General features: G+C 73.0%; 39 protein-coding genes and 2 pseudogenes (1 of these 41 running past the window's edge). 23 read left to right on the forward strand and 18 right to left on the reverse strand.

Annotation, left to right across the window (positions count from 1 at the left end; genetic code table 11):
- Positions 1 to 251: 251 nt before the first annotated feature.
- The 5 genes and pseudogenes from ACFZAM_RS16825 to ACFZAM_RS16845 form a co-directional block, all read right to left on the reverse strand.
- Positions 252 to 2,840, reverse strand: coding sequence for an FtsX-like permease family protein (locus ACFZAM_RS16825; protein WP_391046730.1), 2,589 nt, complete (start codon positions 2,838 to 2,840; stop codon positions 252 to 254).
- Positions 2,837 to 3,715, reverse strand: a complete 879-nt coding sequence (locus ACFZAM_RS16830) for an ATP-binding cassette domain-containing protein (protein ID WP_391046733.1) — start codon at positions 3,713 to 3,715, stop codon at positions 2,837 to 2,839. Before ACFZAM_RS16830 ends, ACFZAM_RS16825 begins: the two co-directional genes overlap by 4 nt.
- A 467-nt stretch (positions 3,716 to 4,182) precedes the next feature.
- Positions 4,183 to 4,491, reverse strand: coding sequence for an immunity 53 family protein (locus tag ACFZAM_RS16835; protein WP_355337259.1), 309 nt, complete (start codon positions 4,489 to 4,491; stop codon positions 4,183 to 4,185).
- A 36-nt stretch (positions 4,492 to 4,527) separates the two neighbouring features.
- A pseudogene (locus ACFZAM_RS16840) lies at positions 4,528 to 4,773 on the reverse strand (IS5/IS1182 family transposase); the annotation flags it as partial.
- A 214-nt stretch (positions 4,774 to 4,987) separates the two neighbouring features.
- Positions 4,988 to 5,287, reverse strand: coding sequence for a hypothetical protein (locus ACFZAM_RS16845; protein WP_355337185.1), 300 nt, complete (start codon positions 5,285 to 5,287; stop codon positions 4,988 to 4,990).
- 412 nt (positions 5,288 to 5,699) lie between these two features.
- On the opposite strand from ACFZAM_RS16845, the gene pepN reads away from it, so the two are divergent.
- On the forward strand, positions 5,700 to 8,273 hold the full coding sequence (gene pepN / locus ACFZAM_RS16850; RefSeq protein ID WP_355337183.1) for an aminopeptidase N: 2,574 nt from the start codon (positions 5,700 to 5,702) through the stop codon (positions 8,271 to 8,273).
- Between the two features lie 288 nt (positions 8,274 to 8,561).
- Here the strand turns inward: pepN and ACFZAM_RS16855 are convergent, their stop codons facing one another.
- Positions 8,562 to 9,884 carry an MFS transporter gene (locus ACFZAM_RS16855; protein ID WP_391046738.1) on the reverse strand — a complete coding sequence of 441 codons (1,323 nt, stop codon included), beginning with the start codon at positions 9,882 to 9,884 and terminating at the stop codon, positions 8,562 to 8,564.
- Positions 9,885 to 10,021: 137 nt separating this feature from the next.
- On the opposite strand from ACFZAM_RS16855, the gene ACFZAM_RS16860 reads away from it, so the two are divergent.
- Positions 10,022 to 10,537 carry a MarR family transcriptional regulator gene (locus ACFZAM_RS16860; protein ID WP_355337179.1) on the forward strand — a complete coding sequence of 172 codons (516 nt, stop codon included), beginning with the start codon at positions 10,022 to 10,024 and terminating at the stop codon, positions 10,535 to 10,537.
- A gap of 171 nt (positions 10,538 to 10,708) precedes the next feature.
- On the opposite strand, the gene ACFZAM_RS16865 is transcribed toward ACFZAM_RS16860, so the two are convergent.
- Together ACFZAM_RS16865 and malQ are read right to left on the reverse strand one after the other, a co-directional pair.
- Entirely contained in the window at positions 10,709 to 10,960 is a 252-nt protein-coding gene (locus tag ACFZAM_RS16865) for a hypothetical protein (protein ID WP_188282296.1), read from the reverse strand.
- 48 nt (positions 10,961 to 11,008) lie between these two features.
- Positions 11,009 to 13,222: a 4-alpha-glucanotransferase gene (malQ, locus tag ACFZAM_RS16870; RefSeq protein ID WP_391046742.1), complete on the reverse strand. Its 2,214-nt coding sequence runs from the start codon at positions 13,220 to 13,222 to the stop codon at positions 11,009 to 11,011.
- Positions 13,223 to 13,594: 372 nt separating this feature from the next.
- Between malQ and ACFZAM_RS16875 the strand changes: the two genes are divergently transcribed.
- Entirely contained in the window at positions 13,595 to 17,098 is a 3,504-nt protein-coding gene (locus ACFZAM_RS16875) for a beta-N-acetylglucosaminidase domain-containing protein (RefSeq protein WP_391046744.1), read from the forward strand.
- A 135-nt stretch (positions 17,099 to 17,233) separates the two neighbouring features.
- Here ACFZAM_RS16875 and ACFZAM_RS16880 read toward each other — a convergent pair whose 3' ends face one another.
- Complete coding sequence (locus tag ACFZAM_RS16880; protein WP_075016193.1) at positions 17,234 to 17,770, reverse strand: HNH endonuclease; 537 nt, start codon at positions 17,768 to 17,770, stop codon at positions 17,234 to 17,236.
- Between the two features lie 232 nt (positions 17,771 to 18,002).
- Between ACFZAM_RS16880 and ACFZAM_RS16885 the strand changes: the two genes are divergently transcribed.
- From ACFZAM_RS16885 to ACFZAM_RS16955, 15 genes are all read left to right on the forward strand, one after another.
- Positions 18,003 to 19,070 (forward strand): mechanosensitive ion channel domain-containing protein, encoded by a 1,068-nt coding sequence (locus ACFZAM_RS16885; RefSeq protein WP_391046747.1) that lies wholly within the window; start codon positions 18,003 to 18,005, stop codon positions 19,068 to 19,070.
- A gap of 170 nt (positions 19,071 to 19,240) precedes the next feature.
- Entirely contained in the window at positions 19,241 to 20,476 is a 1,236-nt protein-coding gene (locus ACFZAM_RS16890) for an ROK family transcriptional regulator (RefSeq protein ID WP_355337173.1), read from the forward strand.
- Between the two features lie 248 nt (positions 20,477 to 20,724).
- Positions 20,725 to 22,056: an ABC transporter substrate-binding protein gene (locus ACFZAM_RS16895; RefSeq protein ID WP_355337171.1), complete on the forward strand. Its 1,332-nt coding sequence runs from the start codon at positions 20,725 to 20,727 to the stop codon at positions 22,054 to 22,056.
- Positions 22,056 to 23,006 carry a sugar ABC transporter permease gene (locus tag ACFZAM_RS16900; RefSeq protein WP_355337169.1) on the forward strand — a complete coding sequence of 317 codons (951 nt, stop codon included), beginning with the start codon at positions 22,056 to 22,058 and terminating at the stop codon, positions 23,004 to 23,006. Before ACFZAM_RS16895 ends, ACFZAM_RS16900 begins: the two co-directional genes overlap by 1 nt.
- Positions 23,007 to 23,008: 2 nt before the next feature.
- A complete protein-coding gene (locus ACFZAM_RS16905; RefSeq protein ID WP_355337167.1) occupies positions 23,009 to 23,923 on the forward strand; it encodes a carbohydrate ABC transporter permease in 915 nt (304 codons plus the stop codon).
- Complete coding sequence (locus ACFZAM_RS16910; protein ID WP_355337165.1) at positions 23,920 to 25,182, forward strand: 6-phospho-beta-glucosidase; 1,263 nt, start codon at positions 23,920 to 23,922, stop codon at positions 25,180 to 25,182. The genes ACFZAM_RS16905 and ACFZAM_RS16910 overlap by 4 nt, the downstream gene beginning before the upstream one ends.
- Positions 25,179 to 26,201 carry a BadF/BadG/BcrA/BcrD ATPase family protein gene (locus tag ACFZAM_RS16915; RefSeq protein ID WP_391046753.1) on the forward strand — a complete coding sequence of 341 codons (1,023 nt, stop codon included), beginning with the start codon at positions 25,179 to 25,181 and terminating at the stop codon, positions 26,199 to 26,201. Before ACFZAM_RS16910 ends, ACFZAM_RS16915 begins: the two co-directional genes overlap by 4 nt.
- Before the next feature lie 201 nt (positions 26,202 to 26,402).
- Entirely contained in the window at positions 26,403 to 27,809 is a 1,407-nt protein-coding gene (locus ACFZAM_RS16920; RefSeq protein ID WP_391046756.1) for a hypothetical protein, read from the forward strand.
- Between the two features lie 107 nt (positions 27,810 to 27,916).
- Positions 27,917 to 28,894, forward strand: a complete 978-nt coding sequence (locus ACFZAM_RS16925) for a transporter substrate-binding domain-containing protein (RefSeq protein ID WP_391046758.1) — start codon at positions 27,917 to 27,919, stop codon at positions 28,892 to 28,894.
- A gap of 57 nt (positions 28,895 to 28,951) precedes the next feature.
- Positions 28,952 to 30,247, forward strand: coding sequence for a hypothetical protein (locus ACFZAM_RS16930; protein WP_391046760.1), 1,296 nt, complete (start codon positions 28,952 to 28,954; stop codon positions 30,245 to 30,247).
- Positions 30,248 to 30,386: 139 nt separating this feature from the next.
- Positions 30,387 to 33,002: a tetratricopeptide repeat protein gene (locus ACFZAM_RS16935; RefSeq protein WP_355337159.1), complete on the forward strand. Its 2,616-nt coding sequence runs from the start codon at positions 30,387 to 30,389 to the stop codon at positions 33,000 to 33,002.
- Between the two features lie 14 nt (positions 33,003 to 33,016).
- Positions 33,017 to 34,621: a protein phosphatase 2C domain-containing protein gene (locus ACFZAM_RS16940; protein WP_391046763.1), complete on the forward strand. Its 1,605-nt coding sequence runs from the start codon at positions 33,017 to 33,019 to the stop codon at positions 34,619 to 34,621.
- A 14-nt stretch (positions 34,622 to 34,635) separates the two neighbouring features.
- The gene (locus ACFZAM_RS16945) at positions 34,636 to 35,982 is read left to right on the forward strand and encodes a VWA domain-containing protein (protein ID WP_355337155.1); all 1,347 of its coding nucleotides are present in this window, start codon (positions 34,636 to 34,638) and stop codon (positions 35,980 to 35,982) included.
- A 106-nt stretch (positions 35,983 to 36,088) separates the two neighbouring features.
- A complete protein-coding gene (locus ACFZAM_RS16950) occupies positions 36,089 to 37,240 on the forward strand; it encodes an FHA domain-containing protein (protein ID WP_391046766.1) in 1,152 nt (383 codons plus the stop codon).
- Positions 37,237 to 37,953, forward strand: a complete 717-nt coding sequence (locus tag ACFZAM_RS16955; RefSeq protein ID WP_391046769.1) for an MBL fold metallo-hydrolase — start codon at positions 37,237 to 37,239, stop codon at positions 37,951 to 37,953. The genes ACFZAM_RS16950 and ACFZAM_RS16955 overlap by 4 nt, the downstream gene beginning before the upstream one ends.
- A 91-nt stretch (positions 37,954 to 38,044) precedes the next feature.
- Here the strand turns inward: ACFZAM_RS16955 and ACFZAM_RS16960 are convergent, their stop codons facing one another.
- Positions 38,045 to 39,271: a methyltransferase domain-containing protein gene (locus tag ACFZAM_RS16960; RefSeq protein WP_391046772.1), complete on the reverse strand. Its 1,227-nt coding sequence runs from the start codon at positions 39,269 to 39,271 to the stop codon at positions 38,045 to 38,047.
- A gap of 73 nt (positions 39,272 to 39,344) precedes the next feature.
- On the opposite strand from ACFZAM_RS16960, the gene ACFZAM_RS16965 reads away from it, so the two are divergent.
- From ACFZAM_RS16965 to ACFZAM_RS16980, 4 genes are all read left to right on the forward strand, one after another.
- Positions 39,345 to 39,749 (forward strand): globin, encoded by a 405-nt coding sequence (locus tag ACFZAM_RS16965; protein ID WP_355337149.1) that lies wholly within the window; start codon positions 39,345 to 39,347, stop codon positions 39,747 to 39,749.
- Positions 39,750 to 39,881: 132 nt separating this feature from the next.
- Positions 39,882 to 43,349, forward strand: coding sequence for an FtsX-like permease family protein (locus ACFZAM_RS16970; RefSeq protein ID WP_391046775.1), 3,468 nt, complete (start codon positions 39,882 to 39,884; stop codon positions 43,347 to 43,349).
- Positions 43,350 to 43,605: 256 nt separating this feature from the next.
- Entirely contained in the window at positions 43,606 to 46,362 is a 2,757-nt protein-coding gene (locus ACFZAM_RS16975) for an FtsX-like permease family protein (protein WP_391046778.1), read from the forward strand.
- On the forward strand, positions 46,359 to 47,411 hold the full coding sequence (locus ACFZAM_RS16980) for an ATP-binding cassette domain-containing protein (RefSeq protein WP_391046781.1): 1,053 nt from the start codon (positions 46,359 to 46,361) through the stop codon (positions 47,409 to 47,411). Before ACFZAM_RS16975 ends, ACFZAM_RS16980 begins: the two co-directional genes overlap by 4 nt.
- Positions 47,412 to 47,562: 151 nt before the next feature.
- Here the strand turns inward: ACFZAM_RS16980 and ACFZAM_RS16985 are convergent, their stop codons facing one another.
- The 4 genes from ACFZAM_RS16985 to ACFZAM_RS17000 all read right to left on the reverse strand — a co-directional run bounded on the left by ACFZAM_RS16985 (position 47,563) and on the right by ACFZAM_RS17000 (position 51,156).
- Positions 47,563 to 48,246 (reverse strand): hypothetical protein, encoded by a 684-nt coding sequence (locus ACFZAM_RS16985; protein ID WP_355337141.1) that lies wholly within the window; start codon positions 48,244 to 48,246, stop codon positions 47,563 to 47,565.
- On the reverse strand, positions 48,243 to 48,662 hold the full coding sequence (locus tag ACFZAM_RS16990) for a thioesterase family protein (RefSeq protein ID WP_355337139.1): 420 nt from the start codon (positions 48,660 to 48,662) through the stop codon (positions 48,243 to 48,245). The genes ACFZAM_RS16985 and ACFZAM_RS16990 overlap by 4 nt, the downstream gene beginning before the upstream one ends.
- Positions 48,663 to 48,678: 16 nt before the next feature.
- Positions 48,679 to 50,343, reverse strand: a complete 1,665-nt coding sequence (gene ettA, locus ACFZAM_RS16995) for an energy-dependent translational throttle protein EttA (RefSeq protein WP_355337137.1) — start codon at positions 50,341 to 50,343, stop codon at positions 48,679 to 48,681.
- A gap of 537 nt (positions 50,344 to 50,880) precedes the next feature.
- Positions 50,881 to 51,156 carry a transposase gene (locus ACFZAM_RS17000; protein WP_391046786.1) on the reverse strand — a complete coding sequence of 92 codons (276 nt, stop codon included), beginning with the start codon at positions 51,154 to 51,156 and terminating at the stop codon, positions 50,881 to 50,883.
- A 159-nt stretch (positions 51,157 to 51,315) separates the two neighbouring features.
- On the opposite strand from ACFZAM_RS17000, the pseudogene ACFZAM_RS17005 reads away from it, so the two are divergent.
- A pseudogene (locus tag ACFZAM_RS17005) lies at positions 51,316 to 52,357 on the forward strand (tyrosine-type recombinase/integrase); the annotation flags it as partial.
- Positions 52,358 to 52,744: 387 nt separating this feature from the next.
- On the opposite strand, the gene ACFZAM_RS17010 reads toward ACFZAM_RS17005, so the two are convergent.
- The 4 genes from ACFZAM_RS17010 to ACFZAM_RS17025 all read right to left on the reverse strand — a co-directional run.
- Entirely contained in the window at positions 52,745 to 54,175 is a 1,431-nt protein-coding gene (locus tag ACFZAM_RS17010) for an LAETG motif-containing sortase-dependent surface protein (protein WP_391046788.1), read from the reverse strand.
- A gap of 248 nt (positions 54,176 to 54,423) precedes the next feature.
- Positions 54,424 to 54,936: a single-stranded DNA-binding protein gene (gene ssb, locus ACFZAM_RS17015; RefSeq protein WP_391046791.1), complete on the reverse strand. Its 513-nt coding sequence runs from the start codon at positions 54,934 to 54,936 to the stop codon at positions 54,424 to 54,426.
- Between the two features lie 125 nt (positions 54,937 to 55,061).
- Entirely contained in the window at positions 55,062 to 56,774 is a 1,713-nt protein-coding gene (locus tag ACFZAM_RS17020; protein WP_391046793.1) for a dynamin family protein, read from the reverse strand.
- A gap of 209 nt (positions 56,775 to 56,983) precedes the next feature.
- Positions 56,984 to 57,671, reverse strand: partial view of a dynamin family protein gene (locus ACFZAM_RS17025; protein ID WP_355337244.1) — the 3' portion only. Its footprint extends 1,010 nt past the window's final position; 688 of the gene's 1,698 nt are visible here — the last part of the coding sequence; its start codon lies beyond the right edge, outside the window; its stop codon occupies positions 56,984 to 56,986.

Below are 57,671 nucleotides of genomic sequence, written 5' to 3' on the forward strand. Positions count from 1 at the left end.
GTGGGGGCGGCGGGGGGGCCGTTTTGTTTTGGGGGGTTTTTGGGTATTTTTTTTTGGGGGGGGGGTTTTTGTTTGTTTTTTTTTTTTTTTTTTTTTGGGGGGGGGGGGGGGGGGTTGGGGGGGGGGGGGGGGGGGGGGGGGGCCCCCCCCCCCCCCCCACCCCCGGTACGTACGTGAACAGGGCGGCCGTCTTCCTGACGGCCGCCCTGTCCGCGTGCACCGAACGCGTTCAACTCACCGTGTCCGGTGGGCTATTCGCGGGCCGCGCCCGCCGCCGCCGGGTTGGCGCGCAGCAGCGCGCGGGCCGGAAGGGCCGTGGAGAGCAGGCCGATGACCGTCGCGGCGCCCGCGAGGCCGAGAGCCGTGCCCGGCGGGATGTACGGGCTCGCGCCGGTCAGACCGCGGGCGATCGGGACGAGGGTGATCCACGCGATGGCACCGCCGATCAGCAGCCCGGCCGCGGCGACCAGCAGCGCCTCCAGGCGGACCATGCCGAGCACCTGGCGGCGCGTGGTGCCCGCCAGCCGCAGCAGCGCGACCTCGCGGCGCCGGTCCAGCACCGTCATCACCAGCGTGTTCGCGGCGGCGACCGCGGCGAATCCGCCGAGGACGGCGGCCATGACGCTGTTCGCCCAGGCGTTCAACTCCAGCTCCTTGTCGGCCTGCTGGCGGTACCCGGCGCGGTCGGTGACCGTGAGCCCGGCGACGCCCAGCCGCGACAGGTCCCGCGCGACGGCCGTACGGTCCGCGCCGGGCGCGTCGTGCACCAGCACCTGCGTGTCGTACGCCGTCCGCGCGTGGTCGGCGACCGCCGTGCGCGGCATCAGCAACTGGCCGATGCCCAGGCCGCGTTCGTACGTCGCCACGACCGCGGGCCGCACCCGGGTGCCGTCGCCGAGCCACAGCGGGATCCGGTCGCCGACCTTCACCTTCGCCGTACCGGCGAGCAGCGAATCCACGGCGACGGTCCGGCCGTCACCGGTCAGCGCGCTCAACGAGCCGGTCTTGACGCCCAGTTGGAGGACGTCGGGCAGCTTGCCCGGGTCTCCGGAAACGCCCAGCAGGGACGCGGAGTTGAGCGAGCCGGAAGCCCGGTAGAGCGCGCCGGTGCGCAGGACGCCGACCGCGCCATCCACGCCGGGCACCTTCGCGGCGCGCTGCGCGGTGTCGGCGGGCACCCCCGCGCCGGACGAGCCGAGCACCTGGTCGGCGACGACGCCGTCCTCGATCTGGTGGGCCGCCTCGTGCTTGAGCGAGCCCTGCATGCACAGGAGCGTGCCGCAGAAGGCGGTGACCAGCACGATCGGGGTGATCGCGGAGGCCAGCCTGCGGGCGTTGGCCCGGCTGTTGGCGGCGGCGAGCTGCGAGGCGGCACCGCCCGCGCGCAGCGGCAGGCCGAGCAGCGCGGCGGCGGCCCAGGCCACGACGGGCCCGAGGAAGGCCACGCCGACCATGAAGCAGAAGACGATGCCGAGGGCGACGTTCGCGGCGTCCTCGCCCGTGGTGTGCGCGGCGACGGCGGCCAGGACGCAGCCGCCCGCGACGGCCGCGGCGCCGAGCACGGTCCTGATGACGCCGGGCCTGCGGCGCTCCACCGCGGCCTCGCCGAGCGCCTGGCTCGGCCGGGCCTTCGACGGGCGGCGGGCGGCCAGATATCCGGCGGCCAACGCCGCGAGCAGGCCCGCGCCGACCGCGCTCACCATCGGGATCCAGCCCGTGCTGAGCGTCACCCCGGCCGGGACGGCGTCCCGGTGGACGAGCTGCCTCACCCACCAGCGGGCCAGCGCCACGCCGGGCAGGATGCCCGCGGCGCCCGCGATCGGCGCCACCAGCATCGCCTCGGTCGCCACGGTGCGGCGGATCTGCCGCGGGGTCGCGCCGACGGCGCGCAGCAGCGCGATCTCCCGGCCGCGCTGGCCGATCGCCAGCGCGACGGTGCCCATCACCACGAACACGGCCGTCGCCGTGGCGATCCCGCCGAACGAGGCGCCGATCGCCGTCAGCATCTCCTTGCCCTCGGCCAGCTCCGGGTGCTCGGCGAGACCGCGGCCGTCGCCGGTGCGCACCTTCGCCGGGTCGCCGGGGGCGCCCTTGACCGCGGCCTCCACCTGCCGGGCCAGCTCGTCCGTGCTCACGCCCTTGGCGGGCAGCACGGCGATGGCGTCGGTGCGGCCCGGGTGTCCCGACAGGCGGTCGGCGACGGGGTCGGCGAAGTAGGCCGAGGCGCCGGCCGAGGCGCTTGCTGTAGCGCTTGCCTTGGTGCCGTCTTTCGCGCCGGCGCCGGCGCTGGTCTCCGTGTCGGTCAGGCCCGAGACCTTGTACGTGGTCGCGCCCGTCGGGGTGGTCAGCGTGAGGGTGTCGCCGACGCCGACGTGCGCCGCCCGGGCGGTGGCCGCCGACAGGGCGACCTCGCCCGTACCGGGCGCCCGCCCCCGCACCACCGTGCTCGCGTCGATCGCGTGGGCGGACCAGTCGCGGCCGGTCAGCGGCGGCAGCGTCTTCGACTGCACCGGGAAGGCCGTGTCGGGTACGGCCGCCGACACGCCCGGCGCGCGGGCGATGCGGTCGGCGAGCGCCGTGTCCACGCGGGGCTGGTCCGGCAGCGACGCCGCGTCGCTGTCGGCGTCGTCGCCGTGCCCCGTGGTGATCCGCGCCGACGGGTCGGCCGCCACCACGACGGGCGTGGCCGCGTACCGCACCGGCTTCACATGCGCCGTGATCCCGGTCTGGAGCATGCTGCCGCACGCCGTGATGACGGCGGACGCGAACAGCAGCGCGACGAAGGTGCCCACGAAGGACGCGGGCCTGAAGCGCACGGAGGCGCGGGCCAGGCCGTTCATGCCGCCGCCCCCACCCGTCCCGCGCCGCGCCCGGTCTCGCGCTGGGTCTCGCGCTGGGTCTCGCGCTGGGTCAGTGCCACCATCCGGTCCGCGACCGCCGTCGGCTCGGGGTGCCACAGCTCGTCAGCGAACGAGCCGTCCGCCAGGAACAGCACGCGGTCCGCGTACGACGCCGCCACCGGGTCGTGCGTCACCATCACCACGGTCGCGCCGAGCCCGTTCACCGCGTGCCGCAGCAGCCCCAGCACCTCGCGGGCCGTCCCCGTGTCCAGCGCCCCCGTCGGCTCGTCCGCGAAGATCACGTCAGGCTCCGTGACCAGCGCCCGCGCGATGGCCACGCGCTGCTGCTGCCCGCCGGAGAGCTGGCCGGGGCGGCGCCTTCCGTGGCCTTCCAGGCCCACCTGGGCCAGCAGCTCCGCCACCCGGCGCCGGTCGGGGCGCTCGCCCGCCAGGCGCTGCGGGAGCTGGACGTTCTGCTGCACGGTCAGCGACGGCAGCAGATTGAACGACTGGAACACGAACCCGATGCGGCTGCGCCGCAGCTCCGTCAGCCGCTTCTCGCTCAGCGCGGTGATCTCCACCCCGCCCAGCAGCACCTGCCCGGCGCTCGGCTTGTCCAGTCCGGCCGCGCACTGGAGGAACGTGCTCTTCCCCGAGCCGGAGGGGCCCATCACCGCCGTGAAGCTGCCGCGGGGCAGCCCCAGATCGATGCCGCGCAGCGCGTGTACCGCGGCCTCGCCGCGGCCGTATGTGCGCCGCACTCCTCTCAGCTCCACCGCGTACGGCGCGTACGCCGCGTCCGCCGTGGCCGGCGTGCCTGTCGTTTCGGCGTCCGCCGCCTTCTGTGCCCGCTTTCGTTCGCGCCGCGACGCCATCTCTTTCCCCTCAGCTCAGTTCGTTTTCCGACCCTCTCGACGCTACGGAGCCGCGCTCCCCCGAGCCATGGCGTCCCCTGGCGTCCCCATGGTGGGGACAACCCCCGTCCCGGCGTGACGGCTGCCGCCGTTGTCTTGTCTTTCCCGCCCCGCCCACCCGTGCGGGTGTTTTCTTCGTCTGCGGGTGCCGCTTGTGCCTGGGTCGGTGCCGGTCCGGGGCACCTCCTCGAAATGCGGCTACCTGGTCTCCTGTATCCGGTGCCCTTCTTGTCACCGCATTTCTGCGGGGGCACCCCGGCCCGTCCCCTCCCGGTACGTCGGCGTCCGCCCGCCGGTGGGGGTGGCCGGGGAGGGGGGTGGGTGGGCTCGGGTACGTCGGCGTCCGCCTGCCGGTGGGGGTTGCCGGGGAAAGGGGGTGGGGTGGTCGACCCGTGCTGACAGGGTGACGGCCCCGCCGGTCACATCACTTACTGGACTCTCGCTGTTGCCCAGACCTGGAACAGTGAGAGGGCCTCGGTCAGGTTGCCGGGTCCACACGCGATGTGAAACGCCCCCTCGGCCGTCCGAGTCATCACCCAGTCGTGCTCACCTCGCATGACCCGCTGTGGGGAATACTCCCGGGTCGCCAAGTCCGTCTCCTCAAGATCAATCGTCACGGCCCAGCCCGGGTTGTCGAGCGTCTCGATCTTCACGCCCCATCCGTGTTCCCAGTCGCCATCGCACTGTGAGGCGTACCAGCTCTGCAACCAGTCAAGGACATGCTCGGATTTGGACATAGACGCAGATGCTAGAAGCTGTCCGACGGATCGGGCCCGCAGCCAGAGTCGGATCGCTGCGACGGTGACCATCCCGTGAAAGACATAGGCCCGCTTGTCGTAGCGCGTCGCGACGGCCCTGAAGTGTTTATTCGAGCTGGTTGACCGTGCGCTCGACCGTGTTGCGTCGCTTGTACATCTCCTTGTCGAAGCCGGCGGGTCGGCACCCTTTACCGCCTCGGCTTCGGCGCTTGGCCCGCTGGCCTTTGGGCTCGGGATGGTGTGCTTGATTTGAGTCCTTCGCGACCATGCTCAAGTACGGACCCGGCAAAGGATCCCGTTGATCACCCGCCGGTGATCGCACCAACGGCCGCCCCAACCCCCCCAGACTTCGGCAGAAGCGACTCAAGCCGCATCCACTCGTCGTTGGTCGGATCACCCCGCCGCACGACCAGAACAACGACCACATCATCAGATGGTCACAAAGATCCGCCGGACAGGCCCTAGGCGAATCGGGCTACTGGATGGTGTCGGGAAGGTCTGGGGCAGCGGTGTCGGCTACAAGTTCGGCAAGCTCGAAGCGGTACTCGAATTGCTTCATGTAGCCCTCGACACGGAGGACGTATGTCCGCTCGGAGCACTTGAACGCCTGCCTGCGCCGGGGTTTGCGCACGTCGCGGTCGAAGGTGTTCACCAGGTTGAGGAAGACGCCCGGCGCCTCCTCATGGCTGGCCTCGAACTCGGTGAGGGTGTCAACCCGATAGGGCCCGTGAGGCGAACCGCCGACCGGACTTATCAGGACCATCCATCGGGCCACGCCAGCTCCTCGCCCATCGCATGAGAGTGATCAACGCCCCCATTCCACCCGACCCGGCTGACGATCACCAACAGCCCACCCGCCAGCCGCCCAGAACCCGGCCCCCATCCACCCCCTCCTCCTCAGCCACAGCGGACCGTCGGACGCCGACGGACCGGGAGGGGACGGGCCGGGGTGCCCCCGCAGAAATGCGGTGACAGGGACGGTGCCGGATGAGCAAGAGCAGGCAGCCGCATTTCGAGGAGGTGCCCCGGACCGGCGCCGACCCAGGCACAGGCGGCACCCGCAGACGGAGAAAGCACCCGCACGGGTGGGCGGGGCGGGAAAAGACAAAGCCCTGGCGGCGAGCCGTGGAACGGAAACGTGCCGTGCGAGGATGGGCGTCTCATCTGACGAGAAGGAGTGGGCCACCGTGCCTGGTACGAACCTCACGCGTGAGGAGGCGCAGGAGCGTGCGCGCCTGCTCACCGTGGACGCTTATGACATCGAGCTGGACCTGCGCGGCGCCCAGGAGGGCGGCACCTTCCGGTCGGTGACCACCGTACGGTTCGAGGCCGCCGAGGCGGGAGCGGAAACGTTCATCGACCTGGTCGCGCCCCTCGTGCACGAGGTGGTGCTCAACGGCGAGCCCCTGGACGCGGCAGCCGCGTTCAAGGACTCGCGGATCGCGCTGCCCGGCCTGCGCTCCGGCGAGAACGAGCTGCGGGTCGTCGCGGACTGCGCGTACACCAACACCGGCGAGGGCCTGCACCGGTTCGTCGACCCGGTCGACAAGCAAGCATATTTGTACACGCAGTTCGAAGTACCGGACGCCCGCCGCGTCTTCGCCAGCTTCGAGCAGCCGGATCTGAAGGCGAGCTTCGCCTTCACGGTCCAGGCCCCGGCCGGCTGGACGGTGATCTCGAACTCCCCGACCCCCGAGCCCCCGGCGGACGGCGTGTGGGTGTTCGCGCCGACCCCGCGCATCTCGTCGTACATCACGGCCCTGATCGTCGGCCCGTACGCGTCGGTGCACAGCAGTTGGGAGGGGAACGGCCGCAGCGTGCCGCTGGGCATCTACTGCCGTCCCTCGCTGGCGGAGTACCTGGACGCCGAGGCGATCTTCGAGGTCACCCGGCAGGGCTTCGACTGGTTCGAGGAGAAGTTCGCGTACGCGTACCCCTTCCCGAAGTACGACCAGCTCTTCGTGCCGGAGTTCAACGCGGGCGCGATGGAGAACGCGGGCGCGGTGACGATCCGCGACCAGTACGTGTTCCGGTCGAAGGTCACGGACGCCGCGTACGAGACGCGGGCCGAGACGATCCTGCACGAGCTGGCGCACATGTGGTTCGGCGACCTGGTCACCATGGAGTGGTGGAACGACCTGTGGCTGAACGAGTCGTTCGCCACGTACACCTCGATCGCCTGCCAGGCGTACGCGCCGGGCTCGAAGTGGCCGCACTCGTGGACGAGTTTCGCCAACTCGATGAAGACGTGGGCGTACCGGCAGGACCAACTGCCGTCCACGCACCCGATCATGGCGGAGATCAACGACCTGGACGACGTGCTGGTCAACTTCGACGGCATCACGTACGCCAAGGGCGCCTCGGTGCTGAAGCAGCTCGTGGCGTACGTGGGCGAGGACGAGTTCTTCGCGGGCGTGCAGGCGTACTTCAAGCGGCACGCGTGGGGCAACACGCGGCTGGCGGATCTGCTGGGCGCGCTGGAGGAGACCTCGGGGCGCGACCTGAAGACCTGGTCGAAGGCGTGGCTGGAGACGGCGGGCATCAATGTGCTGCGGCCGGAGGTGACGGTGGCCGAGGACGGTACGGTCGCCTCGCTCGCGGTACGGCAGGAGGCCCCGGCGCTGCCCGTCGGCGCGAAGGGCGAGGCCGTGCTGCGCCCGCACCGGATCGCGGTCGGCGCGTACGACCTGGTGGACGGCAAGCTGGTACGGACCCAGCGCGTCGAGCTGGACGTCGTTGGCGAGTCGACGCAGGTGCCGTTCCCCGCGGGGACGCCGCGCCCGGCCGTCATCCTGCTCAACGACGACGACCTGTCGTACGCGAAGGTGCGGCTGGACGAGCAGTCGCTGGCCGTGGTCCGCGACCATGTCGGGGACTTCACGGAGTCGCTGCCGCGCGCGCTGGTGTGGGCGTCGGCCTGGGACATGACGCGGGACGGCGAACTGGCCGCCCGTGACTACCTGGAGCTGGTGCTGCAGGGCATCGGCAAGGAGACCGACATCGGTGTGGTGCAGTCGCTGCACCGGCAGGCGAAGCTGGCGCTCGACCTGTACGCCGACCCGGCGTGGCGCGACACCGGCCTGGCGCGGTGGACCGAGGCGGCGCTGGAGCACCTGCGGACGGCGGCGCCGGGCAGCGACCACCAGCTCGCCTGGGCACGCGCGTTCACCCTCGCGGCCCGCACCGACGCCCAACTGGACGTACTGGCCGGGCTGTTGGACGGCACGGTGACGTACGAGGGACTGGCCGTCGACACGGATCTGCGGTGGGCGCTGCTGTCCCGGCTCGCGGCGACCGGCCGCGCGGACGAGAAGGCGATCGACGCGGAGCTGGCGCTCGACCCGACCTCGGCGGGCGAGCAGCACGCCGCGGCGGTACGGGCGGCGCGGCCGAGCGCCGAGGTCAAGGCGGCGGTCTGGGCCTCTGTCGTGGAGGACGACAAGCTGCCGAACGCCGTGCAGGAGGCGGTGATCGGCGGCTTCGTGCAGACCGACCAGCGCGAGCTGCTGGCGCCGTACACCGAGCGGTACTTCGCGACGGTGAAGGACGTGTGGGACTCGCGCAGCCACGAGATGGCCCAGCAGATCGTGGTCGGCCTCTACCCGGCTCTCCAGGTCTCGCAGGCCACCCTGGACGCCACCGACGCCTGGCTGGCGTCGGCCGATCCGGCCCCGGCGCTGCGTCGCCTGGTCGTGGAGTCCCGCTCCAGCGTGGAGCGTTCGCTGCGCGCCCAGGCTGCCGACGCCGCCGCCGCCGGCTGACCGTCCGGCCTTCTTGCCACCGGGGCCCCGGACCGCCTTCGCGGTCCGGGGCCCCGGTGCGGCTGCCGCCCTCCTGCGGGTCACCACCCGCCCCGGCGGGGCAGTTCGCTTGTCGCCGGACCACCCGCCGGTGGGGGCTTGTCGCGCAGTTCCCCGCGCCCCTAAAAGCCAGGCCCTGCGCAAGGTGAACGCACGGGGGCCGCGCCCCGAAAGACCAGGTCCCGCGCAAGGTGAACCCACAGGGGCCGCGCCCCGGAGAGCCACGTCCCGCGCAAGGTGAACCCATGGCTAGGCCGCGAGGGCCGGGGGCGGACAGGGAGGCACTGGGCAAGGGGGCGCCGGGAGGGGGGCGAGGCGGACCGCGGCAGCGGGAAGGCGGGGCTCGAGGCGGAGGAGAAGGGCGGCGGCGCAGAGCGCCGTGAGGGTGAGCAGGGCCCAGGGAAGCCGGGCGTCGGCGGCGAAGAGGGCCGTGAAGAGCGAAGGGGCGAGGGTCGCGGCCAGGGACCAGGAGAGCTGGTAGGTGGCCATGTAGCGCCCGCGCAGAGCCTCGGGGGCGGCGGCGACGGCGAGCGCGCTGGAGGACGGATTGTGCACCAGTTCGGCGACCGTGTAGAGCGCCACCAGTGCGAACACCCCACCGGCGACGGCCCATCCGGCCTGCGGCCGTACCGTGCCGAACACCCCGAGCCCCACGAAGGCGGCGGCGAAGATCACCGCGCCGAGCGCGGCGGACCGGGTGCGGCGGGCGCCGCGCCCGCGGACGCGCCCGGCGACGTGGACGCCGCCGACGGCGCACAGCACGGTGTTGACGGTGAAGGCCGCGCCGGTCAGCGACTGCGGGCCGTTCAGGGTGCCCGCGATGAAGAGCGGGAAGAGCACGGCGAGGGCCGAATAGCCCAGCGCGGTGAGGAAGTTGGCGGCGGTCAGGCCGAGGAAGGCCCGGTCGGCGAGGACGAGCCGGTAACCGGCGGCGGCGGGCCGCTCGGCCGTCGCGGAACCGTCCGGCACCCGCGAGGCGCGGATACTCCGTATCAGCAGGGCGGCGACGCCGAAGCTCAGCGCGTTGAGCCAGGCGGCAGCGGTGAAGCCGCGGTCACCGGCGACGGTGATGACCAGCGAGGCGAGCAGCGCCCCGGCGCCGAGCCCGGCGTTGCGCAGGGCGCGGGCGGCGGCCTGGAGGCGGTCGCGGTCGACGCCGCTCGCGACCTCGCCGATGTACGTCTGCTGGACGGCGGGGAAGGCGCGGTCGCCGAAAGCGGTGCCGAGGGCCACGACGGCGAAGGCGGGCAGCGAGGTCGCGAAGGGATAGAGCGCGAATCCGGCGCCGCGCACCCCGTAGAGCAGGAGTTGGACGCGGCGGGCGCCGTAGCGGTCGACGGCGGTCCCGGCGAGCGGCAGGGCGCCCATGCCGATGAGTCCGACGACGGTCAGGACGGCGCCGACCACGGCGAAGGAGAGCCCGGTGATGTGGTGGAAGAAGACCAGGCTGAAGGGGATGTACATCCCGGAGCCGACCGAGTCGACGCCCATCGCCCCGAGCAGGGCCCGCTCCCCCGGAATCCGGGCGACGGCGGGTCGTGCGGTGGTGGCTCGCGTACGCGGCAGCGACATGGTGAAGCTCCCCGATCCCGGTTCCGGTTCCGAACGAAGGCCGACCGGTCAGGTCGACAGAAGATAGCTTAGCGCTAAGCTACTTACTTGTAAGCTACTTTCTTGCCGTCGAGCGACCCCGCCCCGATACTGAGGCCATGACTCAGGAACCCCTCGACGTCGTCGACGCCATCACCGGTCAGTGGAAGTCCGAGCGCCCGGACCTCGACACGCTCCCGATGGCCGTCTTCGGCCGGATCTACCGGATCGCGCGCCTGATGGGCGACCGGATGGAGAAGGAGTACCAGCGGTACGGCATCGGCCGCGGCGAGTTCGACGTGCTGGCGACGCTGCGCCGCTCCGGCGAGCCGTACACCCTCTCGCCCCGGCAGCTCTCGGCCGCCCTGATGCTCACCACCGGCGGGATGACCGGCCGGCTGGACAAGCTGGAGCGGGCCGGGCTGCTGGACCGCGCGCCCGATCCGAACGACCGCCGCGGTCTGCGCGTCTCCCTCACCGAGAAGGGGCTGCGGGTGATCGACCAGGCGGTCGGCGCCGGGCTCGCCCTCCAGAAGGCGACGCTCGACGCCGTCGAACCGGCGCAGGCGGAACAGCTCGCCGACCTGCTGCGGCTGCTGCTGGCCGCGTCGGCGGAACCGGGCGCCCGGCGCTGAGACCCGCCACCCCCAAACCCGTCACGCGCAGACCCGACACCCCCAAACCCGCCACGCGCAGACCCGCCACCCGCCCGCGCGCCCGACGCCGCGCGGGCAGCACAAAGCCCCCTGGCGCGCCGGGAAGTCCGGCGCCGAGGGGGCGAAGGGGCCCGAGGGCCGAGTGCGCGGCTACTGCTTCGGGTGCTCCTGCTCCTTGCGGGTCTTGTCGGTCACCATGACCAGACCCGCGATGACCCCGAACAGGACGAGCGGGGCGAGCACGAACAGGCTGAGCGTCTCGATGACGCTCAGGCCGGAACCCGGGTCGTCGCCGTCGTCGCGGGCGAGCGCGAACGCCGGGGTCGACATGAGCAGCATGAGCGTCGTACCGGCGGTGATGACTCCGGCGCGCACGGCCTTCTTGGTGAGCTTCTTGTCCACGCCCTCAATGTAGTGAAGCCCCTCACGGGCCGCGCGCCCGGGGTGTCCTTACGGGTGTTCCGGGCCTTCCGGGTGTTCCGCCGCCCCGGCCCCGGCCACGACGGCCGCCCCGCTCCCGGCCGCGACGGCCGCCCCGGCCCCGGCCCCGGCGGTCGCCGCGCTCCCGGCCGCCGCCGCGACCGCCGTGTCCCCCGCCTCCGCCATCGCCTGCCGTACGTCGTCCACGAGCGCGTACAGCCGCGGCGAGACGGCGATCCGGTCCAGGGTGAGCGGGGTGCCGTCGGCGTCGGCGACGGGCAGCCGCCAGTTCGGGTACTGGTCCCAGGTGCCGGGCAGATTCTGCGGGCGGCGGTCGCCGACCGTGTCCGGCAGCCAGATGCCGACCATGCTCGCGGGCGTACGCGCCAGGAAGCGGTGAACGGCCTTCACCACCGCCTCCTCGTCGACCGCGCCCTCCGGCAGCAGCCCGAGCCGGCCGAGCAGCGCCAGCCACTCCGCGACCTCGGCGGCGTCGGCCGCCTCCTCCTCCGCGAGCGGGCGGGTCAGCAGCCCGAGCCGGTGCCGCAGCTCGACGTGTTCGCCGGTGAGCCGGGCCGCCGTGCTCGGCAGGTCGTGGGTGGTGACGGTCGCCAGGCACGACTCGCGCCACGCCTCGGGCAGCAGCGGACGGCCGTCGCCGCCCTCGGGCCCGGTCCCCTCGTAATCGCGTTCGAACCACATCACCGAGGTGCCGAGGATGCCGCGGCCCGCCAACTCCTCGCGTACGCCGGGCTCGACGGTGCCCAGGTCCTCGCCGATCACCACCGCGCCCGCGCGGTGCGCCTCCAGGGCCAGCAGGCCGAGCATCGCCTCCGCGTCGTAGCGGACGTAGGCACCCTCGGTCGGCGGGCGGCCCTCCGGCACCCACCAGAGCCGGAACAGCCCCATGACGTGGTCGATCCGCAGGCCGCCCGCGTGCCGCAGCATCCGCGCGATGAGGTCGCGGTACGGCGCGTAGCCGGTCGCGGCCAGCGCGTCGGGGCGCCAGGGCGGCAGACCCCAGTCCTGGCCGCGGGAGTTGAAGGCGTCGGGCGGCGCGCCCACCGACATGCCCGTGGCCAGGACGTGTTGCATGGACCAGGCGTCGGAACCGGCCGGGTGCACGCCCACGGCCAGGTCGTGCACGACGCCGATGGTCATGCCCGCGTCCCGCGCGGACCGCTGCGCGGCCCCGAGTTGGGCGTCGGTCAGCCAGCTCAGCCAGCAGTGGAAGTCGACCCGGTCCATGTGCTCGCTGCGGGCCCGCGCGACCTGCGGCGAGCGCGGGTCGCGCAGCCCCGCGGGCCACTTGTGCCAGTCGGCGCCGTGCAGTTCGGCCAGGGTGGACCAGGTGGCGTGGTCGTCGAGGGCCTGGCCCTGCTCGGCGAGGAAGTCGACGTAGGCGGCGCGGCGGCCGGGGCTCAGCGGCACCTCGCGCAGCAGCTCCAGGGCCTCGGCCTTCAGCGCCCAGACCGCGTCCCGGTCGATCAGCGCGTCCTTGAGCAGCACGGTGTCGCGCAGCGCGGCGGCCCTGCGGGACAGCGCGTCGGCCTTCTCCCTGGCCTCGCCGGACAGGTACGCGTACTCCGGCACCTCCTCGATCCGCAGGTACACCGGGTCGGGGAAGCGGCGGGAGGACGGGCGGTACGGGGAGGGGTCGGTGGGCGGGCCGGGGACGGCCGCGTGCAGCGGGTTGATCTGGACGAATCCGGCGCCCAGCGTCCGTCCCGACCAGGCGGCGAGGTCGGCGAGGTCACCGAGGTCGCCCATGCCCCAGGAGCGCTGCGAGAGCGTGGAGTAGAGCTGCGCCATGAAGCCGAAGGCGCGTCCCGTCGGGCCCGCCAGCCGCTCGGGCGCCACGATCAGGTCGCCTCTGGAGGTACGTCCGTCGGCGGTGGCCGCGCGCAGCGCGTACCGCCCCGGCGGGGGCGTCACGGCGGGGTCCAGCGCCTCGCCCGTCTCGGTCTCGACGGTGAGCCGGGTGTCCTCGGGCAGTGCGCGCAGCGTCTGCGCGAGTGTGCCGCGGCCCGATCTGAGCACCGTGCACGGCGGGAGCAGCCGGTTGGCCCGGCGCGTCTCGTACGCCGTGAGGGCGGACTTGACCGCGCTGGGCGTCGAGGCGTCCACGCCGAGCGCCGCGAGGACGGCGACGACCGTCTCCTCCGGCACCGGGACCTCCCGCCCGGGTGCCGGCCGGTACGTCACGTCCACGCCATAGAGCCCGGCAAGCCGCACCCGGTCCATCGGGCCTCCGCATTCGTCAGTCAAGGGGTTGATCGGTCGGTCACGCGTCCTCGCTCGCACGGGTTTGTCCCGGGAGCCGCACTGACCCCTACCCCGACGCCGCGCGCTGTACCCGGAGGCGCGCCGCGCCGCTCGTTCGAGGGGAGTTCCGGAAGGCGGCCCGCGGCCCGTCCGCGACGCGCCGAAAGGGCCGCCCGTGGCCCTCCCGCCCCTGCCTGCGGAGGAAGGCGGCGGAAGGCGGCGGCGAGGCGACCGGGAGGCGGACGGAAGCCGGCGGCAAAGCGGAGGAAACTCCAGCCACATTGACACCGCACCGCGAGGAGTGATGGGCTCGGCGTCCGTCGTCGGTGCAGCACTCCGCAAGGAGGAACCGTGCAGGCCCTCCGGAGGAGTTCCGCCGCAGCCATCGCGGCCACGTTCATCGGCGGCTGGCTGGCCCAGTCGCCCGCCGCGACCGCCGCTCCCGCGCCGCCGAGCACACCGCCCGCCGGGACCAGGACGGACACCGCGGCCTCCCCGCGGCCCCCGGCGGTGTGGCCGCGCCCTCAGAGTCTGCGCGCGCAGGGGCAGTTCGCGCGCGTGACGAGGACGGTGACGCTGGTCGCGGGCACGGACGCCGACCCGTACGCGCTCGATGTGATCGAGGACGCGCTGCGCGGGGCGGGCGCCCAGGAGATCCGCAGGTCGGACACGCCGGGGTCCGGGCTGACCGTCTACGCGGGCGACGCGGCGCAGCCCCGGCTGACCGCGCTCAAGGCCCCCGAGCAGGACGACTTGGCGTCCGGCGGCTACCGGCTCGCGGTGGACGGCGGCACGGTGGCGCTGGCCGGAGCGGGCGAGGACGGCCTGTTCCACGCGGCGCAGACGCTGCGTCAGCTCGTCACCGGCGACAGCGGCGGCGAGCGCGGCTTCGCGGGCGTGGTCGTACGCGACTGGCCGACGGCGGCGGTGCGCGGGGTGACCGAGGGGTACTACGGCGTGCCGTGGACGCAGTACCAGCGGCTGTCGCAACTGGACTTCCTGGCCAGGACCAAGCAGAACCGCTATCTGTACGCGCCGGGCGACGACCCGTACCGGCAGGCGCAGTGGCGCGACCCCTATCCGGCGGCCCGGCGCGCGGACTTCAGGGCGCTGGCGGAGCGGGCGGCGCGGGACCATGTGACGCTGGCGTGGGCGGTGGCCCCCGGGCAGGCGATGTGCTTCTCGTCGAAGTCCGACCAGCGGGCGCTGGAGCGGAAGCTGGACGCGATGTGGGCGCTGGGCGTGCGGGCGTTCCAGCTGCAGTTCCAGGACGTGAGCTACAGCGAGTGGCACTGCGGCGCGGACGCGCGGGAGTTCGGCTCGGGGCCCGACGCGGCGGCGCGCGCCCAGGCGAAGGTCGCCAACGTGGTGGCCGCGTATCTGGCGCGGCGCTACGGCAGCGCCGATCTGTCGCTGCTGCCCACGGAGTACTACCAGGACGGCACGACCCCGTACCGCACGGCACTGGCGAAGGCGCTGAGCCCGGACGTGACGGTCGCCTGGACCGGTGTCGGGGTGCTGCCCGCGCGGATCACCGGCACCCAAGTGGCGGACGCGGCGGCCGCGTTGAAGCACCCGCTGGTGACGGTGGACAACTACCCGGTGAACGACTTCGCGCCGGGCAGGCTCTTCCTCGGCCCGTACACCGGCCGTCAGCCCGCGGTGGCGACGGTCTCGGCGGGGGTGCTGGCGAGCGCGATGCAGCAGCCCGCCGCGTCCCGTATCCCGCTGTTCACGGCGGCGGACTTCGCCTGGAATCCGCGCGGTTACGACCCGGCGGCCTCCTGGCAGGCGGCGATCGACGACCTGGCGGGGCCGGATCAGGCGGCCCGTGCGGCGCTGCGCGCGCTGGCGGGGAACGAGGCGTCGTCGGCGCTCGGCGGCGACGAGTCGGCGTATCTGCGCCCGCTGATCAAGGAGTTCTGGGCCGCGCTGGACTCCGGCGACCAGGCCCGGCTGACGGCGGCGGCGGCCCGGCTGCGGTCGGCCTTCACCGTGATGAGCGGCGCGCCGCACGCCCTGCGCGGGCTCGCCGACGGCACCTTCGGCGCCGAGGTGCGGCCGTGGCTGGACCGGCTGTCGGCGTACGGGACGGCGGGCGGGCACGCGGTCGACATGCTGGTGGCGCAGGCGGCGGGCGACGGCGCGGCGGCCTGGAAGGCCCGGCAGTCGCTGGACCGCGGCCGGGCGGCGCTGACGCAGGGCACGGCGAAGGTCGGCGAGGACGTGCTCGACGGCTTCCTGTCGCGGGCGGTCGACGACGGCGACGCCTGGTCGGGGCTGCGGGCGGACGGCAGGACCGCGACGGCCACGCTCGCCTCGGGGCGCGGCACCGACCCGTCGGCGATGGTGGACGGCAAGAATTCCACGGCGTGGTCGAGCAACGCTCCCCCGCAGCCCGACGACTCCTTCGGGGTCGATCTCGGGACGGCCAAGCAGGTCGGCTCGGTGCGGATCGCGATGGGCGACGGCAGCGGCTCCGACGACTTCCTGCACGACGCGGTCCTCGAACTGTCCGCGGACGACGGCACCGGCTGGCACCGGGTCGGCGAGTACCACGACCAGGCGGTGATCTCGGCGACGCTCCCCGCGGGCACCCGCGCCCGCCAGGTGCGGCTGCGCGCGAGCGACGGGCAGTCGGGGGCGGTGACGGTGCGGGAGTTCACCGTGTCGGTGAGCGGCGAGGTGGCCCCGACGGCCAGCGGTCCCGACGACGCGTCGGCCGTGGTGGACGGCGACCTCTCCACCTCGACCGCCGCGGATTCCGACGCGGGTGCGCTGACGGTGGACTTCGGCGGCGCGCGGCTGCTGGACAGCGTGACGATCGCCGCGTCCGGTGCGCGTACGGGGTCGGGCGCCCCCGCCGCCGCGGCCGATCCGGCGCCGGGGCCGATGGCGGGTTCCCCCTTCGGCCCGCATCCGATCGCCGTACGGGACACGGGCCCGCCCACCCGCACGGCCACCGGCCGGGTGACCAAGGCGCCCGCGGCCGTGGAGGTGCACACCCCGGGCGGCGGCTGGCAGCGGATCGGAAGCCTGACCGCGGACTGGACGGAGCTGCCCGCGGGGGTCGTCGCCGACGCGGTACGGCTGTCGGACGGCGCCGGGGTGCACGAGGTGGTGCCGTGGTTCGCCGGGGCGCCGCGGGTCACGTTCGACCAGCCGGAGGTGGACGCCGAGATCGGCGGCTCCGCCGTCCCGGTGACGGCGTCGGTGGCCTCGGGGCTGCCGCGCGACGAGAAGGCGGCGGTCTCGGTGGCCGCACTGAAGGGCGGGGCGACGGCGACCGCGCCCGCGTCGGTCCCGCTGCGGCGGGGCGCGGCGGGAGCGGTGCCGCTGAGCGTGTCGGTGCCCGCGGGTACGGCGCCCGGCACGTACAGCCTGCCGGTGCGGATCACCGTGGCGGGCCGCACCGTGGAGCGGCGGATCACCGTACGGGCGCGGGTGCGGACCGCGGGGCCCGATCTGCTGCGCGGCGGCGCGGCGACGTCCTCGGGTGACGAGACCCCGGACTTCCCGGCATCCGCGGTGGCCGACGGCGATCCGGAGACCCGCTGGTCCTCGCCGGTGGACGACCACGCCTGGGTGCAGGTCGAGCTGGCGGCCCCGGCCCGGGTCGGCAGGGTCGTCCTGCACTGGCAGGACGCGTACGCGGCCGGATATCAGGTGCGGACCTCCGCCGATGGAGTGACCTGGCACACGGCGGCCACGGTGACCGACGGCGGCGGCGGGACCGAGACTGTGTGGCTGGACGCGCAGGACGGCACCCGGTACGTGCGGGTGCAGGGCGAGCGCCGGGCGACCAAATTCGGCTACTCGCTGTTCGGCGTCGAGGCGTACGCGGTGGCGGACTGATCGCGGTGACGGGGTGCCACGGAGTGACCCGTTTCGGTCACTGCGTGGCACCCCCGGCCCGTCACGGACCGCCGCGCCGCGCCGGACGTGCTCCCGGTTGCCGTACAGCGCCCGAGACGCACGAAAGCCCGGATCTCAGGCTGATATGCCGTCGATCCGGGCCAGGGCGTCGTCCGCGCCGAACGGTTGCAGGTATGGCAACCAGCGCGGGTCCCTATGTCCGGTCCCGATGATCCGCCAGGCGAGCCCGGACGGCGGGGCGGGTTGATGACGCAGCCGCCAGCCGAGTTCCGCCACGTGGCGGTCGGCCTTCACGTGATTGCAGCGTCTGCACGCGGCCACCACGTTCTCCCAGGCGTGCTGGCCGCCCCGGCTGCGCGGAATGACGTGGTCGACGCTGGTGGCGGCGGCTCCGCAATACGCGCACTTGCCGCCGTCGCGGGCGAACAGCGCCCTACGGGTCAGCGGCACGGTGCCCCGAAAGGGGACTCGCACGAATTTGGTGAGCTTCACGACACTGGGCGCGGGCAGCGCCTGTGTCTCACTGTGCAGATAGGCGCCGGATTCCTCGAGGCAGACGGCCTTGTTGTTGAGCACGAGGACAAGCGCACGGCGGAGCGGTACGACGCCGAGCGGCTCGTACGACGCGTTCAGGACCAGGACATGCGGCACGGATGCCTCCTTTAACGCCGGCGGCGCGTGGCTCGCGCCGGGACGATCTGGCCTAAGTCTCTCCGGAAGGCGGCCCATGGCGCCACCATGCCCGGGTAACGGACCGAGGGTGTTTTGCAGCACACCTGTGTTCATCCCCACGATCGTGGCCTGCCCCTCCTCCCGCACGGCAACGAGACGGCATCGGTCGTCCCGTTAGTGTGGAGGCTTGTTTCCCACCGGAGGTTCCGCAGTGCCCACCGCGACGTCCACCGCCGCCGCCGTACCGTCCCGCCTGTTCCCGCTCGCCGCCGGAGACCGTGATTCGTCGGTCTACCGGGCCGGCGGCTGGATACAGGAGAACTGGGCGAGCTGGCTGAGCGCGGGGCTGCGCATTTTGTTGATCGTCGCCATCGCGATCGTGCTGCGCTCGGTGGTGCGGCGGACGATCAGCAGACTCATCGACCGGATGAACCGGGGCGCGGAGGCCGCGGCCTCCACCGCGCTGGGCGGCCTGCTGGTCAACGCGGAGCGGCGCAAGCAGCGCAGCGAGGCGATCGGCTCGGTGCTGCGCAGTGTGGCGTCCTTCCTGATCCTGGGCACGGCCGCGCTGACCGTGCTGTCGGTGCTCAAGATCAATCTGGCGCCGCTGCTGGCCAGCGCCGGGGTCGCCGGGGTCGCGATCGGCTTCGGCGCGCGCAATCTGGTGACGGACTTCCTGTCCGGCGTCTTCATGATCCTGGAGGACCAGTACGGCGTCGGCGACGTGATCGACGCGGGGGTGGCCAGCGGCACCGTCATAGAGGTGGGCCTGCGGGTCACCAAGCTGCGCGGTGACAACGGCGAGATCTGGTACGTGCGCAACGGCGAGGTCAAGCGGATCGGCAACCTCAGCCAGGGCTGGGCGACGGCCGTGGTGGACGTGCAGGTCGGCGCGGGCGAGGACCTGGAGCGGGCGCGCCAGGTGATCGCGGCCACCGGCGAGGACATGGGCAAGGAGGACCCCTGGGACGAGATGCTCTGGGAGCCCGTACGGGTCCTCGGCCTGGAGTCGGTCGGCACGGACTTCGTGGTGATCCAGACGCACGCCAAGACGATGCCGGGGCGGGCCACCGATGTCGCCCGTGAGCTGCGCTGGCGGATCAAGCGGGCGTTCGACGAGGCGGGCATCGTGATCTCCGGCGGTACGCCGACGGTGGAGGTCACCGAGGCGACGGTGCCCGAGGGCGCGTCGGAGGTGGCCGAGATGCGGCGGCAGACCGCCGTGGAGGACGCGCGCCCCGCGGCGCCCGTGCCGCCGCCCGCCTCCGGCGAGCGCTGACCCGCGGCAGCTGTCGCTTTGCCGAGGCCCCTGGCACCCTGATGGCGCCGGGGGCTTCGTTCATAACGACTTGGCCGTCCTGCCGTCGACCCCCCTTGACGCTCCGCCAATGGCGGGCCTACCTTTCGTTTTGCCAATAGGAAACTTTCCTAACAGTGAACTGAGGGAGGATGGCGCGCATGGCTGGCACCCCTGGAACGCCGCGCGTACTGCGCGCCATGAACGACCGCGCCGCACTCGACCTCCTGCTGGAGCACGGCACGCTCTCCCGTACCCGGATCGGCAAGCTGACCGGACTGTCCAAGCCCACCGCGTCGCAGCTGCTGGCGCGCCTGGAGGCGGCGGGGCTGGTCCAGGCCACCGGCACCACGGCGGGCCGCCCCGGCCCCAACGCCCAGCTCTACTCGGTCAATCCGGCCGCCGCGTACGTGGCGGGACTCGATGTCAACTCCGAGCGGATCAGGGCCGCGGTCGCCGACATCACCGGCCGTACCGTCGGCACCTTCAAGCTGCTCACCCCGCGCCGCCGCACCGCGGGCAACGCGGTGGAGCAGGTCGTGCAGGCGGTGGACGGCGCGGCCAAGGCCGCCGGGCTGAACCGCTCCGACCTGCACCGGATCGTCATAGGCACGCCCGGCGCCTTCGACCCCAGCACCGGACGGCTGCGCTACGCCAGCCACCTGCCCGGCTGGCACGCGCCCGCGCTGCTGGACGAGCTGGCCGCCGCGCTGCCGATGCCGCTGGAGTACGACAACGACGTCAATCTCGCCGCCGTCGCCGAACAGCGGATCGGCGCCGCCCGCGAGCACGACGACTTCGTGCTGCTGTGGAACGAGGAGGGCATCGGCGCCGCCATCGTCATCGGCGGCCGGCTGCACCGCGGCTGGACCGGCGGCGCGGGCGAGGTCGGCTTCCTGCCGGTGCCCGGCACCCCGCTGGTCCGCAACGTCACCAAGGCCAACAACGGCGGCTTCCAGGAACTCGCGGGCTGCAACGCCGTGTTGCGGCTGGCCAGGGAACTCGGCATCGACGTCCCGGCCGGCACCCAGCAGGACGCCGCCGCCGAACTGCTCGCCGAGGCCGCGCTGCGGCACACCGCGAGCGAGGAGACCGGCGCCGACAGCGGCCCGTACGGCGAACTGCTCGCCCGGTTCGCCACCGGCACCGCCATCGGTCTGGCCTCGCTGGTCGCCGTGCTCGACCCGGCGATGATCGTGCTGTCGGGCGATGTGACCGTGGCGGGCGGCGAACCGCTGCGCGCCCTGGTCCAGGCCGAACTCGCCGAACTGGCCGTACCCCGGCCGCATCTGGTGCTCGGCACGGTCCAGGACCACCCCGTACTGAGCGGGGCGCTGGAGAGCGCGCTCGCCACCACCCGCGACGAGGTGTTCGACACCTCGCGCTGACCCCGCCCCGACAACAGACCCCGCCACCCCGAACCGCCCGAGCCAGAGCCAGAACCGCCACAGCCAGAACCACCAGAGCCCAGAACCCGCGTACCCCGCAGATCCAGCGGACCGGCACACCCCGCCGCTCCGGTGGTCCCGCACACCCTCAGCACACCCTCAACAGGCCCTCAGCACACCCTCGACCAGTCCTTGAAAGCAGTACTTGAAAGGCCCGCAAGGCCCGAAGATCCCCCGGAGGAAGCGCAGTGTCCCGTCTGACGAAGGCAGCCGCCGCCGTAGCGGCCACCGCCGCGATATCGCTGCTCGCGAGCGCATGTACCGGCCAGAGTTCCGGCTCGGCCGACGACGACGCCAGCAAGGACGTCTCCATCACGTTCTGGCACGGCTGGACCGCGCCCAACGAGCTGAAGGCCATCAACGACAACGTCGCCCGGTTCGAGAAGGCGCACCCCAACATCCACGTCAAGGTGCAGGGCAACATCACCGACGACAAGATCAACCAGGCGCTGCGCGCGGGCGGTTCGAAGGCCCCCGACGTCGTCTCCTCCTTCACCACCGACAACGTCGGCCAGTTCTGCTCCTCCGGCTCGATGGCCGACCTCGGCCCGTTCCTGACGAAGTCGAAGATCGACCCGGCCGCCACGTTCCCCAAGCCGATGCTGGAGTACACCCAGTTCAACGGGACCCGCTGCACGCTGCCGCTGCTCGGTGACGCGTACGGGCTGTACTACAACAAGAAGGCGTTCGCCGCCGCCGGGATCAGCGCGCCGCCCAAGACGATGAGCGAGTTCAAGGCCGACGCGATCAAGCTGACGAAGTCCAAGGGCGACTCGTACAGCCAGCTCGGCTTCATGCCGAACTTCCACGGCTACGAGTCCACCACCACGCACCTGGCCGCGCAGTGGGGTGTGAAGTACTTCGACGCGAGCGGCAAGTCCCAGGTGGCCAAGGACCCCGGGTTCGCGAAGATGTTCGGCTGGCAGCAGGACATGGTCAAGTCGCTGGGCGGCTTCGGCAAGCTGGAGAAGTACCGCAACACCTTCGGTGACGAATTCGGCGCGAAGAACCCGCTGCTGACCGGCCAGGTCGCGATGGGCATGGACGGCGAGTGGCGGCTGGGCATGGCCAAGGACGCCGGGATGAACGACCTCGGCGTGGCGCCCTTCCCGGTCCCCGACGACCAGGCGAGCACGTACGGCAAGGGCTACCTGTCCGGCACGATCATCGGCATCGCCAACACCAGCACGAAGAAGAACGCGGCCTGGGAGCTGGTGAAGTTCATGACCACCGACACCGACGCGGTCGTCTCCTTCGCCAACGCGATCCACAACGTGCCCTCCACGCTGGCCGCGCTGAAGTCGCCGAAGCTCGACGCCGACCCCGGCTTCAGGACCTTCATCGACATCGCGCAGAACCCGAACAGCACCACCACCCCGCCGAGCATCAACGGCGGCGCGTACCAGCTCACGCTCCAGGACTTCGGTTACGCCTACGAGTCCGGCAAGTCCAAGGACCTTGAGCAGGGTCTCCAGGGTGTCGACGCGCAGGTCGACAAGGACATCGCGCAGGCCAAGTGATGACCGCCGCCCTCCATCCCCTGCTGAAGGCCAAGCGCCGCAAGTCGGCGCTGCGCACCCTGGCCTTCCTGTCCCCCTGGATCATCGGGTTCAGCGTCTTCTTCGTGTACCCGCTGGTCTCCACCGTCTACTTCTCGTTCATGAAGTACAACGGCATCAACGCGCCGACCTGGGTGGGCGGCAAGAACTGGTCGTACGTCTTCTCGGACTACCCGTTCTTCTGGCCCGCGCTGCGCAACACGCTGTGGCTGGTCGTCGTGATGGTGACGCTGCGGGTGCTGTTCGGACTCGGCATCGGCCTGCTCATCACGAAGATCAAGACGGGCGCGGGCTTCTTCCGTACGGCGTTCTACCTGCCGTACCTGGCCCCGCCGGTCGCCGCGACGATGGCGTTCGTCTTCCTGCTCAACCCCGGTACGGGACCGGTCAACCACCTGCTGGGCGACTTCGGTCTGCCCACCCCGGGCTGGTTCACCGATCCGCACTGGTCCAAGCCCGCGCTGACCATGCTGGCCGTGTGGGGCATCGGCGACCTGATGGTGATCTTCATGGCCGCGCTGCTCGACGTGCCCAAGGAGCAGTACGAGGCGGCGGAGCTGGACGGCGCGGGCCCCTGGCACCGCTTCCGGTTCGTGACGCTGCCGAACATCTCGCCGATCGTGATGTTCGCGGTGGTCACCGGTGTCATCCAGACCATGCAGTACTACACACAGCCGCTGGTCGCGGGGAAGGTCGCGAGCGGGGTGATCGGCAACTCCGGCCAGCAGGTGGAGCCCGGCTACCCCGACAAGTCGACCCTCACCCTGCCGCAACTGGTCTACGAACGCGGCTTCCAGCGCTTCGACTACGGCTCGGCGTGCGTCATCGCCCTCGTGCTGTTCGTGCTCTCGATGGCGTTCACGGCGCTGCTGCTGCGCCGCCGCAACGGCTTCCTGTCGGCGGAGGACTGATCATGACCCAAGCGACCATCGCGCCCGGCGGCGCCGTCCGCGACTCCGCCGCGGGCCGCGGCCCCGACCTCCGCGCCCGGCGCAAGGCGCGCCGCAAGGAGACCCTGCACTGGATCGCCGTGCACTCGCTCGGCATCGCGGCGGCGGCCTTCTTCGTGCTGCCCTTCGTCTTCGTCTTCCTCACCGCGGTGATGAGCGACAACCAGGCGCTCACCCGCGACCTGTGGCCCGACCACTGGCAGTGGTCCAACTTCCGCACGGTGTGGGACACCCCGGGCTTCCTGACCTGGTGGCGCAACACGCTGGTGTACGCGGTCGGCGGCACCGTGCTGACCGTGGTGTCGTCCCTGCCGGTGGCGTACGCGCTCGCCAAGTTCCGCTTCCGCGGCCGTAATCTGGTCATGGTCCTGGTGATCTCGACGATGATGCTGCCGCCGCAGGTGGTCATCATCCCGATGTACCTGTTCTGGACCAAGCAGTTGGGGATGGACGGCAGCCTGTGGCCGCTGATCATCCCGATGGCCTTCGGTGACGCGTTCACCATCTTCCTGCTGCGGCAGTTCCTGCTGACGATCCCCAAGGAGTACACCGAGGCCGCCAAGGTCGACGGCTGCGGTGAGCTGCGCACGCTGCTCACCGTCATCGTCCCGATGATCAGGCCGGCCCTGGCCGCGGTGGCGCTCTTCCAGTTCTTCTACTGCTGGAACGACTACTTCGGGCCGCAGATCTACGCCAGCTCCAACCCCGGGGCCTGGACGCTCAGCTACGGACTGGAGTCCTTCAAGGGCGCACACCACACCAACTGGAATCTGACCATGGCGGCCACCGTTCTCGTGATGGCCCCGGTGATCGTGGTCTTCTTCTTCGCGCAAAAGGCCTTCATCGAAGGCGTGACCCTGACGGGAGTCAAGGGATGAAACTGGCAGTCGTGGGCGGCGGGTCCACGTACACCCCCGAACTCATCGACGGATTCGCGCGGTTGCGCGACACTCTGCCGATCGAGGAACTGGTGCTGGTCGACCCGGCCGCGGACCGCCTGGAGTTGGTCGGCGGGCTCGCCCGGCGGATCTTCGCCAAGCAGGGCCATCCGGGCACCATCACCACCACCGCCGACCTGGAGTCGGGGGTGGCCGGCGCGGACGCCGTGCTGCTCCAGCTCAGGATCGGCGGGCAGGCCGCGCGCAACCAGGACGAGACGTGGCCGCTCGAATGCGGCTGCGTCGGCCAGGAGACCACCGGCGCGGGCGGTCTCGCCAAGGCGCTGCGCACGGTCCCGGTGGTCCTCGACATCGCCGAGCGGGTGCGCAGGGTCGCGCCGCAGGCGTGGATCATCGACTTCACCAACCCGGTCGGCATCGTGACCCGGGCGCTGCTCCAGGCCGGGCACAAGGCCGTCGGGCTGTGCAATGTGGCGATCGGCTTCCAGCGCAAATTCGCCAGGCTGCTGGACGTCTCGCCGGAGCAGGTGCACCTGGACCACGTCGGGCTCAACCACCTGACGTGGGAGCGCGGGGTGCGCCTGGGCGGGCCGCAGGGCGAGGACATGCTGCCCAAGCTGCTCGCGGAGCACGGCGACACGATCGCCGCCGACCTGCACCTGCCGCGCGAGATCGTGGACCGGCTCGGCGTCGTCCCCTCGTACTACCTGCGTTACTACTACGCGCACGACGAGGTGGTGCGCGAGCTGCGGACCACGCCGTCGCGGGCTTCCCAAGTGGCCGCGATGGAGAAGCAGTTGCTGGAGATGTACGGCGACCCGGCGCTGGACGAGAAGCCGGAGCTGCTGGCCAAGCGCGGCGGCGCCTTCTACTCGGAGGCCGCGGTGGCGCTGGCGTCCTCGCTGCTGCGCAACACCGGCGACGTCCAGGTGGTGAACACGTACAACAACGGCACGCTGCCGTTCCTCGCCGACGACGCCGTCATCGAGGTGCCCGCGGTGGTCGACGGGAACGGCACGAAGCCGCTGCCGGTCGCGCCGCTCGACCCGCTGTACGCGGGCCTGATCGCCAATGTCACGGCGTACGAGGACCTGGCGCTCGAGGCCGCGCTGCGCGGCGGCCGGGACCGGGTGTTCAAGGCGCTGCTGTCGCACCCGCTGATCGGCCAGTACGAGTACGCCGAGGCGCTCACCGACAGTCTCGTCGCGCACAACCGGGAGCACTTGGCGTGGGCGTGAGCCGGGAACCGCTCGTCCCCGGTGGCGTCCTCGCCATCGACGCGGGCAACAGCAAGACCGACGTGGCGCTGGTCGCCGCCGACGGAACGGTGCTCGGCGCCGCCCGCGGCGGCGGCTTCCAGCCGCCGGTCGTCGGCGTCGGGGCAGCCGTCGACGCCCTCGCGCGCATCGTGGAGCGCGCGGCGGCCGACGCGGGCCTGCGGCGTGCCGCGGACGGTTCCGACAGCGCCGATACGGGGACACCTCTGGTGGAGCACACCTCGGCCTGTCTGGCCAACGCGGACCTGCCGGTCGAGGAGCAGCAGCTCGAAGCGGCGGTGCACGGGCGCGGCTGGGCGAGGTCGACGCGCGTCGCCAACGACACCTTCGCGATCCTGCGGGCGGGCGTGGACGCGCCCCGCGGGGTGGCGGTGGTGTGCGGCGCGGGCATCAACTGCGTGGGCATGCTGCCGGACGGCAGGACGGCCCGTTTCCCGGCGATCGGCAAGATCTCCGGGGACTGGGGCGGCGGTTCGGGTCTCGCCGAGGAGGCCCTGTTCCACGCCGCCCGCGCCGAGGACGGCCGGGGCGGACCGACGGCGCTGGCGGCCACACTGCCCGCGCACTTCGGACTGCCCACGATGTACGCGCTGATCGAGGCGCTGCACCTGGAAACGATTCCGGCGGCCCGCAAGTACGAGCTGACGCCCGTGCTGTTCGCGACCTCCGACGCGGGGGACGCGGTCGCCCGCTCGATACTCGACCAGCAGGCCGACGAGATCGTGGCCCTGGCCACGGTGGCGCTGGCCAGACTCGACCTGCTGGACGAGGAGGCCGACGTGGTGCTGGGCGGCGGGGTCATGGCGGCCAGGAATCCGTATCTCATGGACGCCCTGACCGAACGGCTCACCGCCCGCGCCCCCAAGGCCCGGCCGCACGTCGTGACGGCGCCGCCGGTGCTCGGCGCGGCCCTGCTGGGTCTGGACCACCTGGCGGCCCCGGCGCGGTCCCACGCGGCACTGCGGGCCCACTACGCGTAACGCCTCACACCGCCCTGTTCGGTTCCCGGTCACCCGGGAACCGAACAGGGCGTTGACGCGTGTGGGGGGTTAGGGGAGCAGGCAAGGCGGTCGTGCGGCAAGATCCACCGGTTGGCTAGGTGGATGCAGGTGGCTGCGGCCATACTGCTGGCTGAGAGCGTGACTTCCGCGGACGCGGTGGTCGGTCCCGGGGGAGGGTGAGTGACGCAGACGCCGACGATGGGCGGGGGTTCGAACGGGCTGAACCGGGCGGGGGTACCGGCGCAGCGCCGCCGGGCCTGGGTGGAACGTACGGATCAGCTCAAGGCCGCCGCCACCACGGAGCCGGGCCGGCTGCGGATCATCGGCGCCGTACTGGCCCTGCTGGTCGTGGCGTTCGGCGCCGTCACGGCCTGGCAGGTCAGCGACCGTACGACGGCCGCGGGCAGCGTGCTCCACCACAGCGGGCCGCTGAGCGCGGACGCGGCGGAGATCTACCGCAGCCTCGCCGACGCCGACGCGACGGTGGCGGGCGGCTTCCTCGTCGGCGGCCAGGAGCCGCGCTCGGTCACCGACCGCTACGACAAGGACATCGACACCGCGGCCGAGCTGATCACGCACGCCGCCGCGAACACGCAAGGGTCCGCGGAGGCGAGCGCGCAGATCTCCTCGCTCAACCAGCAGCTCCCGCGGTACACCAAGCTGGTGGCCACCGCCCAGGCCAACAACCGGCAGGGCCTGCCGCTGGGGGGCGCCTACCTGCGGTTCGCCAACGAGCAGATGCGCAAGCCCGGCGGGCTGCTCGACGCCTCCAAGAAGCTGTACGAGGCGGAGTCGGCGCGGCTGGACGACGACTACTCCGGCGCCAAGGCACTGCCCTACGCCTCGTGGGCGCTGGGCATCGTGGCGCTCGGCGGCCTGGTGTGGGCGCAGCGCCGCCACTACCGGCGCACCAACCGGGTGTTCAACCACGGCATGCTCGCCGCGTCCGCCGCCTGCGCGGTGGTCCTGTTGTGGCTGGTGGTGGGACACACGGTGGCGCGTACGCAGCTCGACAACTCCGACGCGCACGGCGCGGAGTCGATGAAGGTGCTCAACAGCGCGCGGATCGCGGTGCTCCAGGCCCGCGGCGACGAGAATCTGACGCTGGTGGCCCGCGGTTCCGGCAGCGCGTACGACGCGACGTTCCAGAGCGGCATGGAGACGCTGGCGGGCAAGGACCCCAAGGGCGTGGGCGGTGAGCTGGCGAAGGCGCTGAAGCTGGCCGACAACACGGCGGGCCGCACCCCGGTCGATTCCGCGATCAAGGGTGTGCAGGCGTGGCGCGGCAGGCACGATGTGGCCAGGGCGAGTGACAACAACGGTGACTACGCCACGGCGGTCGCCGAGGTGATCGGCGGCAAGGACAGCAAGGGCAAGACGGTCACGGAGACCACCGGGCAGTGCTTCGACGTGGTCGACGCCAGTCTGGAGAAGGCCGTCGCGCAGGAGCAGCACGAGTTCCAGCAGGCCGCGAGGAACGGCCACGGCGCGCTGTCGCTGCTGCCGTACGGCGCGGCGGTGCTCGCGGTGCTGGCGGCGGCGGGCGCGGTGTTCGGCATCGGGCGCCGCCTGTCGGAGTACCGGTGATGAGCGTGCGGAACGAACCCGGGGTGAGGCGGACTGTGGAAGCGATACGGCCAGGACGCGGCAGGCGGGCCAGGGCCAGGCTGCGCGGCTGGGGCGGAGTCGCGGGGATGGCCTCGGCGTGCGCGCTGGCGCTGAGCGCCGCGCTGCTGCTGCCGTCGGACACCGCTCCCGCCGCCGACGCGGGCAGGACCGCCCCGCGGGCGCCGGTGACGCACGCGCAGTACGCGGCCGACGACGCGTGCGAGAACTCCGCGACGGCCCTGGACCCGGCGACCGGCGCGGTCACGAGCCTCGACCCCGACGGCGGGACGCGGGACGGCGCGGCGGTGGAGCGGATCAGGCGGAACAAGCGGCTGATCGTCGGTGTCGACCAGAACAGCTATCTGTGGGGTTACCGCGACCCGGTCTCCGGTGAGATCACCGGCTTCGACATCGCCATCGTCAAGGCCATCGCGAAGAGCATCCTCGGCGAGAACGCGCAGGTGCAGTACCTGACGATACCGACCGACCAGCGCGTCCCGATGATCCTGACCCACAAGGTCGACATGGTGGTGCGCACGATGAGCATCACGTGTTCCCGGCTGACCGAGAAGGACAAGCAGATCGCCTTCTCCAGCGCCTACTTCATGGCGGGCCAGCAGCTTCTGGCGCCCGAGGGCTCCCCCGTCACCGGCTTCGACGACTCGCTGAGCGGCAAGAAGGTCTGCACCGCGTCCGGTTCGACCGGTGAGACCAAGCTCCAGGCGGACCCGCACGGCGCGAAGATCATGCTGGTGCCGAACCAGCTCGACTGTCTGGTGCGGGTGCAACTCGGCCTCGCGGACGCGGTGTTCACCGACAACGCGCTCGCGGCCGGCCAGGCCGCGCAGGACCCGTCGATGCGGCTGGTCGGCAAACCGGTCACCACCGAGCCGTACGGTGTGGCGATGAACCTGGCGGACACCGACCTGATCCGGCAGGTCAACCAGGTGCTGGCGACGTACAGCGGCGGCGGCGCCGACAGCGAGTGGATGCGGCAGTACCACCGCTGGCTCGGCCAGCACCTGTCCGGGATCACCGGCCCGCCGGAGGCCCACTACAAGTAACGGCGCGACGCAGTCGGGGGCACCAACAGCGCACACGGACAGCGGAAAGAGGGTGTGATGGCGGTCGCTGGACCCACCGGACCGGTCATGGGACGGGAAGAGGTCGACCGTGCCCTGGAGCGGCTCGGCACCGAGCACGAGGCGATCGAGTCCTCGCTGCTCGCCCTCCAGGACCACTCGGGCCGCCGTCTGCTGGAGGGCGCCGAGCTGACCGGTGTCACCAAGGAGCGCTGGGCGGAGACCGACGCGGCGATCACCCTGCTGTGGGCGCATTTCGAGGCGTACACCGAGGCGTTGGACAGCGCGCGTGAGCTGCGGGCCAAGCGGCGCTGGCCGACGCAGACCGAACTGCTCCGGCTGACCGAACTGCTGCGCGGCGAGGGCGTGACCGTCACCGGGGCCGCCACCCCGGACGCCGCCAGGTCGCTGACCGGCCCGGCGAAACTGACCGAGAAGTTCAGCCTGGAGCAGTTGCTCGCGCGGATGAACGGCTGGTACGACCAGGCCATGGAGACGGTGGCCGCCGCCGACTCCGTGTGGTCGGCGCTGCCCGCCAGGATCGACCTGCTGGCCGCAGAGACCCGGCGGGTCCAGTCGCTGGCGGACTCGGTGGGCGTACGGCCGGGCACGCACCCGGCGGGCGACGAACTGGCCGGTCTGATCGACGACTTGGGCGTGCTGCGCGCCCGTACCGTCTCCGACCCGCTCGCCTTCTGGCGGGCCGCGCCCCCGCCCGGCCGCCCCGACACCGAGCGGTACGAGCAGGCGGGCCGCCAACTGGAGCAGATCCGCCGCGAGGTGGAGGCGGTGCTGCACGTACGGGACGACGCCGAGCACCGGCTGCTGCGGCTGCGTGACGTGCTGTCGCGCGCCGACCGCACGCTGACCGAGGCGCGCAGCGCCCGGGTCGAGGTGCTGTCGAAGATCCTGGCGTCCGACGTGCCCGCGGTCAGCGGCCCGGCGGCGGCGCTGCACGAACAGCTCGCGTCCGCCGAGGCGTTCTGGCGCGGCTCGCAGTGGCACCGGCTGTCCCCGCTGCTGGACGGCCTGGAGGAGCGCGCGGACGAGGAGCTGCTGCGGGCCCGTGACTCGCTGACGGCGGTGACCGCGCCGCTGGCGGTCAGGGCGGAGCTGCGCGGCAGACTGGACGCGTACCGCGCGAAGGTGGCGCGGCTGGGGATGGCCGAGGACCCGCTGCTGATCGAGCGGTACGACCAGGCGCGCCGTCTGCTGTGGAGCGCGCCGTGCGACCTGGCCGCGGCCGAGCGCACCGTGCAGCGGTATCAGCAGGCGGTCGCGGAGGTCACCGTGCCGCGGACGTCGGGGCCGCAGGACAGCAGGGGGCCGGTATGACCGGGACCGCCGGAATGTCGTCGTCGGACGGGACCGTTGCGTACAGGGCGCGCGTGGCGTACGCGCGACAGGGGAAAGGCTGAGGGGGAACACCGTGAGCAAGTGCCAACGGCCCGGTTGCGGCGGGACCTTGGAGGACATGGGCGGCGGCGAGCTGTACTGCGACACCTGCGGCCTCGCGCCGCTGCCGGTGGCCGCGCAGGGCGGCGCGGGCCCGGTGGGCGCGGCGGGCTCGGTGCCCGGCGCGCGCGGCGCGGACTCGGGCCGCTCCGGCCGTTCGGTGTCCTCGCAGACCTCGTCGCACTCCTCCTCGCGGTCCTCCAAGTCGTCCTCCCGCGCCTCGCGCCGTTCGGTCTCCGGGCGGCTGTCGCGGTCGCTGAGCGGCACCGCCACCGGCCGTTCGGTGTCGGTGCGCAGCAGCCGCAGCTCCAGCAGCGGCTCCACCCGCGGCAAGCTCGGCGCGGGCCTGGTGTCGGTGCCGACGGTGCCGCGGCCGGACCCGGCCGCCGCGGTGCTGGAGAACCCCGAGGTGCCCGAGCGCAAGCGCTTTTGCAGCAAGGGCGACTGCGGCGCGCCCGTCGGCCGCAGCCGCGGCGACCGCCCCGGCCGTACCGAGGGCTACTGCAGCAAGTGCGGCCACCCGTACTCGTTCTCGCCCAAACTGCGGCCCGGCGACATCGTGCACGGCCAGTACGACGTGGTGGGCTGCCTGGCGCACGGCGGTCTCGGCTGGATCTACCTGGCGGTGGACCGGGCGGTGTCCGACCGCTGGGTGGTGCTCAAGGGCCTGCTCGACACCGGGGACGAGGACGCGCTGGCCGCGGCCGTCTCCGAGCGGCGCTTCCTCGCCGAGATCGAGCACCCCAACATCGTCCGGATCTACAACTTCGTCGAGCACCTCGACCAGCGCACCGGCACCCTCGACGGGTACATCGTGATGGCGTACGTCGGTGGCAAGTCGATGAAGGAGATCGCCAACGAGCGGCGTACGCCGGACGGCAGGCGCGAGCCGCTGCCGGTCGCGCAGGCCATCGCGTACGCCATCGAGGCGCTGGACGCGCTGGGGCACCTGCACAGCCGCAATCTGCTCTACTGCGACTTCAAGGTCGACAACGCCATCCAGACCGAGGACCGGCTCGAACTCATCGACATGGGCGCCGTGCGGCGGATGGACGACACCGAGTCGGCGATATACGGCACGGTCGGCTACCAGGCGCCCGAGGTCGCCGAGGTCGGCCCCTCGGTCGCCTCCGACCTGTACACGGTGGCGCGGACGCTCGCGGTGCTGACCTTCGACTTCCAGGGCTACACGAACGTCTTCGTGGACAGCCTGCCCGACCCGGGCAACATCGAGGTCTTCTCCCGCTACGAGTCCTTCTACCGGCTGCTGGTCCGCGCGACCGACCCGGACCCGGACAAGCGGTTCTCCTCCGCCGAGGAGATGTCCGACCAGCTCCTGGGCGTGCTGCGCGAGGTCGTCGCCCTGGAGACCGGCCGCCCGCGGCCCGCGCTGTCCACCCTTTTCGGCCCCGAACTGCGCGTGGTGGACACCGAGTTGGTACGGCCGGTGACCGGTGACACCTCGACGCTCGGCGCCGACCGCGCGCTGGAGAAGGCGTCGCGGCGCCGCGACCGGGTCGGCGGCAACGGGTCGGCGCCCGCGCTGCCCGCCGGAAGCATCCCGGCCCAGCCCGCGGGACTGCCCGCGGTGCCCGGCCCCGGCGCGTACAGCCCGACCGTGATCGGCGCCCCGCTGCCCAACTGGGGCCCGCCGCCCGCCACCAGCCCCACCGTGTCGCGGCTGAACGCGGGCGCGGCCGTACTGGCGCTGCCCGTACCGCATGTCGACCCCGCCGACCCCAACGCGGGCTTCCTGGCCGGGCTTTCGGCCGCGGCCCCGGCCGAGCTGGTGGCGGCGCTGCACTCCGCGCCGCAGGACTCGGTGGAGAAGCGGCTGCGGGAGCTGCGGGCGCGGCTGGAGATGGCCGACCTCGACGGCGCCCAGCAGGTGATGGCGACGCTCGCCGACGCCGAGGACGACGCCATCGACTGGCGGGTGGTGTGGCACCGCGGCCTGGCGGCGCTGTGCACGGGCGACCACGAGACGGCGGCGCTGAGCTTCGACGCGGTCTACGACGCGTTCCCCGGTGAGCCCGCGCCGAAGCTGGCGCTGGGCATCTGCGCCGAGGTGCTGGGGCAGTTGGACAACGCGGCCGAGTACTACCGGCTGGTGTGGACGACCGACCAGAGCTATGTGAGCGCGGCCTTCGGTCTCGGCCGGGTGCTGCTGGCCTCCGGTGACCGGCAGGGCGCGGTACGCGTCCTGGAGTCGGTACCCGAGTCGTCGATCCACTTCACCGCCGCGCGGGTGGCGGCGATCAGGGCCCGGCTGCGGGACAGATCGCCGCAGGAGCCGCTGCTGGCCGACCTCCAGGCGGCCGGGCTCCAGGTGGAGGAGCTGCAACGGCAGGGCCTGGACTCCGACCGGCGCGAGCAGCTCGCCACCGAGGTGCTGGGCAGCGCGCTGGACTGGGTGCTGGCGGGCCGTGTCGGGGACCTCCCGGCGGGCGCTCCGGGCGTACCGTCAACAGCCGGACCGCACAAGGCCGTTCTGGGCTCCGCCCTGAACGAGCGGGACCTGCGGTTCGGCCTGGAGCGCTCGTACCGGGTGCTGGCCAGGCTCGCCCAGCAGGGCAGTACAAGGATCGAACTGGTGGAACGCGCCAACCGCTTCCGCCCCCGGACGTGGGTGTAAACGAGATGCCGCCAATGCCCGAGTCGCCGCCTTCCACGACGACGCTGTGCCCCTCCTGTGCGGAGCCGCTGGACGCGGAGGACCGCTTCTGCGAACACTGCGGCGCGGACCTCAGCCTCAGCGCCTCCGGCGCGGACCCGTCAACGGCGGGGTCCGCCGCCTCGCCTTCCGGCGCGGAAGCGCCGGGCGCCGCGGGCGGTCCGGCGGGAGCCGCGCCCTCGCCCGCCGGAACGGCGGGCACGGACGGCGACCGCCTCGGCTCCACGGCCGCCGCTGCCGGGCCCCCCGGTGAAGGGCCCGGCGCCGCTGGCGCTACGGCGGGCGCGAGCGCCGGACACCCGGCTGCCGGAACGGCGAGTACCCGATCGGCAGGCGGCGCGCCTTCGGCTGCCGGAGCGGCGGGCACGGGCGGCGACCCGCACGGCGGCGCGCGCCCGCAGGCCGCAGGCGCCGGCCAGGACGGCCGGCTCGGCGGCGGGCACGGCGGCACCGGGCAACCCGGCGGTGGAGCCGAAGGCGAAGGCCCCGCGACCGACGCGTTCCTGCTCGCTCCCCCGCAGGCCGCGGCGCAGCCGGGCGGCGGCGGCGACACGCTCGCGCTCGGGGTGCCGCTGGCCGGTGCGAAGGTGTCGGATCCGCGCGAGGAGGAACCGGCGGAGGAGAACGGCACGGTGTGCGTGGCGTGCGGCCTCGGCGGGGTCGACGCGGACGGGTACTGCGAGCACTGCGGGCACGCCCAGCCGCGCAAACGGGACCACCAGGAGCAGGAGTTGGAGGGCGTGGCCGCGGTGAGCGACCGCGGTCTGCGGCACCACCGCAACGAGGACGCCTTCGCCCTGTCCACGACCTCGCTGCCGGACGGCACCCCCGCGGTCGCCGCGGTGGTCTGCGACGGCGTGTCCACCGCGTACCGCCCGGACGACGCGTCGGCCGCCGCGTCGGTGGCGGGCAACGAGTCGCTGCTGGCCTCGCTGGAGCGCGGCGCCCCCGCCGAGGAGGCCATGCGCGGCGCGCTGATGGCGGCCTTCGACGCGGTGAGCGCGCTCGCCGAGGAGGAGACCCAGGACGGCGTCCCGCACCACAACGCACCGGCCTGCACCTGCGTCAGCGCCGTCGTCACCGGCCCGGTCTTCACCGTCGGCTGGATCGGCGACAGCCGCGCGTACTGGATCCCCGACGACCGCGACCGCCCGTCGGCCCGGCTCACCGAGGACGACTCGTGGGCGGCCAGGATGGTCTCCGCCGGTCTGATGACCGAGGCGGAGGCGTACGCGGACGACCGGGCGCACGCGATCACCGGCTGGCTCGGCGCGGACGCCGTCGAGGTCGACCCGCATGTGGCGGCCTTCCAGCCGGAGAGCCCCGGCGTCATCGTGGTGTGCACCGACGGGCTGTGGAACTACGCGGAGTCGGCCGCCGAGATGGCCGAGGTCGTACCGCCGGACGCCAGGACCCGCCCGCTGCACAGCGCGCGGACGCTGGTCGGGGTGGCGCTGGACGGCGGCGGCCACGACAACGTAACGGTCGCGGTGCTGCCGTTCCCGGCCGCCGTGTCGCGGGCAGGATTCCCACCCGCCCAGGTCACGGAGGGCCTGGGCGGGGCTGTGAACGGGCTTTAAGGAGCGCAGTACCGATGGCCAAATTCTCGAAGTCGAACGTGCCGCAGTTCTCGGTCGACATCTATCAGAACGAGTTCCTTCCCGAGGGCGGCCGCGAGGTCAACGCCATCGTCACCGTGACGTCGACCGGCGGCGGCACCTCGGGCGGGCAGCCGCTGCCGGGTCCGGCGTCCGCCGCCGGGGGCGCGGCGCCCAGCGCGGGCGTGGTGATCATGGTCGACTGCTCGGGCTCGATGGAGTATCCGCCGACGAAGATGCGCAACGCCCGTGACGCCACGGCCGTCGCGATCGACACCATCCGCGACGGCGTCGCCTTCGCGGTGGTCGGCGGCACCCACCAGGCGCGCGAGGTCTACCCGGCCAACGGCACGCTGGCGGTGGCCGATCCGACCACCCGTGCGCAGGCCAAGCAGGCGCTGCGCAAGCTGACGGCGGGCGGCGGCACCGCGATCGGCACCTGGCTGCGGCTGGCCGACCGGCTGCTGGCCAGCACCGACGTGGCCATACGGCACGGCATCCTGCTCACCGACGGCCGCAACGAGCACGAGAAGCCGGAGGACCTTCAGGCCACCCTCGACGCGTGCACGGGCCGTTTCACCTGTGACGCGCGCGGTGTCGGCACCGACTGGGAGGTCAAGGAGCTGACCGGGATCGCCTCGGCGATGCTCGGCTCGGTCGACATCGTCGCCGATCCGGCCGGACTCGCCGCGGACTTCCAGGCGATGATGGAGAACGCGATGGGCAAGGAGGTCGCGGACGTCAGCCTGCGGCTGTGGACCCCGCAGGGCTCCGAGATCGCGTTCGTGAAGCAGGTCGCGCCGACCGTGGAGGACCTGAGCGCGCGGCGCACCGAGGCCGGTCCGCGCGCGGGCGACTACCCGACCGGGTCGTGGGGCGACGAGTCCCGCGACTACCACGTGTGCGTGCGGGTGCCGGTGGCCGGAGTCGGCCAGGAGATGCTGGCGGCGCGGCTGTCGCTGGTGCTGCCGCAGCCGGACGGCACCGTCGAGGTGCTGTCGCAGGGCCTGGTCCGCGCGGTGTGGACGGACGACATGGCCGCCTCCACCCGGATCAACCCGCAGGTCGCCCACTACACCGGGCAGGCGGAGCTGGCGCAGGTCATCCAGCAGGGTCTGGAGGCCCGCAAGTCCGGTGACATGGACGGCGCGACGGCGAAGCTGGGCCGCGCGGTGCAGCTCGCGAGCGCGTCGGGCAACGAGGACACCGCGAAGCTGCTGTCGAAGGTCGTGGACGTGGTCGACGCGGCGAGCGGTACGGTGCGGCTGAAGGCCAGGGTCGCCGACGCGGACGAGATGACCCTGGAGACCCGGTCGACGAAGACCGTGCGTGTGAAGAAGTGACCCGTGCGGTCGCGACATGTGACGACGTAACGTGTGAGGACGTAACCGTCAGCAGCTCGCACGGATTGTGACCCCGCCCCCGGCGGGCGGAGGGGGAGCCAGCACCATGCCGACTTGTCCGAACGGCCATCAGTCCGGGACCGACGACTGGTGCGAGGTCTGCGGGATGCGGATCGCCGTGCCGTCGTCCTCGTACGGGACCCGGCCGCCGTCCTCGTCGGCGTCCGCGTCCGCGTCCGCGTCCAGTTCGCCGGTGTCGACCTCGCCGGGGGCGTCGTCGCGCGGCTACGAGCCGGACGGGCCGGCGGCGCCGGAGGTGTGCCCGCAGTGCGGGACGCCGCGGGAGGGGATGGCGCTGTTCTGCGAGGAGTGCCGTTTCAACTTCCAGACGCACACCTCCACCACCTTCGTCGCGCCGCCCGCCCCGCCCGTTCCGCCGCCGACGGCGTCCGGTTTCCCGCCGTATCCGGACTACGGCTCGCAGCGGTCCCGCCCCTCGCAGGTGAACCGGCCGGCGGAGCCGCTGCCGTCGCAGTCGGTGACGTCGGGTTCCGGGGACTTCCTGCTGGACCCGCCGTCCTCGCAGGTGAAGGCGGTGGGGACGGGTCCGGCTCCGGTGGCGGAGCCGGAGGTCTCCGCCGAGCAGCCGCCCGCCGCGCGGCCGACGCCCACCGAGGCGTCGGCGGCTCCGCCCGCGTCCGCCACGCGCCGCCCGATCGAGGGCGGCGGCCCCGAGCACGCGCCGTCCTCGCCGGCGGCGCCTCCGTTCCAGAACCCGTATCTGTCCGGTGAGCAGTCCGGGCCCTCGGTCTCCCCCGGGTCCGGCCACGAGCCGCCCGCGGCGTCCGCCGGTACGGCGTGGGTCGCGGTGATCGGCGCGGACCGGGAGTACTTCACCGCGATGATGGCCCGCAGCGGCCCGGACGCGGAGGGCCTGTACTTCCCCGCGTTCTCGCCGGAGATCCAACTGCCCCTGATCGGCAACCAGATCACCATCGGACGGCGCCGCCAGAGCACCGGTGAGGCCCCCGACATCGACCTGTCCCGCCCCCCCGGGGACCCGGGCGTCTCCCACCAGCACGCGGTGCTGGTCCAGCAGCCGGACGGCTCCTGGGCGGTGGTCGACCAGGACTCCACCAACGGCACCACGGTCAACCTGAGCGAGGACGCGATCCGCCCGTACACCCCGATCCCGCTCTTCGAGGGCGACCGGGTCCACGTGGGGGCGTGGACGACGATCACCCTCCGCCGGGCGTGACGCGCGTGTCCGGTACGGGAGCGGCCCTGCGCCGCCTCGACCTGGGCCGGTTCGTCCGGCCGGGCTCCGAGACCGCCGACGGGAAGCCGCGGGTGGAGCCCGCGCTCGGCTATCTGGTCGAGCACGACGGCGAACTCCTGCTCTTCGACACCGGGATCGGCACCGCGGACCCCGAGACGGACGCGCACTACCGCCCGTACCGCCGTCCGCTGCCCGACGCGCTCGCCGCGGCGGGGGTGACGACCGCGGACATCGCGCTGGTGGTCAACTGCCATCTGCACTTCGACCACATCGGCGGCAATCCGCTCTTCCCCGGCACTCCGGTGCTGGTGCAGGACGCCGAGCTGGCGGTGGCGCGCGGCGGCGGCCACACGCCCGAGCATCTGGTCGGCTTCCCCGGCGCCCGCTACGAGGAGCTGACCGGTGAAGTGGAGATCCGTCCGGGGCTGTGGATTCTGCCGACGCCTGGTCACACGGTCGGTCACCAGTCGCTGGTGATCCGCAGGCCGGACGGGACGGTGATCCTGGCCGGTCAGACGCACACCTCGGCGTCCGACTTCGCCGCCGCGCAGGGCGCGGTCCTGGCCGCCGCCGGCGGTGCGGGAGCGCCGCTGCCCGAGCCCGACCCGTGGGTGGAGCGGCTGCTGGCGTACGACCCGCGGCGGATTCTGTTCGCGCACGACGCGGCGGTCTGGGAGCCGCTGTCCGGCTGAGGGCTTCTCGGCCGCCGCGGCTCACAGCGGCGGGGGGCTTTTCCGGCCGCCGCGGCTCACAGCGGCCGGGGGCTTCTCCGGCCGCCGCGGCTCACAGCGGCCAGCGGTACGGGCCCGCCGGGTCGTCCAGCCAGGTCCACTGGCGGGGGCCGTCGACGGTGAGGCCGAAGCGGGACCTGGCCGGGTGGCCGAGGTCGCGGAAGACGACGTGCGCGGACTCGGCGAGCGCCCACAGGTCGCGGGGGCCGCTGACGCGGGTCGTGCCGTCGGCGGTGACGCGGGCGGTGGAGCCGTCGGTGGCCAGCAGCCGGGCGGTGCCGGTCCCGGGCGACCAGGTGAGGTCCAGCGGGCCCGCGACGAGGGTGAGCAGGAAGCGGAAGAGGTCGTTGCCGATGATCCGCGGCGGTGTGCGGGTGGCCCGTACCGCCTGCGCCGCGTCGTCGGCGGCGGGCGCAGGGGCCGTCGTGGAGGGGCCGCGCAGCGGGACGAAGAAGGCCGGGGTGGCCAGGAAGTGCCCTTCGGCCTCGGTGGCGCTCCGCACGGTGAGCGCGATCAGCCCGGTCCCGAGGGGCGCGAGGATCCGGGCGCCCGGCCGGCACTGGGCGAGCCAGGCCGCCGGGATCGCGGGCAGTTCGCAGGTCGCGATCACCCGGTCGTACGGGGCGCCGGCCGGGTGGCCGAGCGCGCCGTCGCCGGTGACGACGGTGACGGAGCGGGCGGCGGGTGTGCCGTACGCGGCCAGGTGCGCGCGGGCGGCGGCGGTGATCCGCTCGTCCAGGTCGATGGTGGTGACGGCGTCGGGGCCGAGCCGGTGGGCCAGCAGCGCCGCGTTGTAGCCGGTTCCGGCGCCGATCTCCAGGACGCGGTGGCCGTCCGCCACGTCGAGCGCTTCGCACATCAGGGCCATCAGCGAGGGCTGGCTGCTGGAGGAGAGCAGTTCGCCGTCCACCACGTCGGTGGCGATCGGCCGGTCGGCGTAGCTGCCCGCGAGCCAGCGCAGCCGGTGGCGCGGGTCGGGGTCGGCGGCGGTGAGCCGGTCCTGCCCGCCGCCGTGCGCCGAGCGCTGGTAGTCGGGTACGAACAGGTGGCGCGGCACCTCGGCGAAGGCGGCCCGCCAGGCCGGGTCGGTGAGGCCGCCGCCCGCGACGATGCGGCGGACCATGCGGGTGCGCAGCGCGGAGGCCGCGGCCCGGTACCGCCCGGCCGCGCCCGTACCCGTATCCGTAGCTGTATCCGCGCCTGTATCCGTATCCGAGGTCGTACCGTCCGCGCCCGTGTCCGTACCCTCCGTGCCCGCTTCCGCGTCTGTGTCGGCCATGCCTCCATCGTGCGCCCGCGGGCCCGGTCCTACGACTCCGGTACTCGGCCGGTCCTTCTGCGACCATGGGGGTGTGAATGAGATCCCGCGCGGCACGGTGCAGCAGCAGACGTTCTACGAGCTGGTCGGCGGCGAGGAAACCTTCCGCCGTCTGGTGCACGTCTTCTATCAGGGGGTGGCGGGGGATCCCGAACTGCGGGCGATGTACCCCGAGGAGGATCTCGGCCCGGCGGAGGACCGGCTGCGGCTCTTCCTCATGCAGTACTGGGGCGGTCCCCGTACGTACAGCGACGAGCGCGGCCACCCGCGGCTGCGGATGCGGCACGCGCCCTTCGAGGTGAACAAGGCGGCGCACGACGCGTGGCTGCGCCATATGCGGGCGGCGGTCGACGAGTTGGGCCTTGAACCCGCGCACGAACAGCAGTTGTGGGACTACCTGACGTACGCCGCCGCGTCGATGGTCAACACCCCCGGCTGAAAACGGCCCTGAGCGGAGGAGAATCGTCCGCTCAACGGTCGGTCACGATCGTATTCCGACAACCTCCGGCACCGTTCACCACGCCCTCCCCCTTTGAGACCATCCGGTCAGCGACAGGACGGGGGCTCGCCGGTGACCGGTTTCGTGCTGCTGCGCGTCCGCGCGCACCGGTTGCTGCTCGCCGCCGCGCTGCTCACGGTGGTCCTCACCACCTCCGTGCTGGCCACCTTCACCGCCTTCACCGGCGCGATCGGCGACGCGGCGCTGCGCCGCACCCTCCAGCACCAGGCCGCGGACCGGTCGACGGTCGAGGTGCAGGCATCGGTCACCGGGCCGACGCGGGACGGGCTGGATTCGGCCGTACGGCGCATCGTGCCCGACGCCTTCGACGGGCTCCCGGCCACGGTCAGGTCGAGCACCAGGTCGGGCCCGTACGGGCTGCCGTTCGCGCTGCGCCCCGCCGGGTCGCCGAAGGGCGGGGACCCGGATCTGACGCTGCTGGCCACCTTCGACCGCTCGCGCGTCACGATCACCGAGGGCGCCTGGCCGACGCCCGCGGCCAAGGGCTCCGCCGAGGTACGGGTCGCCATGCCGGTGGTCGCGGCCCAGGCGCTCACCGTGCGCACCGGCAGCGTCCTCACGCTCACCGACCGGCTCGGCGGGCCGCCGCTGCGCATCCGCGTGACCGGCCTCTACCGCCCCGCCGACCCCGCCGCGCCGTACTGGCATCTGGACCCGCTGCGCGGACGCGGCATCCACACGCTGTCGTTCACCACGTACGGGCCGATGCTCGTGGACGGCGGCACCTTCGGCTCGGGGCGGGTGGCGCCCGCCGAGATGTCCTGGCAGGGCACGGCGGACTTCGGCGGCGTGGGCGTGGGCCGGATGGACGCGCTGGAGCGCAGCGCGAAAGCGGCCGTCGCCGACCTCCATGACGCGAAGCCGACCGGCTCCGCGCAGGTGTCGAGCGAGCTGCCGACACTGCTCGACGGGCTGCGCCGCAGCCTGCTGGTGACCCGTTCGACGCTGCTGATCGGCGCGCTCCAGCTCGTCATCCTGGCGGGCTTCGCGCTGCTGCTGGTCGCGCAACTGCTGGCCGAGGAGCGGGCCGGGGAGACCGCGCTGCTGCGGGCCCGCGGCGGCTCCCGCTCGCGGGTGGCCCGGCTGGCGGCCGGGGAGGCGCTGCTGCTGGCGGTGCCCGCCGCGCTGATCGCGCCGCTGCTCGCCGGTCCCGTCACGCGGCTCCTGGCGGGGACCGGCGCGCTGGCCCGTACCGGCGTCACGCTCGGCGGCGGCAGTGGCGGCGCGGCCTGGCTCGTGGCCGTGTGCGCGGCGCTGGCCTGCGCCTTCGCGGTGATCGTGCCCGCGGTGCGCGGCGGCGGCTCCTTCACGGCCGAGCGCGCGGCGCGGTCCCGGCGGGGCGCGCTGCCGGGCGCCCTCCAGGCCGGGGCGGACGTCGGGCTGCTGGTGGTCGCCGGGGTCGCGTACTGGCAGTTGCAGCGCCGGGCGTCCGGCGGCGGCGTGCTGAGCGCCGACGGCGCGGGCGGTCTCGGCGTGGACCCGGTCCTGGTGGCCGCGCCCGCGCTGTGCCTGCTGGCGGGCACGGTGCTGGTGCTGCGGCTGCTGCCGCTGGCGGCCGGGCTCGGTGAGCGGCGCGCGGCGCGCGGTCGCGGGCTCGCGCCGGCCCTGGCGGGCTGGCAGTTCGCCCGCCGTCCGCGGCGCGGCGCGAGCGCGGTGCTGCTGCTGGTGCTGGCCGTGGCGATGGGGATGTTCGCGATCGGGCAGGGCGCGAGCTGGGACCGTTCGCAGCGCGACCAGGCGGACTTCACCGTCGGCTCCGACATCAGGGTCACCGGGATGACGACCCCGCCGTTCGGGCAGGCCGGGATCTACGCGAAGGTGCCGGGCATCACGGCGGTGGCCCCCGCGGCCCGCGACGAGGTGCTGCTGACCCAGCAGCGGCACGCGACGGTCCTGGCCATCGACACCGAGCAGGCGGGCAGGGCGATGCGGTTCCGCTCCGACCTCACGGCGGGGCGGCCGGTCGCGGAGCTGCTCGCGCCGCTGAGGGCGGGGGGGAAGGGCGGGGCCGCGGGGAGTGGCGGGGATTCGGGCCGGGCCGCCGGGAACGCAGGGGATTCGGGCCGGGCTGCTGGGGATTCGGGCGGGTTCGCCGTCCCCGGTGACGCGCGCCGGGTGGAGTTCACCGCCTCACTGCGGGCGGTGGACCGGCACGGCCGCCCGATGGCGTCCGCCAACGGCCCCGACCACCTGACCGCCGCGCTGACGGACGCCACGGGTGTGGTGTACGAGTTCGAGCTGGGCGATCTGCCGCCGGACGGCGCCCCGCACCGGCTCACCCTGGACCTGGCCTCTGCGGCGGGCACGGCGGGCGGCGGGCCTGCGGGACCGCTGCGGCTGACCCGGATCGACACCGTCTTCTCGCTGCCGGGCGTGAAAGAGACGCACCGACTGACGATCTCCTCCGCGCGGGTCGTCGGGCCGGACGGCGGCGGCGAGGCGCTGAGCGCGGCGGGTACCGGTACGGGGCGGGGCGCCGCTTCGTGGGACGCGCGCGCGGACTTCGACGACCCGAGCCTGGCGGGCGATCCCGGTGCGGTGCCGCCGTCCGCCGAACCGCCCGTGCTGGCCGGCCCCGCGCTATTCGGCCTGGAGTACGCCACCGGTTCCACGGAGGTGGTCCCGGACAGCTGGCAGGCGCCGCCGACCGCCACCGTACGCACGCGCGTCGAATCGCTCGTGCCGCCCGAACTCCCGGCCGTCGCCACCGACTCGTACCTCAAGGCGGTCGGCGCGAAGGTCGGCGGCACCGTGCGGCTCCAGCTCAACGGTGTGGACATCGTCGCCCGCGTCACGGCCGCCGTCCGCGCGATCCCCGGCACGGCGGACCGGAGCGCCGCCGCCGCGGACGGTGCGCAGGACGCGCAGAGCCGTGAGGACCTGGACGCGGGCGCCCTGCTGCTCGATCTCCGGTCCGTCAACCGGCTGTTGGAGTCGCAGGACGCGCGTTCCATGGAGCCCACCGAGTGGTGGCTGGCCACCGGGCCCGGCACGACCGCGCGGGTCGCCGCCGCGTTGCGCGCCCGAACCGACGTCGACGTGGTGCTCGTACGGGACGAGACCGCGGCGGATCTGCGGGCCGATCCGCTGGGCGCGGGACCGCAGTCGGCGCTGCCCGCCGCGGTGATCGCCGCGGCCGTACTGGCCGCGGTCGGCTTCGCGGTCAGCGCGGTCGGCGCGATCAGGGAGCGCAACGGCGAATTCGCGGTGCTGCGTGCCCTGGGCACCCCGCGCCGCCAGTTGGCCCGGATGATCGCCGCGGAACAGGGGACGCTCGTGCTGATCTCGCTCGTCGTGGGCGTGGTGCTGGGCGCGCTGCTGACCCGGCTGATCACCCCGCTGGTCGTGCTCACTTCGCAGGCCGCCCGGCCCGTCCCCGATCTGCTGGTCGAGATGCCCGCGGGGCCGCTGGCCGAACTGCTGGGCGTCGTCCTGATCGCGCCGCTGGTCGTCGTCCTCGCCACCGCGGTGCGCCGCGGCGATCCGGCGGCGGCGCTGCGGCGGCAGGGGGAGGACTGAGATGCCGGACGACAACTCGCGTGAGGGCGGGGGTATTTCGGAGGGCGCGTCGGGGGGTTCTTCGGAGCGGGCCTCGGGGCGGCGGGCTCCGGACCGGGCTCGGGAACGGTCCTCGGACCGGGCTTCGGGGCGGCGGGTTCCGGACCGGTCTTCGGACCGGGCTTCGGGGCGGCGGGCTCGGGAACGGTCCTCGGCCCGGGCTTCGGGGCGGGCTTCTGCCGGCACGCCGGTGCCCGGTGCTGACGGTGGCGCGCGCGTGGACACCTCCTGGGTACGGGTCAGGCTGCGGTCCGCGCCCGCCGCCGCGCTCGCGACGGCCGTCCTGGTCCTGGTCACCGCCTTCCTCGCCGCGGCGCTCCCCCGCGCGGTCGACCGCTACGAGGACACCGCGCTGCGGCAGGCCGTCCGGGACGCGGCGCCGCTCGACCGCGGTGTCAGCCTGACCGGCCCCTACAGGCCAGAGTTCACGACGACCGAGCTGCTGGACCCCACCGCCGTCGACCATGTGGAGACGGTCTTCCAGCGGATGGCGAAGCCGCCGCTGCGGCTGCGGAAGGACCGGTCCGTCATCGGGGTGCGCGCCTCGGAGGCGCCGGTGCCCGACCAGGGGCTGCCCCGTACCTCCGAACTCTTCCCGGCCGCCAGCCTGGTGGCGCAGGCGGGACTGGCCGGGCACGGGCGCCTGGTCGCCGGGCGGCTGCCGGCTCCCGCGCCGGACGGGGGCGTTCCGGCGCCGCTGTCGGTCGAGGCCGCCGTCACCGTACGCACCGCCGAGGTCATGCGTCTCACGGTCGGTCAGACCGTGCACCTGCACGGCCGCACCCCGACCGCGCTGACCGTCCGGATCTCGGGCATCGTCGCGCCCCGTGACCCCGCCGACGACTTCTGGACCGAGAACAGCGACCTGCTGACCCCGCAGCTGTCCGCGCCGCCGACCCCGCCGGGCAGCGAGCCCAAGACGTACTGGCACTTCTCGCTGCTCGTCGACCGTACGGCCGCGCGCTCGATGCCACTGCTGGGCACGCTGGTGACCCGGTACTGGCACCACCCGCTGGCCACCGACGGCCTGGCCGCGCACGATGTGCCCGCGCTGCAAAGGCAGTTGGCGTCCTTCAACGCCGGACCCGACTCGGTGGCCCTGCAACAGGCCACCGACCCCGACATCCGGCTCACCGGCGGCCTCGGCACCGTGCTGGACGACTACTCCGACGACCGGCGGGCGGTGTCGCCGCTGGTGCTGATCGCGGCGGTCGGCGTCGGCACGACGGCGTTCGCGGTGCTGCTGATGGCGGGCGGCCTCGCCGCCGAGCGGCGGCGCGGTGAGATCGCGTTGCTGCGCTCGCGCGGCGCCGCCCTGCGCGGCGTCTTCCGGCGGCTGCTCGGCGAGACGACGGCCGCCGCCGTGCCGGGCGGCGCCCTGGGCGTCGCCCTGGCGCTGCTGGCGCTGCCGACCTCGCGCTACGGCACGTCGCTGCTGCTGGGCGCGGCGGTCACCGCGGTCGCCGCGCTGGCGCTGCCGGTCCGGGCCGTGGCGGCGGCCCGGCGGCCACGCGCGGCGGGCCGCGAGGACGTCACCGCTGCCCGGCCGTCGCGCCGCAGACTGGTCGCGGAACTGACCGTCACCGTCCTGGTCGTGGGGGCCGTACTGACCCTGCGGCGGCGCGGGACCGACAGCGGCGGCGACCCGTATCTGGCGGCGGCCCCCGTGCTGGTCGCCGTCGCGGCGGCGCTGGTGCTGCTGCGCCTGTATCCGCTGCCGCTACGGCTGTTGGCGCGCCCCGCGGCCCGGCTGCCCGGCGCGGTCACCCATCTGGGCCTGGCCCGCGCGGGCCGCTCCCCCGCCACCAGCCAACTGCCGCTGCTGGCGCTGCTGGTGGCCCTGACCGTGGCGTCCTTCGGCGGCTCGGTGCTGGCCGGTATCGACCACGGCAGGGACCGGGCGGCGAGCGTCCTGGTCGGCGCGGACGCGCGGGTCGACTCCCGCTTCGGGCTCCCCCGCCAACTGCCCGACGAGGTACGGAAGAAGGTGCCCGGCGTCGGCCGGGTCGTCACCGCCCGCGTCGAGCCGAACAGCCCGACCGCGCCCTTCGGCCTGTCCTACTCGCTGGTGATCGTCGACCCGGCCGCGTACGCGCGGCTGACCCACGACATCGGGCTGCCCGCCTTCCCCGCGCAGGCGTTCGGCCACGATCCGGGGCGGGGGACGCTGCCCGCCGTGCTCAGCCCCGGCCTCGCCTCGCTGCTCGGCGACGGAACGGCCCGGGTGGACGCCGCCGTCGGCGCCGTCACCGTCAGGACCGCGGCCGTCCTGACCAGCACCCCGGCCGCGCCCGGCGCCGAGTTCGTGATCGTCTCCGCGGCGCAACTGGCCGCCAGACACCCGGACCTGGCCGCGTACAGCCAGTACAGCGGTCCTACGGTGCTGCTGGCGATGAACGCGCCGGGCAGTCACATCGACGGCGGGGCGCTGCGCGCGGTCGCCAAGGAGCCCGCGTCCTTCGTGACGGTGCTGACGCGCGGCGAACAGCGGTCCCGGCTGGGCGACTTCCCCTTGCAGCGCGGCGCGCGCTCGATCTATCTGGCGGCGGTCGCGGCGGGCGCCGCCTTCAGCGCGCTGGCCCTGCTGCTGTCGCTGCTCCAGGCCGCGCCGCAACGGGCCACGCTGCTGGCCAGGTTGCGCACCATGGGCATGACGCAGCGGCAGTCGCGGCGGCTGGTCCTGCTGGAGATGCTGCCGCAGGCGCTGCTCGCCGCCGTCGGCGGTGTCCTGGTGGGCCTGGCGGTGGTCCCGCTGCTCGGACCGGGCGTCGATCTGCGGGCGCTCACCTTCGGCGGCGGCGAACAGGGCGTGGAACCGGCCGACTTCGGGCTCGGCCTGCGGGCCGATCCGTGGTCCCTTGCCCTGCCGTCGGCGGGGCTGCTGATACTGGCCTGTGCGGTGCTGCTGATCCAGGTGTGGGTGAGCGGACGGCGGCGGGAGAGCGCGGAGTTGAGAGTGGGGGACCGGGTATGACGGGCGAAGCGGGCGGCGAGGTGCGCGGAGCGGTGCCGGGTCCGGTGACGGGACCTGACCGCGCTCCCGTCAGCAGTCTCGCGGATCTGGAGCGGGCGGTCGCCGAGCGGCGGGAGCGGCCCGCGTACGGCAAGGACGCGCTGATCAGTTGCGACCGGCTGGTGCGGATCTTCACCGCGGACGGGGTGGAGGTGCAGGCTCTCCAGGGGCTCGATCTGCTCGTCGGGAAGGGCGAGTTGATGGCCCTGGTCGGCGCGTCGGGCAGCGGGAAGTCCACGCTGCTCAACATCCTGGCCGGGCTCGACGTGCCGACCGCGGGCGCCGCGTCCGTCGGCGGCTACGACCTGCTGGCGATGGACGCCGCGTCGCGGCTGCGGTACCGCAGGGAGGTGGTGGGGTTCGTCTGGCAGCAGACCGGCCGCAATCTGCTGCCGTACCTCACGGCCGCGCAGAACGTCGTCCTGCCGATGCAGCTCGCCGGCCGCACCGACGGGCTGCGCACGAAGCGGCAGCGCACCGCGCGGGCCACCGAACTGCTCGGCATGCTCGGCGTCGGCTACTGCCACGACCGGCACCCCGGCCGGATGTCCGGCGGCGAGCAGCAGCGCGCCGCCATCGCCGTCGCCCTGGCCAACAGCCCGTCCGTCGTCCTCGCCGACGAGCCCACCGGCGAACTCGACTCCGCCACCGCCGAGCAGGTCTTCGCCTCTTTCCGCACCGCCAACGAGGAGTTGGGCACCACGGTCGTCGTCGTCACCCACGACCACGCCGTCGCCAACGCCGTCCGCCGCACCGTCGCCATCCGCGACGGCCGCACCGCATCCGAGGTCGTCCGCCACACCGAGGTCGACGAACACGGCCAGGAGTCCGTCGTGGCCCGCGAATACGCCACCGTCGACCGCGCCGGCCGCCTCCAACTCCCCCGCGACTACACCGACTCCCTCTCCATCCGCTCCCGCGTCCTCCTCGAACTCGAACCCGACCACATCTCCCTCTGGCCCGACCCCTCCCAACCCCCTCAGCGGACGGAGGAGCCCCAGGACGGCTGACGGCCACCCACGCCCGCACCCGCGACGACGAGCACCCTGGGGCCGAACGCGGCACGGCACCCGCCGACGGCGGGAGGGTGCACGGGGGGGGCACCCGCAGGGGTGGAAGCATCTGCACGGGTGGGCGGGTGGGAAAAGAGACGGACAGGCCCTAGGCCGGGGTGACGGTCAGACCGGAGGCCGGCGCGGCAGCGCGTACGGCCACGGAACCGAGCGCCGTGCGCAGCCGCAGCCAGGGCCCGGCCGACAGAAGCACGGCGTCCTCGGCCCCCCGCAGAAACCCGAGGGCATGGGCGGCGTGCACCGCCCGCAAGGGCAAGCCGGTACCGGGAAGCGGCCGAGCCCACAACTCCTCGGCGAGCGCGTCGAGTCCGGCCCGCGTACGCCCGGCCTCGCCCAACTCCTCCGTACGCGTACGGAATTCCCCGATCACACGGGCGGCAGCCGCCCGCACGGCGTCACCGTCAACCTCGGTGACCCGCAGCCAGCCGCCGCGCGGCGGCAGCAGCCCGGCCCAGGAGGGGCCGGTGACGGACCCGGGCAGCACCAACTCGCCCCCCTCCGGAGGAGGCACGGCGTCGAGGAGCTGCCCGGCCGACACGGTCGCGTCGATCGCCGCCCCGACCCCGTCCTCGGCCAGCGCCGCGGTGCGGACCGCGAGGACGCCCCCGAAGGGCGGGTGGCCGAAGACCCCGAGGGCGGCCTCCCCTTCGGCGGACCTGAGCCGTACGACCGCCGCCTTGTCCCAGCGGATCAGCCGGCCGAGGAAGGCGGCCAGATCGGCCGCCTCCCCCGCTCGCGCCAGCGTCAGCGTCGACCGCGCGGGAGCGGTCATACGGTGACGGCCCCGTCCAGATACCGCTGGAGGAACAGCTTCTCCTCGGCGGTGATCCGCCGCGGCCGTCCGGCGGCGAGGTTGTACGGGACGACGACCGTGGAGGCCCGCACGTACACCGTCTCGCCGTCCTTGACCTCGTAGTGGACGGTCAGCGACGCCGCGCTGATGTCCGAGACCCACGTCTCGACGGTGACCGGCTCGTGCCGGTGCACCAGCGGACGCAGGTAGTCGATCTCGTGGCGGGCCACGACGGACCCGCCGGTGAACGACACGCTTCCCTCGCCCGGCGCCAGCCGGAACATGAAGTCGATCCGCGCCTCTTCCAGATACCGCAGGAAGACCACGTTGTTGACGTGCCCGAAGGCGTCCATGTCCGCCCAGCGCAGCGGGCAGAGGAAGATGTGCCGTGCCATCACAGATACCGTGCCCTCAGCCGCGGGTCAGCTTCTTGTACGTGGCGCGGTGCGGCCGGGCCGCGTCGGCGCCGAGCCGCTCCACCTTGTTCTTCTCGTACGACTCGAAGTTGCCCTCGAACCAGTACCAGCGGCTCTCGCCCTCGTACGCGAGGATGTGCGTCGCCACCCGGTCGAGGAACCACCGGTCGTGGGAGATCACGACGGCCGCGCCGGGGAACTCCAGCAGGGCGTTCTCCAGCGACGACAGGGTCTCGACGTCGAGGTCGTTGGTGGGCTCGTCGAGGAGCAGCAGATTGCCGCCCTCCTTGAGGGTGAGCGCCAGGTTGAGGCGGTTGCGCTCACCGCCGGAGAGCACGCCCGCGGGCTTCTGCTGGTCCGGGCCCTTGAAGCCGAAGGCCGAGACGTAGGCGCGGGACGGCATTTCGACCTGGCCGACGTTGATGTAGTCCAGCTCGTCGGAGACGACGGCCCACAGCGTCTTCTTGGGGTCGATGTTGGCGCGGCTCTGGTCGACGTAGGAGATCTTGACCGTCTCGCCGACCTTGATGGAGCCGGAGTCCGGGGTCTCCAGGCCCTGGATCATCTTGAACAGCGTGGTCTTGCCCGCGCCGTTCGGGCCGATGACGCCGACGATGCCGTTGCGCGGGAGCGTGAACGACAGGTCGTCGATCAGCACCTTGTCGCCGAACGCCTTGGAGAGGTTGTTGACCTCGACCACGATGGATCCCAGGCGCGGGCCCGGCGGGATCTGGATCTCCTCGAAGTCCAGCTTCCGCACCTTGTCGGCCTCGGCGGCCATTTCCTCGTAACGGGCCAGGCGGGCCTTGGACTTCACCTGACGGCCCTTGGCGTTGGAGCGGACCCACTCCAGCTCTTCCTTGAGGCGCTTGGCGCGCTTGGCGTCCTTCTGCCCCTCGACCTTCAGGCGGGCCGCCTTCTTCTCCAGGTACGTGGAGTAGTTGCCCTCGTAGGGGTGCGCCCGGCCGCGGTCCAGCTCCAGGATCCACTGGGCCACGTTGTCCAGGAAGTACCGGTCGTGGGTGACGGCGACGACGGTGCCGGCGTACTGCGCCAGGTGCTGCTCCAGCCAGTTCACCGACTCGGCGTCCAGGTGGTTGGTGGGCTCGTCGAGGAGCAGCAGGTCGGGCGCTTCGAGCAGCAGCTTGCAGAGCGCGACGCGGCGCTTCTCGCCGCCGGAGAGCGTGGTGACCTGCCAGTCGCCGGGCGGGCAGCCCAGCGCGTCCATGGCCTGTTCGAGCTGCGCGTCCAGGTCCCAGCCGTTGGCGTGGTCGAGCTGCTCCTGGAGCTTGCCCATCTCGTCCAGCAGCGCGTCGGAGTAGTCGGTCGCCATCAGCTCGGCGATCTCGTTGAACCGCGTGAGCTTCGCCATGGTGTCGGCGGCGCCGTCCTGCACGTTCTCCAGCACGGTCTTGGACTCGTCGAGCTGCGGCTCCTGGAGCAGCATCCCCACCGAGAAGCCGGGCGACAGGAACGCGTCACCGTTCGACGGCTGCTCCAGGCCCGCCATGATCTTCAGGACGGTCGACTTACCGGCGCCGTTCGGCCCGACGACGCCGATCTTCGCTCCCGGCAGGAAGCTCAGCGTCACGTCGTCGAGGATCACCTTGTCGCCGTGGGCCTTGCGGGCCTTGCGCATGGTGTAAATGAACTCAGCCAAGAGAAACCGTCCGGCAATCGAGTAGGGCCACAGTGCGGCACCGCCGCGTGAGGGCAGATACACCCCATCTTGCCAGTCGTCCACCCCACGGGGCGAATGGGTACCTCACCGCCCCCTCCCCCGCCCCTGACCTGCGGCCCGTCCCGCGACCCTCCGTGACCGCCTGTCATTCTCGGTCACCCCCCCGGTCACCCTCGCACGGCCCACAGACGGCCCCACGGCCCGGCACCTCGCCCGCCTACACTGCTGCCTGATGAGGTCGCCCGCACGGTAAAGGACGGGACCCGGGGTGCGGACAGGGCCGTCTGCCTCATCACTTCTGCGCGAGGTTCTACCAAGTTCCCGGGGTCGGTTCGAGGGGTTCGCTTATAGCTCTGACAGCCACGCGGCCTGAGCTTCGATTGCCCCATCGTTGCGGGCGCGTTGAGGCAGGGTCGTGCGTCATGGCGATCTCGTTCCGGCACGTGACCGTGACGGGCACCCCGCCGTCGGCCAGCTCCTTCACGAGCGGATAGATCCTTTTCCCGGCAGATGCGCCTACGACAGATAGGCAGCGGCCCGGCGCAGAACCTCGTTCTCCTGCTCCAGCAACTTGATGCGGCGCCGACGCGCTTCCCGCAGGTCCGCATTGTCCTGTCCGGTCGTTCCGGGCTTGGAGCCATCGTCGATGTCCGCCCGGCGCATCCACTTCCCAAGCGTCATCGCGTGGACTCCGAAGTCCGCGGCCACCTGCTCCACCGTCACGCCCGGGCCACGGTTTCTCGCGACCCGCACAACATCCACGCGGAACTCTTCCGGATAAGGCGTGGGCACAGCAACATCCTTCCCACCCGCCCCACAGGGCAAGCCAGATCAGACGTCACCCGATCGTGCAGCAGACCCGTCGGCCCGGACGGTACGGAAAAGAGCAAGAGCTTCCCCGACCGGCAGAAGCGCGCGGCTGAAGCCTGGTTGACCAGCCTGGAAGCCGACATGAGTCGGGGCCAGTGCATCGACCCCCGCACTTCTCGGACCACGTTCCGGGAGTACACGGAACGCTGGCTCGCCGCGCTGACGACCGACCTCACCAGCCGGGCCGCCCTTGAGGGGGCGTCTGCGCCTCCACGCCATGCCGTACCTGGGCAGCCGTCCGATCGGCTCGTTCCAGCCGGAGCACGTGCGCGAGTGGCTTCGTGAGCTTGAGGACCCCGTGACGGCCTCGTCGTATCGGCGGCTGATCTTCGATGCGGTGTCCTCCGTGCTCAACGCGGCGGTAGACGACCGGCTGTTGCCACCGAATCCCTGTCGTGCCCGGTCGGTGAAGGCTCCTCGTCCGGCTCCGATCCGAGTGCACCCGTGGTCGGCGGAGCAGGTGTTCGCAGTCCGCGAAGGTCTGCCGGACCGATACCAGGCGACAGCCGATGTCGGCGGGGGCTGCGGTCTCCGGCAGGGTGAGATCTTCGGCCTTGCCGTCGACAACATCGGGGATCTTGGGTGGCTGTACGTGCGACAGCAGGTCAAAGCTCCGGGGCGGCCTCGTGTTCGCACCTTCGAAGCGGGGCAAGATCCGTGACGTCCCGCTCGATCCCGAGGTGTTGGCCGCGCTGACCGAGCACATCAAGCGCTTCCCGCCGGTCGACGTGACCTTGCCCTGGCTGACGCCGACCGGACCGAAGGTGACGCATCGTCTGATCTTCACCAGCGGTGCGGGTTCGGCGGTCTGGAGCAACGCCTTCAACGATCAGGCGTGGAAGCCCGCTCTGGCGTCCGCCGGGATCATCCCGGTACCGGAGAAGGGGAAGCGCTACGAAGCTGCCCGAGAGCACGGTATGGACGCGTTGCGGCACTTCTACGCCTCGGTGCTCCTCGACGTCGGAGAGAACGTCAAGGCGCTGAGCTTGCACCTCGGGCACAGCGACCGGGGTTCACGTTGCGGGTGTACAGGCACCTGATGCCGAGTAGCGAGACCCGGACCGGGAGCGCCATCAGCGCGATGTACCGGACCGCCGGTCACGCCCATGACGGCCCAGAGACGCCCACGCCGCCTGAGACGGCCCCTCATCAACGGGAAACCGCTGGTGGGGGGCTACTTCGTGCCCGGCTGGGATGAGAAACACCACATCTTGCCGTACGTCCACCCATCCGTGCGAACGGGTCCCTCCCCCACCCCCGCCCGGCGACCGCCCGGCGCTTGGCCTCCCGGTGGGTCAGCACGACGCCGCCCAGCATCAGCACGCTGACGAAGAAGGTTCTGACCACGTGTACGTCGTGTACGTCTCGCGTGCCTGCTGAGCGCCGACGGAAGCCGCTGTTCGCACGAGCGTCGCGGTAGGCGTCGCGGACCGGACGGGGGCGGGTGTGCGAACGGGTCCTGCCGCACCCTCCGGTGCGGCAGGACCCGTTCGCGGTGGGGCGCCCCGGGTCAGGCGGTGGGGGTGTTCTTCTTGCGGCGGAAGAAGAAGGCGGCGGCGCCGCCGAGGACGACGAGGGCGATGGCGATGCCCGCGATCATCGGGGTGGCACTGCTGCTACCGGTCTCGGCGAGATCGGTGCCGCCGGTGGTACTGCCGGAGGTGGCGGGGCTGGGGGCGTTGGTGGGGGTGGCCGTCGGGGTGGGGCCGGGGGTGGTGGCGGTCTTGCAGTCCAGGACGCCCTCGAAGGTCTTCACCTGGTCGTTGGGCAGGGTGATGTCGATCTTGTACTTCTGGTCCTCCTGGACGGGGACCGTGACGGTCTGGGACTTGCCGGGCGCGACCGTGTAGCTCTTGCCTTCGAGTTCGAAGGTGAAGTCCTCGTCGCCCTGGTTGGCGGCGGTGACGTCGACCCCGTTCTTGGCGCAGACGACCTGCGCGGACAGCGCCGGGATCGGGCCCTTCCTGGCCCAGGACAGGGTCGCCGCCGCGGTGACGGTGGTGCTCTGCGAACCGGCGAGGATCTGCGACTGGCTGGAGGTGTCCGTGGCGGAGAAGGCACGGCCGACGGATATCTCGGTGGTGGCCGCGACGGTCACCGGGGCGGTGCCGTCCGCGGTGCCCGCGGGGACGTCGAAGTAGAGCGCGGTGCCGTTCTTGACCGGACCGCTGATCGCCTTGCCGTCCTTGTCGACGATCTTGACGCCCGCCGGGGCGTCGGCGCCGAGCTTGACGTCGACCGCGTCGGCGGTGGTGTGCACGGTCACCGGACCGAGCCGGTCGCCGGACTTGCCGGAGACGGCGGGCGGGTCGAGCGTCACCGAGGGCTTGGGCTCCTCAAGGGTCTGCGCGTGGCTGTCCAGGTACTCCGCGAGCGCCTTGGCGTCGCTGTCCTTGGCCTGCACGTTCACCCCCGGGTCGGACAGGTGCCAGATCGCCACCTGAGTACCGGCCGCGGCCAGGCCCGGCGTGAGCGGGTGGTCGAGGGTGACCCCGGCGGCCTTGAGGGTGTCCGTGACGCCCGCCACGTCGACCTTGGGGTAGGAGTTGTTGAGGATCCAGGCGATCTTGCCCGCGTCCTTGTTGTCCTTCAGCGTCGAGTTGTCCCAGGTGACCTCGTTGTAGGTCGCCTTGTCGACGGTGTGGTGATTGAAGTCGATGCAGTACGTCTCGATGCTGCCGCCACCGGTCACGGCCATCGAGAAGAGCCCGGCGGTGACGTCGTACTCGTCCTTGGCACCGGGGTTGACGACGGCCTGGTCGGCCTTGTCCTTCTCGATGCCGCCGAGCACGGCGGTGGCGCCCGTGGCCGACGGCGTCGTGCCGTCGTTCGGGGCGGCGACGGCCGCGCCCGCTCCCGCCATCACGCCCGCCGCGAGCAGGCCCGTGGCGATGCCGGCCGCCGCGAGGCGGGCGGCGCCCCGCCTGTAGGTCTTGAACATGGATTTCCCCTCCGGGCAAGGCGCGTTGGTCGTTCAGAGGATCGCCTTGCCTGCGCAGTTCCGGCCCCCGTGCGTGCTGAACGAGGAGATCCTAGGAACCAGGCGTCACACGCTCACCAAGAGAGTCCCCGCAGCGCCTTTTCGAATCCCAATCGTTATCGGCACAATTGCATGATTCCGTGTTTGTCGATAAGTCATCGACAGAATTCATCCCGGGAAATGCCGCCGAAAGCGGATACTCCGGATACTCAGGGCGCCCCCGCCGGAACGGGCGGCGCCGGATCCGGCCGGGCGACCACCGGCGGCGTCTCGACCGTGTTCCCGGCCGTGCTCCCGACCGCATTCCCCACCACGGCCCCCGCCGCTCCGGACGCGGACGCGGCCCCCGCCCCGGTCATGCTCGCCGCGACCCGGCTGAACCGCGAGACGCCCCGCGCCAGGTCGTGCCCGACCGCCACCGCCTCGATCTCCGCGGTCAGATAGCGCCGACCCTCACGCTCCTCCTCACGGATCCTCAACCGCCCCTGGACGAGCAAGGGTTCACCGACTCCGACCGATTCCTTCACATGCCAGGCCAGCGTCCGCCACGCGCACACCGTGTAGAAGCTCGTGGCCCCGTCCGTCCACGCGCCGCGCTCGGCGTCCCACCGGCGCGAGGTGGTCGCCAGCCGGAAGCGGGTGACGGCCACACCGGTCGCGGTCTGCCGGGTCTCCGGCTCGGTGGCCACATTTCCCACCACGGTCACAAGCGTCTCGTTCATTTCTCTGCCCTCCCTGCCGATCGCGCCCCCCGCGGGACGCCGTAAGGACATCGTGCAGGAATTCGACCAGGCATGGAGAAACCGGCCGGAATCTGTGGATTACCGGCCGGTTGTGGATAACTTCGTCACTCGGACGAGTGGTCTCCCAGAGAAGTGCGGACGGAATGCGCCGCGTGCGCGGAATGCGCCCCGGCGACCACCGCGTACTGCTCGCGCACCTCGCGGTACCGCATCAATTCGGCCGCCACCGGTTCGAGCACCCGGGCCCTGCCGCAGTCCGCCGCCGCGTCCCGCAGCCGCCGCTCGGCGGCCTGGCCGTACCGCCGGGCGGGCCCGCGGGCCGCGAACCGGCAGGCACCGGCGAGGGCCGGGCCGCCGAGTCCGCCGACCGCGATCATCACGACCGGCAGCCACCACGTCAGATCGAGCGAACCCACCGCGACCGAGATCAGGCAGACCGCGCCTGCCACGGCCAGCGCCATCAGCAGCCACTGCGCGCCACCGGCCGCCGACCACCAGCCGGGCCGCTCCGGCGCCCCCGGCCGCGCCCGCGCCGCCGCGCGGTCCAGCGCCTCCGGCAGCCCGTCACCGCCGCGCCGGGCCGCGTCACGTACCGCCTGCGCCCAGGGCGCGGGCAGCCCGCGGGACGCGTCGGCCGCCACGCCGCGGACCGCCTCGTCGACCACCGGCCGGGACGCGGACAGCCCGCCGCCGCCCGTACGGGTCGCTCGTACGGGTGAACCCTGCGCCGGGCGCTCACCGCGGGAACCGGCGCCGGCCGCGGCCCGTTCACCGATCAGCCGACCCCACGGCGTACCGCAGGCCCCCTCCGCCGCTCCCGCCCAGTCCCGTTCCGCCGACTGTCCTGCCCCGGCCGCGCCCACCGCGTCCGCGAGCCGGTCCACGAATTCCTCGCGCGCCGAGTCCGTGAGCCCGGCGCCGCCCTCGCCGACGTAGAGCGGGTGCAGCCTGCTCGCCGTGCGGTCCATGTCGGCCGCCAGCCGCCTTCCGGCCGCCGCGCGGTCGGTGACGAACTGGGCCAGTACGGCGCGCAGGTCCGCGACGCCCTCGCCGGTCAGCGCGGACGCGGAGAGCACCACGGCGCCGTCCTCGCCGTGCTCGCCGACCGCGAGGCCGTCCTCGTCCAGCAGCCGCCGCAGGTCGTCGAGGACCAGATCGACCGAGTCGCCGGGCAGCCGGTCGATCTGGTTGAGCACCAGCACGGTCACGTCGGCGTGCCCGGACAGCGGGCGCAGATAGCGCTCGTGCAGGGCCGCGTCCGCGTACTTCTCCGGGTCGAGCACCCAGACGACGACGTCCACCAGGCCCAGCAGCCGGTCCACCTGATCACGGTGGCCGGTCGCGGCCGAGTCGTGGTCGGGCAGGTCGATCAGGACGAGCCCGTCCAGGCTCTCCGCGCGCCCGGTGGCGCCGTCGGCGGCGAAGGCGCCCTCGGTCCCCGACAGCTCCTCCGACAGGTCCCCCGGCCACTCCCCCGCCGCGTCCAGCGCGCCGCGCCTGGCGTAACGGTCCTGCGGTGCGATCCCCAGCCGGTCGAGCAGCCCGGCCGCCCGCTCCGGCTGCCAGGCGCAGGCGACCGGCTTCGCGGTGGTCGGCCGCCGTACGCCGGTCTCGGAGAGCGCGAGCCCCGCCAGGGCGTTGAAGAGCGTGGACTTCCCGCTGCCGGTCGCCCCGGCCAGCGCCACCACCGTGTGGTCGAGCGACAACCGCCGCCGCTCGCCCAGGCGTTCCAGCAGCTCGCCGGTCTCGGCCAGCGCGTCCGGGCTGATCCGCGTCCTGGACAGCCCCAGCAACTCGCCCAGCGCGTCCACCCGCACGGTCAGCGCGTCCGTAGCGCTCCCCCGCCCCTGAGCGACCGACGAAGAAACGGCGGACGAAGAAGCGGCGGACGAAGAAGCGGCGGACGGGGAAGCGGACGGCGCGGAGGACGACGGGCCCGGGACACGTCCCGGCCCGTCCCCCGCCGCGTCCGTGGACCCGCTCGCCGCCGATCGTGCCGAACTGCCGGTCGTCGTGGCCACCGTGGTCACCTTTCCCTCTGGAGTACGGACAGCGCCGCGATCAGCGACGCCTGCTGCCGCGCGGTCACGTCGTAGCCGTCGACCGGGGCCAGCCGCCGGTCCCGCTCGGCGCGCAGCAGCCCTGCGACGGCGTCGTCCAGCCGGTCGCGCGCGGTGTCGCGCAGCCGCAGCGCGGCCTGTACGCCGACGGTCTCGGCCAGGCGCTCACCCGCGGCGCTCCCGCGCTTGCCGCCGAGCAGCGCGGTCGCCAGCAGCGCGGCCACGTCCTCGGGGTCGACGGGCGGCCGGTCGGCGTCGCGGGCGGCCCGCGCCTGCGCGTAGGACAGTTCGGTCAGACCGCGGCGCCAGCGGCGTACGCCCTTGTCGATCCGGGCGGCGACGGCGACGCGGTCGCGGTCGGGCCGCGCGGAGGGCTCGCCGAGCAGCGCCGATCCGGCGCGGTCGCGCTGCCAGTTGGCGACGACGCGTTCGTCGGCGGCGTCGGTCTCGGTCCGCAGCAGGGCCGCGAACTCCTCGGCGAGCGCGTGCTGGAGGGCGTCGGGGCCGCACGCGGGGTAGCCCTGCCAGTGCGCGAGGGCCTCACCGGCCAGCGGGACGCCCGCGCCGATCGCGGTGTCGATCCGCTCCCCGGCCTGTTCGTACGCGTCCTCCGCGCCGCGCGCCAGGCGTACGGCGGCGGCGTGCTGGGCGGCG

Source organism: Streptomyces sp. NPDC008079 (assembly GCF_042957385.1).
Classification (GTDB): Bacteria; Actinomycetota; Actinomycetes; order Streptomycetales; family Streptomycetaceae; genus Actinacidiphila.

Coding starts and splice junctions, on each gene's coding strand:
- ACFZAM_RS16985 (WP_355337141.1), bottom strand. CDS start 48,246: ATGACCGCTCCCGCGCGGTCGACGCTGACGCTGGCGCGAGCGGGGGAG.
- ACFZAM_RS16950 (WP_391046766.1), top strand. CDS start 36,089: ATGCCGACTTGTCCGAACGGCCATCAGTCCGGGACCGACGACTGGTGC.
- ACFZAM_RS16900 (WP_355337169.1), top strand. CDS start 22,056: ATGACCGCCGCCCTCCATCCCCTGCTGAAGGCCAAGCGCCGCAAGTCG.
- ACFZAM_RS16940 (WP_391046763.1), top strand. CDS start 33,017: ATGCCCGAGTCGCCGCCTTCCACGACGACGCTGTGCCCCTCCTGTGCG.
- ssb (WP_391046791.1), bottom strand. CDS start 54,936: ATGAACGAGACGCTTGTGACCGTGGTGGGAAATGTGGCCACCGAGCCG.
- ACFZAM_RS16835 (WP_355337259.1), bottom strand. CDS start 4,491: ATGTCCAAATCCGAGCATGTCCTTGACTGGTTGCAGAGCTGGTACGCC.
- ACFZAM_RS16935 (WP_355337159.1), top strand. CDS start 30,387: ATGGGCGGCGGCGAGCTGTACTGCGACACCTGCGGCCTCGCGCCGCTG.
- ACFZAM_RS16830 (WP_391046733.1), bottom strand. CDS start 3,715: ATGGCGTCGCGGCGCGAACGAAAGCGGGCACAGAAGGCGGCGGACGCC.
- ACFZAM_RS16980 (WP_391046781.1), top strand. CDS start 46,359: ATGACGGGCGAAGCGGGCGGCGAGGTGCGCGGAGCGGTGCCGGGTCCG.
- ACFZAM_RS16905 (WP_355337167.1), top strand. CDS start 23,009: ATGACCCAAGCGACCATCGCGCCCGGCGGCGCCGTCCGCGACTCCGCC.
- ACFZAM_RS16925 (WP_391046758.1), top strand. CDS start 27,917: ATGGCCTCGGCGTGCGCGCTGGCGCTGAGCGCCGCGCTGCTGCTGCCG.
- ACFZAM_RS16890 (WP_355337173.1), top strand. CDS start 19,241: ATGGCGCGCATGGCTGGCACCCCTGGAACGCCGCGCGTACTGCGCGCC.
- malQ (WP_391046742.1), bottom strand. CDS start 13,222: ATGGACCGGGTGCGGCTTGCCGGGCTCTATGGCGTGGACGTGACGTAC.
- ACFZAM_RS16960 (WP_391046772.1), bottom strand. CDS start 39,271: ATGGCCGACACAGACGCGGAAGCGGGCACGGAGGGTACGGACACGGGC.
- ACFZAM_RS16930 (WP_391046760.1), top strand. CDS start 28,952: ATGGCGGTCGCTGGACCCACCGGACCGGTCATGGGACGGGAAGAGGTC.
- ACFZAM_RS16825 (WP_391046730.1), bottom strand. CDS start 2,840: ATGAACGGCCTGGCCCGCGCCTCCGTGCGCTTCAGGCCCGCGTCCTTC.
- ACFZAM_RS16990 (WP_355337139.1), bottom strand. CDS start 48,662: ATGGCACGGCACATCTTCCTCTGCCCGCTGCGCTGGGCGGACATGGAC.
- ACFZAM_RS16910 (WP_355337165.1), top strand. CDS start 23,920: ATGAAACTGGCAGTCGTGGGCGGCGGGTCCACGTACACCCCCGAACTC.
- ACFZAM_RS16945 (WP_355337155.1), top strand. CDS start 34,636: ATGGCCAAATTCTCGAAGTCGAACGTGCCGCAGTTCTCGGTCGACATC.
- ACFZAM_RS16855 (WP_391046738.1), bottom strand. CDS start 9,884: ATGTCGCTGCCGCGTACGCGAGCCACCACCGCACGACCCGCCGTCGCC.
- ACFZAM_RS17010 (WP_391046788.1), bottom strand. CDS start 54,175: ATGTTCAAGACCTACAGGCGGGGCGCCGCCCGCCTCGCGGCGGCCGGC.
- ACFZAM_RS16860 (WP_355337179.1), top strand. CDS start 10,022: ATGACTCAGGAACCCCTCGACGTCGTCGACGCCATCACCGGTCAGTGG.